General features: G+C 63.7%; 50 protein-coding genes and 1 pseudogene (1 of these 51 cut by a window edge). 36 read left to right on the forward strand and 15 right to left on the reverse strand.

Annotation, left to right across the window (positions count from 1 at the left end):
• Positions 1 to 380 precede the first annotated feature (380 nt).
• The 4 genes from ACL9RJ_RS32100 to ACL9RJ_RS32115 form a co-directional block, all read right to left on the reverse strand.
• Complete coding sequence (locus tag ACL9RJ_RS32100) at positions 381 to 1,625, reverse strand: metallophosphoesterase family protein (RefSeq protein ID WP_017123226.1); 1,245 nt, start codon at positions 1,623 to 1,625, stop codon at positions 381 to 383.
• A 10-nt stretch (positions 1,626 to 1,635) separates the two neighbouring features.
• Entirely contained in the window at positions 1,636 to 3,507 is a 1,872-nt protein-coding gene (locus ACL9RJ_RS32105) for a hypothetical protein (RefSeq protein ID WP_017123227.1), read from the reverse strand.
• Between the two features lie 162 nt (positions 3,508 to 3,669).
• The gene (locus tag ACL9RJ_RS32110; protein ID WP_178989572.1) at positions 3,670 to 7,122 is read right to left on the reverse strand and encodes a GMC family oxidoreductase N-terminal domain-containing protein; all 3,453 of its coding nucleotides are present in this window, start codon (positions 7,120 to 7,122) and stop codon (positions 3,670 to 3,672) included.
• Between the two features lie 164 nt (positions 7,123 to 7,286).
• On the reverse strand, positions 7,287 to 7,409 hold the full coding sequence (locus ACL9RJ_RS32115; RefSeq protein WP_256261915.1) for a hypothetical protein: 123 nt from the start codon (positions 7,407 to 7,409) through the stop codon (positions 7,287 to 7,289).
• 892 nt (positions 7,410 to 8,301) lie between these two features.
• On the opposite strand from ACL9RJ_RS32115, the gene ACL9RJ_RS32120 reads away from it, so the two are divergent.
• From ACL9RJ_RS32120 to ACL9RJ_RS32180, 13 genes are all read left to right on the forward strand, one after another.
• Positions 8,302 to 8,808, forward strand: a complete 507-nt coding sequence (locus ACL9RJ_RS32120) for a prepilin-type N-terminal cleavage/methylation domain-containing protein (protein ID WP_177084716.1) — start codon at positions 8,302 to 8,304, stop codon at positions 8,806 to 8,808.
• Positions 8,783 to 9,166: a type II secretion system protein gene (locus ACL9RJ_RS32125; RefSeq protein ID WP_177084718.1), complete on the forward strand. Its 384-nt coding sequence runs from the start codon at positions 8,783 to 8,785 to the stop codon at positions 9,164 to 9,166. Before ACL9RJ_RS32120 ends, ACL9RJ_RS32125 begins: the two co-directional genes overlap by 26 nt.
• A complete protein-coding gene (locus ACL9RJ_RS32130) occupies positions 9,153 to 9,650 on the forward strand; it encodes a type II secretion system protein (RefSeq protein WP_244861790.1) in 498 nt (165 codons plus the stop codon). The genes ACL9RJ_RS32125 and ACL9RJ_RS32130 overlap by 14 nt, the downstream gene beginning before the upstream one ends.
• Before the next feature lie 110 nt (positions 9,651 to 9,760).
• Positions 9,761 to 11,326, forward strand: coding sequence for a lytic polysaccharide monooxygenase (locus tag ACL9RJ_RS32135; RefSeq protein ID WP_177118882.1), 1,566 nt, complete (start codon positions 9,761 to 9,763; stop codon positions 11,324 to 11,326).
• A 276-nt stretch (positions 11,327 to 11,602) separates the two neighbouring features.
• Entirely contained in the window at positions 11,603 to 12,043 is a 441-nt protein-coding gene (gene gspG / locus ACL9RJ_RS32140; RefSeq protein WP_212810222.1) for a type II secretion system major pseudopilin GspG, read from the forward strand.
• An 18-nt stretch (positions 12,044 to 12,061) separates the two neighbouring features.
• The gene (locus tag ACL9RJ_RS32145; protein ID WP_177118884.1) at positions 12,062 to 12,556 is read left to right on the forward strand and encodes a lytic transglycosylase domain-containing protein; all 495 of its coding nucleotides are present in this window, start codon (positions 12,062 to 12,064) and stop codon (positions 12,554 to 12,556) included.
• Positions 12,553 to 13,731 carry a type II secretion system F family protein gene (locus ACL9RJ_RS32150; protein WP_212810223.1) on the forward strand — a complete coding sequence of 393 codons (1,179 nt, stop codon included), beginning with the start codon at positions 12,553 to 12,555 and terminating at the stop codon, positions 13,729 to 13,731. The genes ACL9RJ_RS32145 and ACL9RJ_RS32150 overlap by 4 nt, the downstream gene beginning before the upstream one ends.
• A 4-nt stretch (positions 13,732 to 13,735) precedes the next feature.
• A complete protein-coding gene (locus ACL9RJ_RS32155) occupies positions 13,736 to 15,370 on the forward strand; it encodes a GspE/PulE family protein (RefSeq protein WP_422765995.1) in 1,635 nt (544 codons plus the stop codon).
• Positions 15,351 to 16,097, forward strand: a complete 747-nt coding sequence (locus ACL9RJ_RS32160; RefSeq protein WP_244861791.1) for a hypothetical protein — start codon at positions 15,351 to 15,353, stop codon at positions 16,095 to 16,097. The genes ACL9RJ_RS32155 and ACL9RJ_RS32160 overlap by 20 nt, the downstream gene beginning before the upstream one ends.
• Complete coding sequence (locus ACL9RJ_RS32165) at positions 16,097 to 16,639, forward strand: hypothetical protein (protein WP_212810225.1); 543 nt, start codon at positions 16,097 to 16,099, stop codon at positions 16,637 to 16,639. Before ACL9RJ_RS32160 ends, ACL9RJ_RS32165 begins: the two co-directional genes overlap by 1 nt.
• A gap of 14 nt (positions 16,640 to 16,653) precedes the next feature.
• A complete protein-coding gene (locus ACL9RJ_RS32170; protein WP_212810226.1) occupies positions 16,654 to 17,211 on the forward strand; it encodes a GspMb/PilO family protein in 558 nt (185 codons plus the stop codon).
• Positions 17,208 to 17,726 carry a hypothetical protein gene (locus tag ACL9RJ_RS32175; RefSeq protein WP_212810227.1) on the forward strand — a complete coding sequence of 173 codons (519 nt, stop codon included), beginning with the start codon at positions 17,208 to 17,210 and terminating at the stop codon, positions 17,724 to 17,726. The genes ACL9RJ_RS32170 and ACL9RJ_RS32175 overlap by 4 nt, the downstream gene beginning before the upstream one ends.
• Before the next feature lie 30 nt (positions 17,727 to 17,756).
• The gene (locus ACL9RJ_RS32180) at positions 17,757 to 19,682 is read left to right on the forward strand and encodes a secretin and TonB N-terminal domain-containing protein (RefSeq protein WP_422765996.1); all 1,926 of its coding nucleotides are present in this window, start codon (positions 17,757 to 17,759) and stop codon (positions 19,680 to 19,682) included.
• A 262-nt stretch (positions 19,683 to 19,944) separates the two neighbouring features.
• Here ACL9RJ_RS32180 and ACL9RJ_RS32185 read toward each other — a convergent pair whose 3' ends face one another.
• From ACL9RJ_RS32185 to ACL9RJ_RS32210, 6 genes are all read right to left on the reverse strand, one after another.
• Positions 19,945 to 20,715: an electron transfer flavoprotein subunit beta gene (locus ACL9RJ_RS32185; protein WP_422765997.1), complete on the reverse strand. Its 771-nt coding sequence runs from the start codon at positions 20,713 to 20,715 to the stop codon at positions 19,945 to 19,947.
• Between the two features lie 15 nt (positions 20,716 to 20,730).
• Positions 20,731 to 21,951 (reverse strand): electron transfer flavoprotein subunit alpha/FixB family protein, encoded by a 1,221-nt coding sequence (locus ACL9RJ_RS32190; protein ID WP_103032704.1) that lies wholly within the window; start codon positions 21,949 to 21,951, stop codon positions 20,731 to 20,733.
• Positions 21,951 to 23,894 carry a dimethylglycine demethylation protein DgcB gene (gene dgcB, locus ACL9RJ_RS32195; RefSeq protein ID WP_017128351.1) on the reverse strand — a complete coding sequence of 648 codons (1,944 nt, stop codon included), beginning with the start codon at positions 23,892 to 23,894 and terminating at the stop codon, positions 21,951 to 21,953. Before dgcB ends, ACL9RJ_RS32190 begins: the two co-directional genes overlap by 1 nt.
• A gap of 162 nt (positions 23,895 to 24,056) precedes the next feature.
• Positions 24,057 to 26,117, reverse strand: a complete 2,061-nt coding sequence (gene dgcA, locus ACL9RJ_RS32200; protein ID WP_017128350.1) for a dimethylglycine demethylation protein DgcA — start codon at positions 26,115 to 26,117, stop codon at positions 24,057 to 24,059.
• A 15-nt stretch (positions 26,118 to 26,132) separates the two neighbouring features.
• Complete coding sequence (locus ACL9RJ_RS32205) at positions 26,133 to 26,663, reverse strand: DUF5943 domain-containing protein (protein WP_003228980.1); 531 nt, start codon at positions 26,661 to 26,663, stop codon at positions 26,133 to 26,135.
• 97 nt (positions 26,664 to 26,760) lie between these two features.
• Positions 26,761 to 27,738: a dipeptidase gene (locus ACL9RJ_RS32210; protein ID WP_017128348.1), complete on the reverse strand. Its 978-nt coding sequence runs from the start codon at positions 27,736 to 27,738 to the stop codon at positions 26,761 to 26,763.
• A gap of 244 nt (positions 27,739 to 27,982) precedes the next feature.
• On the opposite strand from ACL9RJ_RS32210, the gene ACL9RJ_RS32215 reads away from it, so the two are divergent.
• From ACL9RJ_RS32215 to ACL9RJ_RS32240, 6 genes and pseudogenes are all read left to right on the forward strand, one after another.
• Positions 27,983 to 28,384, forward strand: a complete 402-nt coding sequence (locus tag ACL9RJ_RS32215) for a lysozyme inhibitor LprI family protein (protein ID WP_017128347.1) — start codon at positions 27,983 to 27,985, stop codon at positions 28,382 to 28,384.
• Between the two features lie 42 nt (positions 28,385 to 28,426).
• Positions 28,427 to 28,915 (forward strand): DUF3592 domain-containing protein, encoded by a 489-nt coding sequence (locus ACL9RJ_RS32220; protein WP_177130717.1) that lies wholly within the window; start codon positions 28,427 to 28,429, stop codon positions 28,913 to 28,915.
• Between the two features lie 123 nt (positions 28,916 to 29,038).
• Complete coding sequence (locus ACL9RJ_RS32225; protein WP_177107387.1) at positions 29,039 to 29,815, forward strand: DUF4239 domain-containing protein; 777 nt, start codon at positions 29,039 to 29,041, stop codon at positions 29,813 to 29,815.
• A 127-nt stretch (positions 29,816 to 29,942) separates the two neighbouring features.
• Positions 29,943 to 30,017 (forward strand): annotated as a pseudogene (locus ACL9RJ_RS32230) (type II toxin-antitoxin system RelE/ParE family toxin); the annotation flags it as partial.
• Positions 30,001 to 30,324 (forward strand): helix-turn-helix domain-containing protein, encoded by a 324-nt coding sequence (locus ACL9RJ_RS32235; RefSeq protein ID WP_178989557.1) that lies wholly within the window; start codon positions 30,001 to 30,003, stop codon positions 30,322 to 30,324. The pseudogene ACL9RJ_RS32230 and the gene ACL9RJ_RS32235, both read left to right, overlap by 17 nt.
• 32 nt (positions 30,325 to 30,356) lie before the next feature.
• Positions 30,357 to 30,773, forward strand: coding sequence for a DUF3010 family protein (locus ACL9RJ_RS32240; protein ID WP_017128344.1), 417 nt, complete (start codon positions 30,357 to 30,359; stop codon positions 30,771 to 30,773).
• A 119-nt stretch (positions 30,774 to 30,892) separates the two neighbouring features.
• Here the strand turns inward: ACL9RJ_RS32240 and ACL9RJ_RS32245 are convergent, their stop codons facing one another.
• Positions 30,893 to 31,837, reverse strand: a complete 945-nt coding sequence (locus ACL9RJ_RS32245) for a GlxA family transcriptional regulator (RefSeq protein ID WP_017128343.1) — start codon at positions 31,835 to 31,837, stop codon at positions 30,893 to 30,895.
• A 195-nt stretch (positions 31,838 to 32,032) separates the two neighbouring features.
• Between ACL9RJ_RS32245 and choX the strand changes: the two genes are divergently transcribed.
• From choX to ACL9RJ_RS32270, 5 genes are all read left to right on the forward strand, one after another.
• Entirely contained in the window at positions 32,033 to 32,977 is a 945-nt protein-coding gene (gene choX, locus ACL9RJ_RS32250; RefSeq protein WP_017128342.1) for a choline ABC transporter substrate-binding protein, read from the forward strand.
• A 72-nt stretch (positions 32,978 to 33,049) separates the two neighbouring features.
• A complete protein-coding gene (locus tag ACL9RJ_RS32255; protein ID WP_017128341.1) occupies positions 33,050 to 33,937 on the forward strand; it encodes a 3-keto-5-aminohexanoate cleavage protein in 888 nt (295 codons plus the stop codon).
• 142 nt (positions 33,938 to 34,079) lie between these two features.
• The gene (locus ACL9RJ_RS32260; protein WP_121135222.1) at positions 34,080 to 35,045 is read left to right on the forward strand and encodes an L-carnitine dehydrogenase; all 966 of its coding nucleotides are present in this window, start codon (positions 34,080 to 34,082) and stop codon (positions 35,043 to 35,045) included.
• 173 nt (positions 35,046 to 35,218) lie between these two features.
• Positions 35,219 to 35,695, forward strand: a complete 477-nt coding sequence (locus ACL9RJ_RS32265; RefSeq protein ID WP_017128339.1) for a thioesterase family protein — start codon at positions 35,219 to 35,221, stop codon at positions 35,693 to 35,695.
• Between the two features lie 24 nt (positions 35,696 to 35,719).
• On the forward strand, positions 35,720 to 36,883 hold the full coding sequence (locus ACL9RJ_RS32270) for a gamma-butyrobetaine dioxygenase (RefSeq protein WP_017128338.1): 1,164 nt from the start codon (positions 35,720 to 35,722) through the stop codon (positions 36,881 to 36,883).
• Positions 36,884 to 37,080: 197 nt separating this feature from the next.
• Here ACL9RJ_RS32270 and ACL9RJ_RS32275 read toward each other — a convergent pair whose 3' ends face one another.
• Entirely contained in the window at positions 37,081 to 37,254 is a 174-nt protein-coding gene (locus ACL9RJ_RS32275; RefSeq protein ID WP_017128337.1) for a hypothetical protein, read from the reverse strand.
• Positions 37,255 to 37,395: 141 nt separating this feature from the next.
• Between ACL9RJ_RS32275 and ACL9RJ_RS32280 the strand changes: the two genes are divergently transcribed.
• Together ACL9RJ_RS32280 and ACL9RJ_RS32285 are read left to right on the forward strand one after the other, a co-directional pair.
• Entirely contained in the window at positions 37,396 to 37,911 is a 516-nt protein-coding gene (locus ACL9RJ_RS32280; protein WP_017128336.1) for a hypothetical protein, read from the forward strand.
• A 465-nt stretch (positions 37,912 to 38,376) separates the two neighbouring features.
• Positions 38,377 to 38,640, forward strand: coding sequence for a hypothetical protein (locus tag ACL9RJ_RS32285; RefSeq protein WP_017128335.1), 264 nt, complete (start codon positions 38,377 to 38,379; stop codon positions 38,638 to 38,640).
• 183 nt (positions 38,641 to 38,823) lie between these two features.
• Here ACL9RJ_RS32285 and ACL9RJ_RS32290 read toward each other — a convergent pair whose 3' ends face one another.
• The gene (locus tag ACL9RJ_RS32290) at positions 38,824 to 39,927 is read right to left on the reverse strand and encodes a GlxA family transcriptional regulator (RefSeq protein WP_017128334.1); all 1,104 of its coding nucleotides are present in this window, start codon (positions 39,925 to 39,927) and stop codon (positions 38,824 to 38,826) included.
• Between the two features lie 604 nt (positions 39,928 to 40,531).
• Positions 40,532 to 41,908 carry an L-serine ammonia-lyase gene (locus ACL9RJ_RS32295; RefSeq protein ID WP_103032705.1) on the reverse strand — a complete coding sequence of 459 codons (1,377 nt, stop codon included), beginning with the start codon at positions 41,906 to 41,908 and terminating at the stop codon, positions 40,532 to 40,534.
• A gap of 439 nt (positions 41,909 to 42,347) precedes the next feature.
• Between ACL9RJ_RS32295 and ACL9RJ_RS32300 the strand changes: the two genes are divergently transcribed.
• From ACL9RJ_RS32300 to choV, 3 genes are all read left to right on the forward strand, one after another.
• Positions 42,348 to 43,295 carry a choline ABC transporter substrate-binding protein gene (locus ACL9RJ_RS32300; protein WP_017128333.1) on the forward strand — a complete coding sequence of 316 codons (948 nt, stop codon included), beginning with the start codon at positions 42,348 to 42,350 and terminating at the stop codon, positions 43,293 to 43,295.
• A 69-nt stretch (positions 43,296 to 43,364) separates the two neighbouring features.
• Complete coding sequence (gene choW / locus ACL9RJ_RS32305; RefSeq protein WP_017128332.1) at positions 43,365 to 44,210, forward strand: choline ABC transporter permease subunit; 846 nt, start codon at positions 43,365 to 43,367, stop codon at positions 44,208 to 44,210.
• On the forward strand, positions 44,207 to 45,385 hold the full coding sequence (choV, locus tag ACL9RJ_RS32310; protein ID WP_017128331.1) for a choline ABC transporter ATP-binding protein: 1,179 nt from the start codon (positions 44,207 to 44,209) through the stop codon (positions 45,383 to 45,385). The genes choW and choV overlap by 4 nt, the downstream gene beginning before the upstream one ends.
• A 381-nt stretch (positions 45,386 to 45,766) precedes the next feature.
• On the opposite strand, the gene ACL9RJ_RS32315 is transcribed toward choV, so the two are convergent.
• A complete protein-coding gene (locus ACL9RJ_RS32315; RefSeq protein WP_245223076.1) occupies positions 45,767 to 47,719 on the reverse strand; it encodes a BCCT family transporter in 1,953 nt (650 codons plus the stop codon).
• Positions 47,720 to 48,198: 479 nt separating this feature from the next.
• On the opposite strand from ACL9RJ_RS32315, the gene betI reads away from it, so the two are divergent.
• The 7 genes from betI to ACL9RJ_RS32350 all read left to right on the forward strand — a co-directional run.
• A complete protein-coding gene (gene betI, locus ACL9RJ_RS32320; protein ID WP_017128329.1) occupies positions 48,199 to 48,792 on the forward strand; it encodes a transcriptional regulator BetI in 594 nt (197 codons plus the stop codon).
• Between the two features lie 107 nt (positions 48,793 to 48,899).
• Positions 48,900 to 50,372, forward strand: coding sequence for a betaine-aldehyde dehydrogenase (gene betB / locus ACL9RJ_RS32325; protein ID WP_017128328.1), 1,473 nt, complete (start codon positions 48,900 to 48,902; stop codon positions 50,370 to 50,372).
• A 176-nt stretch (positions 50,373 to 50,548) separates the two neighbouring features.
• Entirely contained in the window at positions 50,549 to 52,252 is a 1,704-nt protein-coding gene (gene betA / locus ACL9RJ_RS32330; RefSeq protein ID WP_017128327.1) for a choline dehydrogenase, read from the forward strand.
• Positions 52,253 to 52,517: 265 nt separating this feature from the next.
• On the forward strand, positions 52,518 to 53,213 hold the full coding sequence (locus tag ACL9RJ_RS32335; RefSeq protein WP_017128326.1) for an RraA family protein: 696 nt from the start codon (positions 52,518 to 52,520) through the stop codon (positions 53,211 to 53,213).
• 298 nt (positions 53,214 to 53,511) lie between these two features.
• Positions 53,512 to 54,954 (forward strand): TldD/PmbA family protein, encoded by a 1,443-nt coding sequence (locus ACL9RJ_RS32340; RefSeq protein ID WP_017128325.1) that lies wholly within the window; start codon positions 53,512 to 53,514, stop codon positions 54,952 to 54,954.
• Complete coding sequence (locus ACL9RJ_RS32345; RefSeq protein WP_017128324.1) at positions 54,954 to 56,291, forward strand: TldD/PmbA family protein; 1,338 nt, start codon at positions 54,954 to 54,956, stop codon at positions 56,289 to 56,291. The genes ACL9RJ_RS32340 and ACL9RJ_RS32345 overlap by 1 nt, the downstream gene beginning before the upstream one ends.
• A 302-nt stretch (positions 56,292 to 56,593) precedes the next feature.
• Positions 56,594 to 57,241: the 5' portion of an alpha/beta fold hydrolase gene (locus ACL9RJ_RS32350; RefSeq protein ID WP_017128323.1), read on the forward strand. It continues 231 nt past the right edge of the window; 648 of the gene's 879 nt are visible here — the first part of the coding sequence; it begins with the start codon at positions 56,594 to 56,596; its stop codon lies beyond the right edge, outside the window.

Consider the following 57,241-nt stretch of genomic DNA (forward strand, 5'->3'; position numbering starts at 1 on the left):
CTAGACGACAGTCCGTGGTGCGCCACCCTCCTGTGGGAGCGGGCTTGCCCGCGAAAGCGGCGGTGCGGCTGGCATCGTCATCGCTGGCAAGCCAGCTCCTACAAGGTCCCAGGCTAGACGACAGTCCGTGGTGAAACATCGCCCTGTGGGAGCCGGCTTGCTGGCGATAGCGGCAGTGCGGCTGGCATCGTCATCGCTGGCAAGCCAGCTCCTACAAGGTCTCGGGCTAGACGACAGTCCGTGGTGCGCCACCCTCCTGTGGGAGCGGGCTTGCCCGCGAAAGCGGCGGTGCGGCTGGCATCGCCATCGCTGGCAAGCCAGCTCCTACAAGGTCCCAGGACAAGGTCGCGCTTCACGCCCACAGCGCGGTCAACAGCGCCCTACCCGTGTGACGCCCACCGCACCGACCCATCCTCGCCGACAAACTCCTCGATGATGTTCTCCCCGCTCAAGCGCACCCGCGCGTAGCCGTTGAGCACCCGTTCCGGGTATTCATCGTCCCCGGCATTCTGCGTCTCGGAAAACAGCACCCGCTCATTGCCGTCCAGTTCGCTGGTCACGCCATAGGGAATCGCCCCGTGCCCGGCGCAGCGCGCCCGCAGCCCGTTCAGCTCGGCATAGACGATGCCGTTGTGCAGGTGCCCCCAGTACCAGTAGTCCGGCACCCGGCCCAGGGCCGCGCACACCTGCTTGTACAGGTCGTTGGGGTTGTGTCCGCTGATATCGAAGCCCTGGTGATGACTGAGCACCATCAGCTTGCCGCGCTTGGGCAGCGTCTTCATCCAGTCGATCTGCTGCGGGTTCAGGGTGCCGTCCATGTAGAGATTGAGCGGCTTGGAGGCATAGGCCGAATCCAGCCCGACAATCAGCCAGTCATCGTTGTACAGGGCGAAGTAACTGGTGCCCTGCTGCATCGGGAAACGGGACTTGAGCTCGGCGAAGTAACCGTGGGCACCGCTGTACATCTCATGGTTGGAATTGAGGGTGAACGCGCCGTGCTTGCCCATCGGCCAGCCGGCCATGTCGACGTCCTCCTGGGAGCCGGTGCCGGCGTAGTAGACGTCGCCCAGGTGAATGGTGAAATCGGCCTGGGCCAGTTGCATCTGGTTGGCGACGGCGACCGCCGGCGCATGGCTGTCGAACGGCCCGGTGCCCCAGTCGCCGGCAATCGCCAGGACCACGTCGCGATCCATCATCATCACCATCGGTGTGGTAGCGAAGGTGGCATGACGCCGCAGATTCTCGATCCACTTGATCAGCGCCTCGCTCCACAGCAAGTCCAGCAGCTCCCACTTGCGACAGCCCAGCAGCGTGCCGTCCTTGAGCACCCGCGTCTGCAACTGCGCCTCCGAGGTCGGCAGGGCCTTGGCATCGCCCAGGTGCAGGATCGACAGGCCATGGGACAGCTCCCACGGCACCGACGGCTCGTCGGTCGGCAGGTCGCCGTGTTCCAGCACGTACTGGGCCTGGTCATGGCCGCGCTGCAGGAGCATCTGGATGGCCTGGAACTCTTCGGGCTCGATCTCGCTGATGAGTTTTTTCCAGGACAGCTCCAGCCGTGCCTTCAAGCCGCTGAGGCGGACGCGGATCTTCGCCAGCTCGTGTTCGAAATGATGCATGGTCATGGCGGTCTCCCTACAACGTCTTCATGAATTCGATCAGCGCCCATTTCTCGGCGTCGGTCAGTTGGGTGCCGTACAGGTGACCACTGTTGTGGTTGCCTTCCAGGCGCGTGTCGTACTTGAAGTAGCCCGGCGCCCCGACCTGCTGGCCGCTGGTGACGAAGCCGACCTTGACCGGGTCGTAGACATCCGATCCGGTGCTGAACGTTACCGGGCGTTTGTCTGGGGTCTGCAGCAGATCCCACAGGCTCGGCACCGAACCGTTGTGCAGGTACGGCGCGCGCATCCACACGCCATCGGTGGGAGTGTTGCTGTAGCTCTGGGTCTTGCGGTAGGCGTTGAAGTCGAACGGCGGTTTCTTGAAGCCATGGAACGCCTGCACCAGGCCCACGGTGAAGGAATCCAGGCGATGCGGGTCGGTGCCCAGTTGATCGATGCGGGTGGTGACCTGGCCGGTATCGGCCTTGCCGAATTCATGGCAGCCCGCGCAGTTGTTGTCCCAGATCGGCTTGCCCTGGGCGACCCGCGCCTGATCCAGGGCGAACGGCCAGGCCGGCGGCTTGGTGCCGAGCAGCCAGTTGGTAACCCGGTTGAAACTGGCCGGCAACACCGACTGCGGTGTCGCGCCCACGGCCATGGCGGCGGCGTAGTTGCGCTCGTGGATATCGTTGTTGTTGCCGTCCCAGTGCAGGTACAGCGATTCGCGCGGTTTCTGGTTCCAGATCTGCGGCAGGTCGACGGTGCCGATGGTCGAGTCATCCGGGAAGCCAAAGACCACCATCTTGGTCGGGTTGAAGGTGTCGGTGCGCCCCGGGCCCTGGGCCGGCCGCAGTTTCTGCCAGGCGTAGGCCTGCTTCTGCTTGAGCAGCGCGGTCTTGGCCATGGGGATGATCAGGTAGCGGTTGTACAGGCGTTCGAAGAAGCCCAACTGAAACTTGCCGTTGATCGCCGTCATCACCGCGTCGGTGGTGAATTTCGGATCGCTGGCACAGTCGTAGGCGAACCACTGGAAGGCCTGCAATTGCAGGGTATTGGCCGGCGCCGTGGCGATCGGCCTGGCGACATCGCTCGCCGAAGCGCGGTACGAGCCGGTATGGCACAGGGCGCAGTTGGGTTCGACCGTCGGGTAGCCGATCTGTCGCTTGGCCATGCCGATAGGCAGGTCGCGACCATTTTCATAGAGGAAGCCGAACGACTCCCAGCCAGCGCCGGCCCTGGGCATCTTTTCCGGGCACATCTGCGGCAGCACGGCAAACAGGTAGTAGGGAATCCGCGCCTCGATCCCCAGGCCGATGGCGGCGTACTTGAAGTGGTCCTCGTCGGAGGCGAACTTCTCCTCGGGCACCACCCGCAGCATGTTGTACCAGGTCTGGTAGCCGATAAAACCGAGCACCAGCACGGTGACCAGCAGGCCCACGCGGAAGCCGTGGCGCTGCCAGCGCACGGCCCAGCCATGGCACCAGCTGTGCCAGCCACTGGCGAGCAGCGCCCAGGGCCGCTCGGCCGGCGGGCTGCCGAGGTAGAGCAGGATCCCCAGGATGAGGAACATGCTCAGGTCACCCATCAGCATCGGGAAAAACACCGAGGCCTGGTTGCTGGTATCGATCAGGTAGATCCAGAACGCCACGGCAATCAACCGGGTCAGCACGCACAGCCAGGAGTGGATGGGAAAACGCCGGGCGTTGAAGCCCGACGGCATGTAGAACACGCTGATGCCCACCAGCAGCATGCCGGCGTTTTCCAGCCAGGGGTCCGACAGCACCGGCGGCAGGCCGACCACCGAGGTCAGCAGTGCCGGAGCGAACAGGGCAGGCAGTGCGAACACCATGTTCATCACGATGCCTATCCAGATAAAGCGTTGAAACCAGCGGATGTAACTGTCCATATCATCCTTCCCTGCCAATCCGTTTTTTCCGGCCGAGCACGATCCTTGTAGGAGCCGGCTTGCCGGCGATGGCGGTTGCGAGGTCGATGCAAGGCTTGCGGGCCTCATCGCCGGCAAGCCGGCTCCTACAAGGTTTCGCGGTGTTTTCCAGACTGATGCGCATCAGCCCAGCGCGGTCTTCTCCAGGTGCTCGAGGATCAGCGGGTACACATCGACCACCGCGTTCTTGCCGAACATGCAGTCGATATGGCCGTAGCCCGGCACCACATGGCGGCTGAACAGCTCGGGGCCGTGCAGACTGACCAGGCGCTCGTAGGTCTTCTCGGTGCTTTCCGGCAGGTAGCACTGGTTGTCGGCGCCGCTGATGAAGCAGATCGGCATCTGCAACCGCTCGAAGTGCGGCATGTAGACGTCATTGCCCTTGAAGTCCACCAGATGCCCCTTGCGGCAGATCAGCGCCAGGTGCTCGAAGGTCTGGATATTCGACTCGCCGAACAGTTCGTGCAGGTTGTCGTGCAGGGTTTCGTTGAGGGTGTCGTGACGGTACAGCGAGGCATACATAAAGGTGATCCGGTGACAGACCGGGTTGGTGCAGTAGCCCTGGGCCTCGATCCGCGCATAGACGTTGAGGGCCTTGTCATACAGTTTGTTGAACCAGCTCTCCTTGCTGTCGGCATAGGCGGTCAGTGACTTGATGCCCACCGCATCGAGCATCCCCGGCAAGTGCAGGCCGGCCTTGATCCCGGTCGCCGTGGCCACCACGGTATCGGCGGCGATCTGCGAACAGACCACCGAGCGCACGTCCTGCAACCCCGCCAGCAGCGACATGAAGAAGGTCGTGGCACCGTAGCAATGCACCACGCACTGCACGTCCAGGGCCCCGGTGGCCTGGCGGATCTGCGCGATGGCGGCCTTGTAGTCGTACTGGGCGATCTGGTCGCCGTTCCATTCGTGCTTGCTCGCCGGCAACAGGATGCTGACACGGAAATCCAGGAGCCAGACGTCGTACTCATGCTTGCACAGGTACTCCAGCAGGTTGGTCTGGATGGTGTCGGTGGAGAAGATATTCGAGCCCACGCCCAGCCCGTGCACCAGCATCACCGGGCCCTTGCTGCCGGCCTGGTAACGGGTCAGGCGCAGCTGGACCTTGTCCTCGGTCTCGAAGAAATGCACGGTCGGCACCGGCGCATCCAGCGGCCGCTTGTGCCGGGGCGGCGCATCCGGGTTGAAGTAGATATCGCCGGCAAATACCCCGCCGTAGCTTTCCCAGAGAATCCCGGCGAAGAACTTGCCGAAGCGCGCCAGGGCTTCGATACGCTCGCGTTCGTTGCGGGCATTGAGCACCTTCATGGTGGTCATCTGCCTGGCGAAGTCGGCGGGCAGGATATGCATGACCCCGGAGCCGAGTACCGCGCCGCTCTTGTCCGGCCCCTGGTAGAGCGTGACATAGAGAGTGCTGGTGTCCGGCCAGATATTCAGCACGCCGTTATCCTCGGGCACGGTCTTGAAGGCGCTGAAGTAATAGTCGCGACCGTCCTCGGCGGTCAGCTTCATGTCGTAGTTCATATGGCGTACGCCGACCTGCTCTTGGTACTGTTCGAACAGGTTGAACACACCGTTGCTGGCCGTCAGTGGATACGGCGACAGCGCCGGGGCATTGAGGGTACCGACCAGGGTGGCGGCGTGCTCCGGCTCCTTGATCATCCGGTTGAGGTCATTGGCGGTGATGGTCAGGGTGAACTCGATGGGCGAGTTCTGTGCCTCGCCACTCTTGGCCGCTGCTTCGTACAGCTTGAGGTCGGTGCCCTGGGGCTGGGTGAAATCCCTGGAGAAATAGCCCTTCATGGTTTCGGTGAACTGCACGCCGAGGGTCGGCGGCGCCACCGGTTTGCGCGGTGCCGACGGCAGGCGGTAGTCGATGACCCAGCCACGATCGGCGGCCAGCAGGCCCATGTTGCGCTCGCTGACCGCGGAGATGGTCAGCAGCGGATTGACCGCCAGCGACGTCGGGATCACCGCGCCATCGGTCACGTACAGCCCCGGATGGACATCGGTGCCGCTGGTGCCGCTGAACACCTGGCCCTTGTGGTTGACCACGCCCTGGGTGGCGTCCTCGCCCATCACGCAACCGCCCAGCGGGTGCACCGAGACGATGCTGTGCTTGAGCAGTTTGGTCCAGATCGGATTCGGCACCCAGACCCCGCCCAGGGCCTGGGTCGAGCGGTGCAACCGGTCATTGCCGAGCTTGAAGTTTTCCTGCTCGCCCACGCCCGGCCAGTCGATGCGCAGCTGGTCCTGGGCGTCCAGCACCATGCGTCCCTTGCCGTCGTCATGGCTCATGATCAGATAGGTCTGCATATTGTGCAGGGCACCGTAGTAGGGGCCTCGCAGAAAGCTCTCGGCCTCGCGGGCCTTGTAGTGCAGTTCGGCGCTGACCCCCTTGTCGGTGGCCTCGCCGATCATCTCGGCGAAACCGGCCATGGCCGGCACCATGGGACGGCCCAGGGCGCCGGGGATCGAGCCCTCCTCGATGACCATGCGACTGCGCCAGTCGCCTTCGGTGCGCATGTCGATGATCGAGGTGATGCACGGGCCCACCGGTTGCAGTTCCTTGGCCGAATGAGCGCCGAAACCGATGCCGTTGATGGTCTGTTCGCAGTTGTGGCCGAAGCCGAGGATATCGCCGTTGCCACTCATGTTTTCGCCCAGTTGCCCGGACATCGGCACGCCCTTGCTGCGGGAACGCAGGAGGATTTCGGTGGAGCCCAGGGTGCCGGCGGACACCACCACGATGTCGGCCTTGACGAACAGGGTCGGCGCGGAGAATTTCTCCCGGCCGCTGTCCAGGTACTGGAAGTGCACGATCCAGCCATTGCCGTCGCGCTCCAGGTGCCGCACCTCGGCCTGGCAGAAAATCTCCGCGCCATGGTTCCAGGCATCCGGCAGGTAGTTCATCAGCGTGGTGTTCTTGGCCTTGTTGTTACAGCCCGAGACGCAGTCGCCGCACTGATTGCACGGCAGTTGCTCGACGCCGACGTGGTTGAGGTTGTTGGGCAGCTTGTCGAAGGTCACATTGATCGGCGGGGTATAGAAATGCGCCTTTTCCTGCAGGTAGTCCGCCGACTTGCGATTGGCGTCCAGCTTCGCCAACTTGGGCGCGGACGCCGGATAGGGATTGGGCTTGAGCATTTCCCGGGCCCGCGCATAACCCTCGGCGAGCAGGGTGTCGCGGTGCTCGCGCACCGCCCGGGGCCAGCGCGGATCATCGAAGACGCCCGGCTCCGGCTCCAGGGACACGTTGGCGTTGATCAGCGAAGTGCCGCCCAGGCCACAGCCGACCACCACGTTCTGCTGGGCATTGACGTGCAGGTCGAACAGGCCGGTGCGCGAACCGATATGGCCATCCGGGTCATGCACCTGCAACTCCTCCGTCGCCGCGACCATGGTGTTGGGGTATTCCCCCGGCTGGATCTCGCGCCCGCGCTCCAGCAGACAGACGCTTTTCCCGGCACGCGACAGCCGTGAGGCGGCGATGCCGCCGCCATAGCCGGAACCGATCACGATAACGTCGTAGCGTTCCTTGATCTCACTGATGGATGTCGAAATCCGTGTCATGGTTGTTTCCTCTATCGGGCCCTCTATCGGGCTAAGACGGGCAACTCTGCAGTTGCCACCACGGGGGCAGACGGTGGAGCAACAGGCGAGCGCGCACGCGGGTTCTCCAGACAAACCGGGCATACGCAAAAGATCGGGATGGCGCGCAAGCGCCGGGTCAGGCGCTACAGGCGCGCACGCTGGTTGGTGGCATGGCGATGAATGCGCCTGGGCACCAGGGCACTGGCTCGGGCCACGGCATTGAAGGTGGAGGGGGACGGCGGGTGGTGGTACGGCTGGCGACCCATCAAGCGTTCTCCCTGAACCTGATATGGATGCGAATAACGTTGTGTCCTTGTGCCATGAGTGAAGACTTTGACCGCAGGGGTGTCAATAAACACCCTTAGAACTGTATGAAATTTGATCTATAGCACTCTGCGCTATAAGAACCGGGGCCTGGCGGGCTTGGCGAACAACTTATCCACAGAACCACCCACAGCAAATGTGGGCAAGTACCGGTTCATGCCCTCTCGATGACGAGAGAATCTGAATAAAATCCGTGACTTATTCAGAAAGACCGGTTCAGGCCGCCTTTGATCATTTATTGATCAATAGCATGCAAGCCGCGATTTAAAAGGCTCGTAGAGGACCGCGAACACCTTATCCACAGAAAGGCCAACAGACTTTGTGTGCAAGTCGGCGATTTCCCCGAGCCTCTGTGGAAAACCTCTGAAAACCGCGAGATATGAAGGTTTCAGGCTAATCATGTGAAGAAAGCACTGCAATTGGATGTTTTTTGACCAGCACTTTGCAGGCCTTGTAAAACAAGGCCTGCAAGGGACAGCGAACAACTTATCCACAAAAGCGCCAACAGACTTTGTTAACAAGTCGCCCGCGAAGCAGCATCCTGCAAGCGTCTTATCCACACAAAAACCTGAACAAAAACCGTCAGTTAGGCTGATCATTTTTCGTACGAAGGGCTATACCCCTTGATCTGCGTGGGATACAGCGATGCACGAACATCTTATCCACAGACCCGCCAACAGCCTCTGTGGACATTTGTCGGCGCGCCCCACCGAAGGGCTCGCCTGGCATCCTTGAACTATCGACTACACTTCTCGCACAGCGCGCCATGTTCTTGCAGTAAAGGTGTCTTGGCCTGACGCATTTACCCGAGGATGTCCAGATGGTGCGATCTCCATGCGGCCGCTTGCGCTATTTCCCCTAGCGTCTCGCCGCCCATCTGCAGCCGGCTTCACCCTGATCGAGTTGCTGCTTGCCCTGGCATTGCTGGCAACCCTGGCCACGGTGGCCTATCCGCTGACCGCCCTGATGGGCAAACGCGAACGTGAACTCGACCTGCAACGCTCGTTGCGGGAGATCCGCCGTGCCATCGACGCCTACAAGGAGGCGGTCGATGACGGACGGATCGACAAGGGCACGGGCAACGGTTATCCACCGTCCCTCGAAACCCTGATCGAAGGCATCGTCGACAAGAGCGACCCGAGCGGCGGGAAGATCTTTTTCCTGCGCCGTATTCCCCGCGACCCGGTCTGCGAATGCCCGGACCTGCCCGCCGAGAAAACCTGGCGCCTGCGCAGCTACAAGAGCACCGCAGAGAGTCCGGCCGAAGGCGAGGACGTCTTCGATATCAGCTCCACCAGCCAGCGGGAGGGCCTCAATGGGACTCCGTACAATCAATGGTAAGGCCAGGGGCTTCACCCTGATCGAGCTGCTGGTGGTGATGGCGATCATCGCCACGCTGATGACCCTGGTCATGCCGCAGTATTTTCGCCAGCACACCAAGGCCCAGGAAACCGTGTTGCGCCACAACCTGGTGTCGATCCGCCAGGCGCTCGATCACTACCGCGAAGACAAGGGCAGCAACCCCGAATCCCTGGAAGACCTGGTCAACGACCGCTACCTGCGCGAGATCCCCCGCGACCCGATCACCGGGCGGCGCGATACCTGGCGCTTGCAGAGCGGCGAGGACAGCGGTTTCGGCGATGTGCACAGCGGCGCACCCGGGCAAGCAGTGGATGGAACGGACTATGGTTCCTGGTAATGGTCGCCATGCGCGCGCACCGCAGCGCGGCTCGGTGTTCATAGGCCTGCTGGTCTCGGTGGCCATCGTCGCCGTGCTGCTGATGGAAGTCGGCGTGCTCTGGTCGACCCAGCTGCGCCGCGAACGCGAGGCGCAGCTGCTCGCCCAGGGCGAGGAAATCCGCCGGGCCATCGGCCTGTATTACGAACAAAAGAACAGGCTGTACCCGAAGACCCTCGAGGACCTGCTGCTGGACCGCCGCGAACCGACGATCAAGCGCTACCTGCGCCGGGTCTACCCCGATCCCATGAGCGGCAAGGCCGACTGGGGCATCATCGCCGGTCCCGGGCAAACCATCATGGGCGTGTTCAGCCAGGCGCCGGGACAGCCCCTCAAGCAGGGCAACTTTCGCCGCTACCAGGAGAGTTTCACAGGGCAAGGCAGTTATCAGGGGTGGCAGTTTCTGTACCGGCCTGGACAGAGTAGCTCCTCCAAAAGAACGTAGAACCTACGTTGGAGGTGAGCATGTGGGGTGATCAAGCCAGTCGTTGAGTGAAATACCGAAAGCCCGAAACGCTTCGGGTGGTTTTTTCCAACTTGAACGTGGACTGAACTATGAACAGCTTACATTTCTACGCACGATCCATTATCCGCTGCGCCCTGGCGGCGTTGTTGGCGATGCCGGCGCTGGGCTGGAGCCATGGGGCGATCGAATCGCCTGCGACACGCCAGGTACTGTGCCGCAGCTTCCAGGACTTCAACGGGTCTCCCGAGCAGATGAAGGACGAGGGCTGCCGCAGGGCCAAGACCGAATACCCGGCACAACTGGTCCACGGGATCACTCAATGGCATGAGGTCAGCGCGAACATCAAAGGCAGCTACGCGGATCCGGACGGCGGCGATGCCGCCGCCAGGAGAATCGTACCCGACGGCAAGCTCTGCTCGGCAAACCGCTCGGGGATGGATGTGCTGAACATGGCCATGCCGCAGTGGACCAAGACCAAGGTGACACCCGATGACTCGGGCAAGATCACGGTGCGCCTGGCCACCACCCAGCCCCATATGCCCAGCTTCATCAGGGTCTACCTCAGCAAGCCCGGCTACGACAGCGCGACCCGTAAACTGGGGTGGGACGACCTGGAACTGATTCACGCCCAGGAACTGACCGATGTCCGCAAGGATTGGTCCCCCGCGCCCATCATCTCGGACCCCAACACGTTCTTTCTGCTCAAGGTGCAGATTCCTCCGGGCCGCACGGGCAATGCCGTGCTCTTCACCCGCTGGCAACGCCGCGATCCGGAGGGTGAAGGTTTCTACGGCTGCAGCGATATCGCTTTCGACGACAAGACCCAACCCTCCCCCTGGATCAAGGAGAAGGTGTTTATCGACGGCAACGGGATCGATCCAAAGGCCGGTGATACCGTGCACTTTCGCGTATTCGGACATGACCGGGCGGTCAGCGAACTGGTCGACCTGAAACTGCCCATCGACGCCAGCAACCAGAATCCCGCGGTGTGGGGCGCGCAACTGGCAAACCAGTTGAGCAGCAGCCAGCACCTCATTCGTGTCGGGGTCAAAAAAGATGAAACCATCACCTTCAATCCCACTGACGTCTACGCCAACTACAACTACCTGAGCGATGCCAGAAACTCCACGCAGATGTCCATCGACGCCGAAGGCGATGGCGAGAACCCCGGTCCGGTGGATGAACGCCCCCCCGTGGCGGTGATCGAGGGGGCGACCCAGATCAAGGCCGGTGAACGGTTCACCCTGGACGGCCGCAAATCCATTTCCTACAACAGCACGCCACTGCGCTATGTCTGGGCATTCGTGGGTGGGCCGGGCTGGACCTATGGCTCCAACACCGAACCCACCTTCACCATTACCACACCAGCCAGTGACAAGGTCTCGACCGCGAAGCTGTTGCTCAACGTCTACGATGAAGCCAACAAGAAACGCCATGAAGCCGAAGTGACCCTGACCGCGACCCCGGCATCGGGCGGCGGCGATGCACCACCCTACGTGGAGGGTACGGACTACAAGGCCGGCGATATCGTGAGCAACGCCGGCAGTACGTACAAGTGCAAACCCTGGCCCTATACCGCCTGGTGCAAGGGCGCGGCCTGGGCCTATGCCCCCGGCACCGGCGTCCATTGGCAGGAAGCCTGGGAAAAGCTCTAGCAATGGGTGAGGCCCCGTGACGCCGTACTTCATGTACGGCGTCATCCCTGCGCTGTATTCATTTTTATATTTCCCGACAACAAGGGCTCTCTTTTTAATAATAAAGAGATATAACCCCCAGCCCCTTGCCGCCGGGGGTATTGAACTAGAGTTACAGTCAGTCATTCACCCATGAGACATGTTCAACGTGTACCTGCCGGTGGTGCCCACCTGATGTAGGGCCGGAATAGGTTATGAAGTAACCGCGTTCCCTGCCTCATCAGCCGAGCGGCCACCATGAACGGTCCATCGTCACGCCCGCGCCTCGCACAGCCCTCATTCGGCTTCACCCTGCTCGAACTGCTGGTGGTCCTGCTGATCATCGCCCTGCTCGCCGGCTATGTCGGGCCGAAGATGTTCGACCGCCTGGAGCTGGCGAAAGTCCAGACCGCCAAGGGCCAGATGAAATCTCTGGCCGATGCCCTGCAGCAGTACCGCCTGGACAACGGCCATTACCCCAGCGAGGCCCAGGGCCTCAACGTGCTGGTCGAACGGCCGGCCAGCGAACCCGGCTGGCACGGGCCGTACCTGTCCAAGGGCGTACCGCCCGATCCCTGGAACAATCCCTATCTCTTCAAGAACCCCGGCGCCGGCCATGAAGTCGAGATCATCTCCCTGGGCCGCGATGGCAAGGCCGCGGGCGACGGGACCAACGCCGACATCGTGTTTGGCTTCTGAGCCCGGAGTCCCCCGCCCATGCGCCACTCATTCGAACTGCTGATCGCCCTGGGTGCGCTGCTGATGGCCGGGACCGGCGCGGCCAACTGTTTCCAGGACGCCGGCGAGCGCTATCACATCGATCCGCTGCTGCTCTACGCCATTGCCCAGGCCGAGTCCGGGCTCGATCCGCGGGCACGCAACACCAACCGCGATGGCAGCCGTGATATCGGCCTGATGCAGATCAACAGCCGCCACCTGGAGCGCCTCGCCGCCTTCGGGATCGCCGAGCAGAACCTGCTCGACGAGCCCTGCACCAGTGTCATGGCCGGCGCCTGGATTCTCGCCCAGTTCGTCCAGCAACTGGGCTACGGCTGGCAGGCCGTGGGCGCCTACAACGCCGGTGCCCGCGTCGAGCGCGACGCCAACCGCAGCCGCTACGCCCGCCGGGTGTGGGGCTACTACGCCAGCCTGCTGGAGTTGCGCCAACGCAGCGCGGGCACGCTCGCCGCGCGCAACGGTGGACGACCATGAGGGAGTTCGATGCCCGCGTCATCCGCCAGGGCCAGCTACGCAACCTGCGCCTGCAGGCCGCCGACCTCGACGATGCCCGCCGCCAGTTGCAGGACGCCCAGGTGGTCTCGCTGCGCCAGCGTGCCTCGTTCAAATGGCCGGGACGCGGTGCGCGTTTCGCCCTGGGCCTGTTTATCCAGGAACTGGTGGTGCTGCTCGATGCCGGGCTGGTGCTGGTGGAGTCGGTGGAAACCCTGCGCGACAAGGCCGCGCCGGGGATCAACCGGCAAGTGCTGAGCGAATTGCTGGAGTCGATGTACCAGGGCAACGCCTTTTCCCGGGCCATGCAGGCCAAGCCGGCGATCTTTCCCGACCTGCTGGTGGCCACCGCCGCTTCTTCCGAACACAGCGGCCAGTTGTCGGTGGCGCTGCGCCGCTACCATCACTTCGAAGCCCATCTGGAAACCGTGAAGAAGCGCGTCAGCAGCGCGCTGATGTACCCCCTGGTGGTGCTCGGCGTGGGCGCGGTGATCCTGCTGTTCCTGTTGTTCTTCGTGATCCCGCGCTTCGCCTCGGTGTTCGACGCGATGAGCGACCTGCCGGCGACCGCGCGGTTCATGGTCTGGTGGGGCGAACTGGTGGAGCAACAGGGCGGCCTGCTGATGGGCGGCCTGGCGGCGGTGATCGCCGCCCTGGTGCTGCTGGCGCGAACCGCGACGGTCAAGCGTCACCTGGCCGCCCTGCTGTGGAAAATCCCCAGCCTCGGTGCCCAGCGCACGCTGTTTATCCTCGCGCGCTTCTACCGCACCGCCGGCATGCTGCTGATGGGCGGGATGCCAGCGGTGTCGGCCCTGGAAATGGCCGGGGCGCTGCTGCCGGCCGAGCGCCAGGGCGACCTGCACCGCAGCCTGGGCGATATCCGCGCCGGCCAGCTGCTGTCCACCACCCTCGCCCGCCACCGGCTCACCACCCCGGTCGCCGAGCGCCTGTTGCGCGTCGGCGAGCAGAGCGGCGAACTGGCGTCCATGTGCGAGCGTATCGCGCAGTTCCACGACGAAGCGCTGGAGCGCGCCATCGAGCTGTTCAGCAAGGTCTTCGAGCCGCTGCTGATGCTGGTGGTCGGCGGGCTGATCGGGCTGATCGTGTTCCTGCTGTACATGCCGATCTTCGAACTGGCCGGTTCCATCCAGGGGTAGCACGATGGACACACTCAGGCAGCAATGGCAGCAGCAGGCACGACAGGACAACATCCCGTTGGCGGAGTACCTGCAACAGGTGCTGGAGGACACGCCGGAACACCTCGCCGACGTCGCCGCGCTCCTGGGCCTGACGCCACTCACCGAGGCCCAGGTCGAGGGTCACGAGCGCTTCGACACCCTGACCCTGCCCCAGGCGCTGAACCGCCGGACCCTGCCGGTGGAGATCGACGGCCAGGCCTACCTGGTGCTCGGCGCGCCCTTCTCCCTGAGCGGTCGCCAGTGGCTGCAGGCCCATGCCGAACTGGCGCCGATGGCCCTGGCGATGAGTCTGCCGGGGGTCGTCGAGGCGCAACTGAAAAAGGCCGAGGCCAGCCAACGGGTGATGGACCCGTTCGCCCGTGACGACGAAGACGCGCGGGTGGCCGAGGCGGTCCAGGAAATCTCCCTGAGCAGCATCGCCCGCGATGACAATCCGGTGGTGCGACTGGTCAACTCGATGCTCTTCGATGCCCTGCAGAGCCGGGCCAGCGATATCCATGTCGAGAGCACCCCCGAAGGCCTGGTGATCAAGTACCGGATCGATGGCGTGCTGCAACAGATCGGCCAGAGCGCCGGGCTCGACACCGCCGAGCAGGCGCTGTCACGGCTCAAGGTGCTTTCGGGCCTGGATATCGGCGAGCGCCGGGTGCCCCAGGACGGTCGCTTCAAGGCGCGCATCCAGCAGCGCGACGTCGACTTCCGGGTCTCGATCATGCCCAGTATCCACGGCGAGGATGCGGTGCTGCGGGTGCTGGACAAGTCCCAGCGCGGCGAGTCCCTGAGCCTCGACAGCCTGGGCCTGGACGCGGACGCGATCGGCCGCATCCGCCTGCTGGCCAGCGAGCCCTACGGCATGCTGCTGGTCACCGGTCCCACCGGCAGCGGCAAGTCGACGACGCTGTATGCCGCCCTGTCGGAGACCAATACCGGCGAGAAGAAAATCATCACCATCGAAGACCCGGTGGAGTACGAGCTGCCCGGCGTGTTGCAGATCCCGGTGAACGACAAGAAGGGCCTGACCTTCGCCCGCGGCCTGCGCTCGATCCTGCGGCACGACCCGGACACCATCCTGGTGGGCGAGATCCGCGGCGGCGAAACCGCCGGGATCGCCGTGCAGGCCGCCCTGACCGGCCACCTGGTGCTGTCCTCGGTGCACGCCAACAGCGCGTTCAGCGTGCTGGAACGCTTCAACTACCTGAAGGTGGAGCCGGCCAGCTTTGTCGAGGCGCTCAACGGCGTGGTCGCGCAGCGGCTATTGCGACGGGTTTGCAGCGAATGCGCCGAGGCCACCGAGCCCGACGCGCAACTGCTGCAACTGGCGCACTTGCCGGCCGATGCGCCCGGCAGCCACTACCGGCTCGGCCGGGGTTGCGAAGCCTGCCGCCATACCGGCTATCGCGGCCGGCTGGCGCTGGCGGAAGTGCTGACCGTCACCGACGCGCTCAAGGAAGGCCTGCTGCAACGTCGCTCGGCCGCCGCCCTGCGCGAACTGGCACGGGAGTCGGGCCACCGCTTCATGCGCGATATCGCGCTGGCGAGCGCCGCCGCCGGACACACCACCTTGCAGGAGGTGCACCGTGTCCTCTCCCTTTATTGATCACGTGGTGCTGCTGGCCCAGGACGAAGTCCGCTGGGCCGCACGGCCGCGCTGGCCCGCCGGCCCTCCCTGGCAGGACCACGAACGGGGGGATCCGCTGGCGGCCTGTGCCGCGCTGCTGGAGCGGGCACCTCATGGTCGCGTGAGCTACCTGGAGCGGGCCACCCTGCTGCTGGGCTTTCCCCATGTGCATTACCGGGTCCTGCCCTGGCAGGAAGGCCTCTACAGCCCGCTCGACTGGCAAGGCTTCGCCATGGCGCTGTTCAGCCAGCACAACGATCTCGACCCCGCCCAATGGCAGGTTTCGATCGATCCCGCGCCGTTCGGCCGCGTGCGCCTGGCGGCGGCGGTCAACACGGAACTGATGGAATCCCTCAAGGCCCTGTTCCAGGCCCGTCACCTGCCCATCAGACGTTGCGCGCCGCTGCTGATCGATGCCCTGCAACGCCATTGGCCCGGGTTGCCCGAGGACTACCGCTTCGCCGTTCGCGAACCCGGCGCCCTCAGTTGCGTATTCGCCCACCAGGGTTGGCCGGCGCAGGTCTGCGTCCTGCCGCTGAACCCGCAAACGCCCTTGTCCGATGCCTTGCTGATGGCCGATGTGCTGTGCGACGAACAGGAACAGCAGACCCTGGTGGTGGCCGTCGAGTCGGCCTTCGAACCGTCGACGACAATGCCCTGGCGCTGGCTGGGACCGCTGCATCCCTGGCTGGCGGAGCCGTCCTGATGAACTCGACCCTGATTCGGCGCTGGCGGCGCCCGCGGGCGCCGCTGATCGACCTGCGTGGAGAACGGGCCAGTCTCTGGCTGGTGCTCCTGCTGGGCGCGGTCGCCCTCGCCCTGTGGCTGCTGCTGTGGTCGGACTGGCAGGCCCTGCTGGTCCGCGAAGCCGAGGCGGAGCAGGTGGAACGGCAATTCACCGCCATGGCGATTCAGCAGGAACAGTTGATGCAGGCCTCCCTGCGCACCTCGCCCCTGCAGAAAAAACAGCTGGAAACCTTCGCCCGCCAGAACGCCACGCCCTTCGCCCTGCTCGATGCCCTCGGCCAGGCCTGGTCACCGGACGTCGCGCTGTTGCGCCTGGAGGTCAACACCGCGGCCCGGGAGCTCAGCCTGGACCTGGAGAGTCAGCGCCTGGAAGGCAGCCTGCGCTTTATCGAGAAACTCAAGACCGACACCGGCCTCACCGTCAGCCTGCAACAGAGCGCGCGCAATACCCGCGATCCGATGCTGCCGATGAGCGTCAAATTCAAACTCAGTGCCCCATAGGGAGCGGACAGGCCATGAAGCCGATGATCCGCCAATGGCCCGACGCCGCCCAACTCCAGGCGCGGCTGCGCTGGTCCCTGGCCCAGGTGCAACGCCTCCTCGGCTTCTGGGGCGGCTTGGCGCTGCTGCTGATCGTTGCCGCCCTGGTGATTCGCCAGGGCCTGGTCGTCCCCGGCCTGGAAGACAGCGCCCTGCGTCTGCGCGAGGCCCGGGCGGGTATCGCCGAAGGCCCGCTGGACCTGCATGCCGCCGAGCCGCAGGCGGTCCGCCGCCTGCCCGACACCGACAGCTTCGAGGCACGCCTGGAAAGCCTGTTGACGGTCTTGCAACAAAACGGTTTCGCGGTCCTGCAAACCGACTTCCAGTACTCGTCCCCGGGGGACGACCAGACCCGGCGCCTGGAGCTGGATATTCCGCTGAGCGGCGCCTATCCGACCTTGCGCAAGGCGCTCGATGAAGTGGCGCGACAACCGGCCGTGCGCATAGAAAGCCTGAGCCTGCAACGCAAGGACATCACCACCGCGCAACTGGATATCCGCCTGCGCGTCAGCCTGCTGGCGGTGCTCAAGTGAAGCTGCCGCTGTATCTGCGCGTGCTGCTCGGTGTGGTGCTGCTCGGTTGTGGCTGGCTGTTCTGGCAGGACCTGGACACGCCTGCGCCACCAGTCAACCCGGGGCCCATCCCGGCCCCCGGCCCGCCGACGCGCGTGCCGCTCGCCACGCCACCAGCGGTGCCCGACGACAGCGCGCCGCCCCAAGCCACGGCGCTGGTGGATCTGTTTCCCAGCCAGAGCTGGCTGCCACCAGCGCCACCCGCCGCGCCGGCGAAACCCGTCGCCCCGCAGGCACCGCCGATGCCCTTCACGGTGAGCGCGCAATGGCGCTACCAGGGCCAGTCGAAGATCGTCGTGCTGCAAGGCCAGGGCGTGCGCTACACCCTGTGCAAGAGCTGTTCGGTGGAAGGACATATCCGCCCGGGAGCGACACTGGGCAAGGACTATCGACTGGACAAACTGACCGACACCAGCGTGGTGCTGACGTACTTGCCCCTGCGCCAGGTGACCACGTTGCGCCTGGATACTCCCTGAGCACGGACGGCTCTAGCGAAGAGAACGATCATGTCAAAATCTATCCGGCCATGGCTGGCCCTGCTGGTGATCGGGATGACGGCCTGCCAGTCCCAAGGCCCGCTCAACGAGAGTGAGCTGCTGCGCCAGGACGGTGATATCACCCGCTCGGTGGATGTGCTGCGCGCCGCCGTGAAAGAACACCCGGACGACATCCAGTTGCGCGCCGCGCTGTTCAGCCGGACCGAACAACTGGTCGACCAGTACAGCCGCCAGTCCAGCGACGCGCTGGCGCGCAACGACGATGCCGGGGCCATCGCGGCCATGCAGCAGATCCTCAAGTACGACCCCGGCAACCTCGGCGCCAGCCAGGCCATCCGCACGATCCAGAACCTTGCCCGCCTGCGTCCCGAACTGGCGCGGGCCAATGCCCTGCGCGAGAGCAACCCGCGGGAGGCCCTGGCCCTGGTGCGCCAGATCATCGCGCAACAACCCAACTACCGTGACGCGCTGGACCTGCGCGACAGCCTGACGCGCACCCTGGTCAGCGTCGAGAGCCTCAAGCCGAAGCTGAGCGAGGCGATGAAAAAGCCGGTCAGCCTGCACTTCAGTTCCCAGAGCCTGACCACCATTTTCGAGACCATCGCCAGGCTGTCGGGGATCAACTTCGTGATCGACAAGGACGTCAACCCGAACGCGGCCGCCAGTATCTCCGCGTCCCGTACCACCGCCGAGGATGCGCTGAACCTGCTGTTGTCGACCCATCAGTTGCAGATGAAGGTGCTCAATGCCGACACCGTGCTGATCTACCCTTCGCGCCCGGACAAGGAGCGCGAGTACCGCGAGCTGGCCGTGCGGACCTTCTACCTCAGCCACGCCGATCCGAAACTGGCGGCGGCCGAGATCAAGCAGTTGCTCAAGCCCAAGGAAGTGCTGGTGGACGAACGGCTCAGCGCGGTGATCGTGCGCGACGGCCTGGAAACCCTGAGCGCCGTGGAGAAGCTGGTACAGGCCATCGACCTGGCCGACTCGGAAGTGACCATCGATATCCAGGTAATGGAAGTCAGCCTGGTGGACGAACTCAACCTGGGGATCAACTACCCCGGCTCCATCGGCCTCTCGTTGCCCGGCACCATCTCGTCCGCCACAGGCCTGGGTGGGCGCCAGCTCGAAGTCGGCAGCCTGGAAGCCAAGATCAACCTGCTGCAACGCAGCGGCAACACGGTGACGCTGGCCAATCCGCGGATCCGCGTGAAGAACCGGGAAAAGGCCGAGATCAAGATCGGCGACAAGATTCCGGTGATCACCTCGACCACCGCCAACCTCATGACCACCGCCTCGGTCTCCTACCAGGATGTCGGGCTGAGCATCGAGGTCCAGCCCAATATCAGCCTCAACGACGAAATCAATTTGCAGATGGTGATCGACATGACCCACATCACCAAGCGCAACGAAGGCACCGACAACATCCCGCCGACCTTCGAACTGGGCTCGCGCTCGACCCGCACGACGCTGACCGCGCGCAACAATGAAACCCAGGTGGTCGCCGGCCTGATCCGCACCGCCGATATCGACGAGGGCAGCGGCCTGCCGGGTCTCAGTCGTCTTCCAGGGTTGGGTCAGGCGATTTTCGGCACGAACAAGAGCGAGCAGGGCAAGAGCGAGATCATCCTGCTGATCACCCCGCGGATCGAGCGCAACCTCGACCTGCCGGCGTCCCAGGTCAGCACCTTCAGCAGCGGCACCGAGGCGCGCAGTTCGACCGAGGGCATGGTCCTGCACAACAGCCAGAACCTGAACATGCAGACCAGCGGTGGTGCCGGCGGCAACGCTATTCCACCACCCCTGGCGGTACCGCGGGCGAATGAGAACTGGCAGCCGCTGCCGGCCCCCATGGAGCAACCGGTGATGGAGTCGCCGCTGCCCAAACCGGCGGAGCAACCGCCGGCGGCCGCACCGACCGCTCCGCCGCCCTAGGCTGTCTCATGCCAAAGGACAAGGCCCCGCCACGGACTGTCGCCCAGCCTGGAACCCTGTAGGAGCTGGCTTGCCGGCGATGACGATGCCAGCCGCACCGCCGCTTTCGCGGGCAAGCCCGCTCCCACAGGATGGGGGCGCACCGCGGACTGTCGTCTAACCTGGGACCTTGTAGGAGCTGGCTTGCCAGCGATGACGATGCCAGCCACACCGCCGCTTTCGCGGGCAAGCCCGCTCCCACAGGAATCAACGACCGCAGTTGTCAGCGCACGACACCTTCCTCGATCAGCAACTTGAGGATCGCCTCGGCACCCGCTTCGGCGCTGACGCCCTTGAGCACCTGGCCACCGCCGCCGCTGGCCTTGGCCGTGGCGGCTTTCATGCGGTCGGCGCCACTCTTCGCCTTGATTACCTTCAGACGCTTGGGCCGTGGCTTGGCCGGCTGCAGCAACGCACCGGCGAACAACTCATCCTCCAGCACCTCGACTTCCTCGGCCTGCAACACCCCGCGCTGTGCCGGACCATAGGCACTCTGCCGTGGCTTGGGCGCGGCGTTATCCACCGTGGCGAGGAACGGCAGGCGGACTTTCAACCGGCGCCGCTGGCCCCGTGGCAAGGCCTGCAGCACATGGGCCACGCCGCCTTCGATAGACTCGACTTCAGCCAGACCCACCACCAGCGGCCAACCGAGGTTTTCCGCCAGCAGGAACGGCAGCATGCCCGAACCCTCGCCGGTTTCCGCCTGGCTGCCGGTCAGCACCAACTGGGCCCCGGCATCGCGCAGGTAATCGGTCAGCGCCGGCAGCGCATCGGCGCCGGCCGGTTGCTCCAGCACCCGCAATTCGTCCAGGCCCATGCCCAGGTAGGCCCGCAGCGCCGGCTCGGCGACATCGCCGGCATGCACTACCTGCAAGTCATCCCCGGCCAGTTGCAGGCCCAGTTCCACCGCGCGGGCATCCTGCTCGGCGCGCCGGGCGCGGCCGGAGGTGGGGTGGGCGCCGATGGACACCAGGCTGATTACATTCGTACTCATGACGTCATCCCTACCTTAAGCCGCATCGCGCTTGGCGCCGTTGCGATATGCCGTCACCGCCGCGATCAGGGCGCGGAAGATCTCGCTGCTCTCGCCGATCACCGACAGGTCGGCACGCTTGATCATGTCGCAGCCCGGATCGAGGTTGATCGCCACCACCTTGTCGCAGGCACCGATGCCTTGCAGGTGCTGGATCGCCCCGGAAATCCCCACGGCCACATAGACCCGCGCCGTGACCCAGGTACCGCTGGCACCGACCTGGCGGTCGCGGGCCATGAAACCGTCGTCCACCGCCACCCGCGAAGCCCCTTCGGTGGCCCCGAGCGCCGCCGCCGTCTCGTGGAACAGCGCCCAGTCCTTGACCCCGTTGCCGCCGGAGAAAATGAACTCGGCCTCGGCCATGGGAATCGCCGCCGGGTCCACCGCCACCGCGCCCAGATCCTCGATACGGGGCAGGCTGCGGGCGATGCTTGTGGATAACTCCACCGGCAAGGCCTCGTGACGGGTTTCGCTGACCGGTTCGGCACATTCGGCGGCCGCCAGGATCAGGCGCGCCAATGGCCGCGCCAGGTCCTGCAGGCCGGCACCGGCACGGCCGATGCACTCGTCGCCCTTGACCTGCCAGACCCGCGTCGCCGGGCGTTCGCCCAGGCTGGCGGCAAACCGGCGGCCCAGTTCGCCACCGCCGCTGCGGCTATCCGGCAGCAACCAGTGGCGGGGGTTGAACTGGTTATCCACAGCCCGCAGGCCCTGGACCCGTTGTTCCGGTGAATAACCGCTGAACTCGTTGCCTTCAAGCACCAGCAGGCGGTCGACACCCGCCGCGGCAAAGGCGCTTTCCTTGTGCTCGCCGAAGACCACGGCCAATACCGCGCCGTCCTTGCCGGCGAGTTGATGGGCCAGGCCAAGCAGGTCGCGGTCGTGGCTGCTCAGGCGACCACCGACCATGTCCGGCACCACGCTGATGTAGAACGCCGGTTGCGGCACCTGATGCAGCGGCAACTGCACTTCGACAGTGGCCGAACGCTTGCTCGCGCCGCCCTGCTGGGCGCCGCTGCGGTCGATGCGCTTGATACCGTTGGGGCCGATAAAACCGATGCCGTGGACATTCTTGCGAACGATCCCGTTAGGCCCCATCCAGCTGTGTTGCACCGGCTGCATGGCCGCATGCAGCGGATGCAGACGGTTGCGGGCGATCCATTCGGCGCGGGGATCGCGGCGGATAATGTCGCTCATCAATGCACCTCCGCGGGTTCACGCTTGGGCGCCGGTTTGCTCGGCGCCGCCTCTTCTAGCAGGGCGTCGGCCACCAGTTCGGCCAGGTCCTTGATCAGGGGGCGCGGTTCGACCACGCCTTCGAGCATCGCCGTGCATTGCGGGCAACCGACCGCCACCAGTTCGGCGCCGGTTTCGCGGATATCTTCCATGCGCATATCGGGAATCCGCTGCTTGCCGGGAATGTCGGTGATCGGCGCACCGCCACCGCCGCCGCAGCAACGGGAACGGAAACCGGAACGCTGCATTTCCCTGACCTCGATCCCCAGTGCCCGCAGCACGTCACGCGGCGCTTCATACTCGCCGTTGTAGCGGCCCAGGTAGCACGGGTCGTGATAGGTCACGCTGTTGCCCTTGTGCTGCCCGAGGTTGAGGGCACCGGCAGCGATCAGTTCGGCCATGTAGGTGCTGTGGTGCTGCACCAGGTAATCGCCGCCAAAGGCACCGTATTCGTTTTTCAGCACATGGAAACTGTGGGGATCGCAGGTGACGATGCGCTTGAAGCCGTACTTGGCCAGGGTCTGGATATTGCGCCTGGCCAGCAGTTGGAAGGTGGCCTCGTCGCCCAGGCGTCGCGCCACGTCACCGCTGTCGCGCTCTTCCAGGCCAAGTACCGCGAAGTCGACCCTGGCCGCCTTCAGCACTTTGACGAAGGCGCGCAAGGTGCGCTGGTTGCGCATGTCGAAGGCGCCGTCGCCGACCCAGAACAGCACATCGGTGGTTTTCTTGTCACTGAGCAGGTTGAGGTTCAGGTCCGCCGCCCAGTTCATCCGCCCGCCGGGGGCGAAACCGCCTGGGTTGTCGGTGGCGATCAGGTTTTCCAGGACTTCGGCGCCCTTGTTCGGGGTCGCGCCTTTTTCCAGGGTCAGGTGCCGGCGCATGTCGACGATGGCATCGACGTGCTCGATCATCATCGGGCATTCCTCGACGCAGGCGCGACAGGTGGTGCAGGACCACAGGGTCTCGGCGTCCACCAGGCCGTTGACGATCGGCTGGTGCGGGTTGCCGGAATGTTCGCCGACCGCCTTGCCGGGATACGGACTGCCGGCGAAGTTCGCGTCAGTGCCGCCGGCCAGGCCGACCACCATGTCCTGGATGAGTTTTTTCGGGTTCAGCGGCTGGCCGGCGGCGAACGCCGGGCAGGCGGCTTCACATTTGCCGCACTGTACGCAGGCATCGAAGCCCAGCAGTTGGTTCCAGGTGAAGTCCTTGGGTTTCTCGACCCCCAGCGGTGCCTGCGGATCAGTCAGGTCCAGCGGCTTGAGGCCGGTGGAGCGGCCGCCGCCGAAGCGTTCGGCGCGACGGTGCCAGGCCAGGTGCAGGGCACCGGCGAAGGCGTGCTTCATCGGTCCGCCCCAGGTCATGCCGAAGAACAGTTCCGACACGCCCCACAGCACGCCGAGGCCGAGGATCACGGCCAGGACCCAACCGCCGAAGTCTTGCGGAAGAATGCCGGCCACCGGCAGGGTGACCAGGAAGAACGACGCCGAGAAGGCCAGCAGGCTTTTCGGCAGGCGCATCCACGGGCCTTTCGACAGGCGGCTCGGCGGATTGCGGCGCCGCAGATAGACAAAGATCGCGCCGACGAACATCACCGCCGACATCACCAGCAAGGCATAGCCGAGGATGCGGTCATGCAGGCCGAAGCCGTGTACCAGGATCGCCAGGACAATCGAGGCCACCGCGCCACCGGCCGTGGCGACGTGGGTATTGGCGATGTATTTGTCCCGCGCCACCACATGGTGCAGATCGACCATGTAGCGCTTGGGCATGGCGAACAGGCCACCGAGCAGATCGACTTTCGACGGTCGGCCGCGGCGCCACATGGCGACCCGCCGCAGCGCGCCGAGGACAGCCAGGCCCAGGGCGGCGAACAGCAGGATGGGAAGAAGGGTGTTCAACATGGTGCAGCTCCCAAAGACCTCGGGTCTTGCAGGTCGAGATGCCTTACTCGGTTCCTGTGGGAGCGGGCTTGCCCGCGAAAGCGGTGGGTCAGTCGACATCGATGCCGACGGACAGGTTGCATTCGCGGGCAAGCCCGCTCCCACAGGGTTATGTGCAAGCCGTTAGAAATCCTTGCACAGACGCAACGCGTCATAGATCGCCGCGTGCGTGTTGCGCTGGGCCACACAGTCGCCGATGCGGAACAGCAGGTAACCGTCACCCGGCTGGCTCAGCGAAGGCTGCGGCTTGATCGCGAACAGGGCGTCGATATCGATCTGGCCCTTGTTGCGCGAACCGTCCTTGAGCCCGTAGTAGATCTCTTCGTCCGGACGCACGCCGTTCTCCACCACCACCTGGTCCACCACCCGCTCTTCCTTGGCCCCGGTGTATTCGTTCTCCAGCACCGCCACCAGTTTGTCGCCCTCGCGATAGACCTTTTCCAGCATCATGTCGCCGGTCATGATCACTTCCTTCGGGTACATGCTGCGGTAGTAGGTCGGGAACGACGTACCGCCGATGGCCACGCCCGGCTTGATATCGTCAGTGACGATCTCGACCTGGCTGCCCTTGTCGGCGAGGAAGTCGGCCACCGACATGCCGGTGAACTCGCAGATGGTGTCGTAGACCAGCACGTTCTTGCCCGGCGCGACCTTGCCGTCGAGCACATCCCAGCTGCTGACCACCAGCCCTTCGGCGGCGCCCCAGTGTTCGTTCTGTTCGAGGAACGGATGACCGCCCACCGCCAGCACGACCACATCCGGACGCAGGTCGAGGATGGTCGCCGCATCGGCGGCGGTGCCCAGCCGCACATCGACTTTCAGGCGTGCCAGTTCCAGCTGGAACCAGCGGGTGATACCGGCGATCTGGTCCCGTTGCGGCGCTTTCGAGGCCGTGGTGATCTGCCCGCCGATGGCGTCCTTCTTCTCGAACAGGGTCACGTCGTGACCGCGTTCGGCGCTGACCCGCGCCGCTTCCATGCCGGCGGGGCCGGCACCGACGATCACCACCTTGCGCCGGGGCCCGGTGGACTTCTCGATGATATGCGGCACGCCCATGTATTCACGGGAAGTCGCGGCGTTCTGGATGCACAGGACATCGAGCCCCTGGTACTGGCGGTCGATGCAATAGTTGGCGCCGACGCACTGCTTGATCTGGTCGACCTGGCCCATCTTGATCTTGGCGATCAGGTGCGGGTCGGCGATGTGCGCGCGAGTCATGCCGACCATGTCGACATAGCCGCCTTCGAGAATGCGCGTCGCCTGGTTCGGGTCCTTGATGTTCTGTGCGTGCAGGACCGGCGCCTTGACCACTTCCTTGATCCCGGCGGCCAGGTGCAGGAACGGCTCCGGCGGGTAGCTCATGTTCGGAATCACGTTGGCCAGGGTGTTGTGGGTGTCGCAACCTGAGCCGACCACACCGATGAAGTCGAGCATGCCGGTGTCGTCGTAATACTTGGCGATCTGCTTCATGTCCTCGTGGGACAGGCCGTCCGGGTGGAATTCGTCACCACAGATGCGCATGCCGACGCAGAAATCGTCACCGACTTCCTTGCGCACGGCCTTGAGCACTTCCAGGCCGAAACGCATGCGATTCTCGAAGCTGCCGCCCCATTCGTCGGTGCGTTTGTTGACCCGCGGGCTCCAGAACTGGTCGATCATGTGCTGGTGCACCGCCGACAGTTCGACGCCGTCCAGGCCGCCGGCCTTGGCCCGGGCCGCCGCGGTGGCGTAGTTGCCGATCACCCGCCAGATTTCTTCCGGCTCGATGGTCTTGCAGGTGGCGCGGTGCACCGGTTCACGGATACCCGACGGCGACAGCAGGGTCGGCCAGTGTTCGCCGTCCCAGCGCGAACGCCGGCCCATGTGGGTAATCTGGATCATGATCTTGGCGCCATGCTTGTGCATGGCATCGGCCAGGTTCTGGAAGTGCGGAATGATCCGGTCGTCGGCCAGGTTCACCGATTTCCACCAGCCTTGCGGACTGTCGATGGCGACGCTGGAAGAACCGCCGCAGATCGCCAGGCCGATCCCGCCCTTGGCTTTCTCTTCGTAGTACTTCACATAGCGGTCGGTGGTCATCCCGCCGTCGGTGGCATACACCTCGGCGTGGGCGGTACTGAGCACGCGGTTGCGGATGGTCAGTTTGCCGATCTGGATCGGCTGGAACATTGCTTCGAAAGCCATGACGGGTTCCTCGACTTACAACGGCTTGACGGTGAACAGGCCATCGTCGTGGCCTTCTTCAGAGCCGCCGTAGACTTGTTCGGCCACGGTGCGGATCTTGCTGCCGCGAGCGGCGAGGATCTGGTCCATGGCCCCGGCGAACCAGCCCGTGAACATGTAGTCGACCTTGCGCCCGACCTTGCCGTAGACGTAGACGAACGCCGAGTGTTCGAGCTTGACGCTGGCGGTGCCCTTGTCGAGGTCGATGTCCTGGATCTTGAACAGGCCCCAGCCACGTTGCGACAGGCGCTTCATGTAGTGCTCGAACACCGCGACGCCTTCCAGGCCATGGCATTCGGCTTCTTTTTCACACCAGTGCCAGGCGGACTTGTAGCCGGCCTTGTAGAGGATTTCGGCATAGGCTTCGGCGCCCAGCACTTCCTCGATACCCATGTGGTTGTTGACGAAGAAATGCCGTGGGACATAAAGCATCGGCAATGCGTCGGAAGTCCAGACACCGGTTTCGCTGTCGACTTCGATAGGCAGTTGCGGGGCGATTTTAGCCATGGGAAACACTCCAGAATTCATTGATTGCGGCTGGCCGCTTACGCCCTGCGCGACGGGCGCGCAGGGTGAGGTGTCGGAAAGAGAAAGCGGGCGGGACTTATTCGCCCCAGACGTCCTTGAGGACGTTGACCCAGTTTTCGCCCATGATCTTGCGCACCACGCGCTCAGAGTGACCGCGCTTGAGCAGGGTCTCGGTGAGGTTCGGGAACTCGCCCACGGTGCGGATGCCCAGCGGGTTGATGATCTTGCCGAAGCTGGTCAGGCGGCGGGCGTAGCCCTTGTCGTGGGTCAGGTATTCGAAGAAGTCCTGGCCATGGCCCTGGGTGAAGTCGGTGCCGATGCCGATGGCGTCTTCACCGACGATGTTCATCACGTACTCGATGGCCTCGGCGTAGTCGTCGATGGTCGAGTCGATGCCCTTGGCGAGGAACGGCGCGAACATGGTCACGCCGACAAAGCCGCCATGGTCGGCGATGAACTTCAGCTCGGCATCGGACTTGTTGCGCGGATGCTCTTTCAGACCCGAAGGCAGGCAATGGGAGTAGGTCACCGGCTTCTTCGATTCGAGGATCACTTCCTCGCTGGTCTTGGAACCGACGTGGGACAGGTCGCACATGATGCCGACCCGGTTCATCTCGGCGACGATCTCGCGACCGAAGCCCGACAGGCCGCCGTCACGCTCGTAGCAACCGGTGCCCACCAGGTTCTGGGTGTTGTAGCACATCTGCACGATACCGACGCCGAGCTGCTTGAAGATCTCGACGTAGCCGATCTGGTCTTCGAAAGCGTGGGCGTTCTGGAAACCGAACAGGATGCCGGTCTTGCCCAGCTCCTTGGCCTTGCGGATGTCGGCGGTGGTGCGTACGGGCATGACCAGGTCGCTGTTCTCGCGGATCAGCTTCTGGCTCGAGGCGATGCTGTTGACGGTGGCCTGGAAACCTTCCCAGACCGACACGGTGCAGTTGGCGGCGGTCAGCCCGCCCTTGCGCATGTCTTCGAACAGTTCACGGTTCCACTTGGCAATGATCAGCCCGTCGATAACGATGCTGTCGGCGTGCAATTCGGCTGGGCTCATCAGGCTGTCCCCTATTGGCGATTCACGCGCCGAATCGTCTGCCGGCGCTTTGGGGCCAGCATATGCCCAGGGGGCGGCGGAGCCGGGTGCAAAAACGACAGGGGAATTGCCGAAAGCGTCAATCCGCGACAAAGGGCGTCAAGACGGTAGGCTCAAGGACTTGTCGCTGTACGACTATTCTTTGCATTCTGCTTGAGACAGAATTGCCCCACATCGCTCTCCTATCCCGTATCAGGACGCCGTAATGAAATCGATTTTCCTGGCCTTGGCCCTTGTCAGCATGGGCGTTCACGCGGCCGAAGAGTCCGACAACTCGCCTTGCGACGCGGTGCCGGACGACCAGCAGACCCTGGAATGCGCCACCTACAACAAAAACACCGCCGAGCAGTTGCTCAAGGAGAACTTCCAGGCGCTGCTGGATCGGGTCGCGTCGCAATATGCGAACAAAAAGGCCGATCTGGCGGACATCACCGGCAAACTGCAGACTGCCGAACAGTTGTGGATAAAATCCCGGGATGCCGATTGCGCCATCGCCCCGTTCCCGGCGAAGGTCGGCAGCAAGCAATACAACATCGACCTGAACGACTGCCTGGCCAGCAAGAGCGACGAACGGTCGGAGTTCCTCGAGTCGCTGTTGCAGGAATGAACCGCGGGACACCCGGAGCGCTGTCCGTGACAAAGGATCTGTATGTACTACCCACGTGAAGCCGCGCGCGATCATCTGTTCAATCGCGCCGCCCTGCTGTTTTTCCTGATCCTGCTGGCCTGCGTCTTCGCGATGATGTCGCGCGAGGATGGCCTGCGCTACGCCGCCCTGCAGACATCGGCCAAGGAAGTCACGGGCACCGTCACCCAGGTCGAAGAACTCTGGAGGGGCCCGGTGTTCCTCGGCCAGTACGTGCACTACCGCTTCGATGACCGCAACACCCGCGGCGATGGCGTTCTGTATCAGGACACCTTCACACCCAGCGGCAGCTACCATGAGGGAGAGCCGGTGCAGGTGGTCTATTCCGAGTGGTTCCCCAGCTATCACAACCTGGCCACGCAGCGGCGCTTCGGCCGACCCGGTTTCTATATCTTCAGCGCCAGTGTCGCCACGGTGGTGCTGGGTTTCGGCCTGCTGTTCTGGACTACCCACCTGATCTTCCGGCATCGGCAGGAAGACCGTTATTACTGAGTCGAACCTCCTGACACCAGAAGCTTGACAAGGCCCAGGGGGAAACTTAACTAAGCAACAAACCGCTCCCGTCCTGAACCGGCTGTACAGACGAGTCCCCCACGATAATCAGGAGATTTTCGTATGCACTCACTTGCAGCCATTCCGTTCTATGCCTTCGCCATCTTTGTCGCCATCGTGCTGTTCATCGACATTGGCCGGCGCATCGGTGCCCGCCATCTGGCCGCCGACCCCGAGGGTGCGCGGATCGGGATTGGCGCCATCGAAGGCGCGGTGTTCGGCCTGCTGGCGCTGTTGATTGCCTTCACCTTCTCTGGCGCAGCCACCCGCATGGATGCCCGGCGCACCCTGATCGTCGCGGAAACCAACGCCATGGGCACCGCCTGGCTGCGCCTGGACCTGCTGCCGGCCGCGCACCAGCCGGCATTGCGCCAGGACTTTCGCGATTATGTGGATGCCCGCATCGCCTATTATCGCGACCTGACCGACGTCGAGCTCGCGACCCGGGAAAACGCCCGGGCCAGTGCCTTGCAACTGGCTATCTGGAAAAAGGCCGTGGCCTCGTTGCAGGACATGCCGACCCCCACCCTGGGCGTCAGCGCGCTGCAGGCGCTCAACGAGATGATCGACATCACCACCACCCGCAGCGTGGCCCTGGAAACCCACCCGCCGCTGATCATCTACCTGATGCTGATCACCCTGACCCAGATCAGCGCCCTGCTGATCGGCTACGGCATGGCCGGCACCGTCACCCGCCACTGGCTGCACAGCCTCGGCTACGCCCTGGTGATGGTCTGCGTGCTCTACGTGATCCTCGACTTCGAGTTCCCACGACTGGGCATCATCCGCGTCGACTACTTCGACAAGATCATGCTGGACTTGCGCAAAACGATGGATTAGGGACCTCGCCAGTCCGGCAACATCAGGCAAACCTTGCCGCATTGTCGACACGGAAAATATAAGCAAATATTAGCAATTCTTATAAAAGACTTATATTATCCCATGAACACAATTTTCTGGACCCCACCTGTTCGACTGGGAAGGCATCCTTAAAGTGGTCAGTATCCAAGAGGTAAAAAAGCGCGATGAACGCACCTACTGACATCCAGATCATCAATGACGCCAACGGGCAGCCGGCTTTCGTCGTGATCCCCTACGCGCAATATGTCGCCCAACAAAGGGAGCCCGAGCTGATCCCCCATGAGGTTGTCAGTCGCATGGTCGACGGGGCAACCCCCATTCGCGCCTGGCGCGAGTATCTGGATCTGACGCAAGATGAAGTAGCCAGGCGCCTGGGCATCTCGCAACCGGCCTATGCCCAGCAGGAATCCGTAGCCAGGCCGCGCAAGGCGACCCGCGAAAAAATCGCGGCGGCATTCGGCATCAAGGCAGACCAACTGGAGCTCTGATCTCCATTCCCAGCGACTCCCAAAGGACTCAAATGACTATCTGCGGCATCGAAATAAAAGGCAGCGAAGCCATCTTCGCCCTCGCCACCCTGCAGGACGGCAGCCCTGAACATGTTGCCGTCGCCACCAGGAAGATCGCCCTGGACGACGATGACGAAGCCGCCAACGTGAAAGCCTTCGCCGGCCAGATCAAGGCCTTTGTCCAGGCCCATGGCATCCAGCGCATCGCCATCAAGAAACGCGGCAAGAAGGGCGAGTTCGCCGGCGGGCCGACCACCTTCAAGATCGAGGGCATCCTGCAGTTGCTGGACAACTGCGAGGTGACGCTGCTGTCACCCCAGACCCTCAACGCGCAGCACAAGAAGTTCGCCTTCGCCCTGCCCGCGACGCTGAACAAATATCAGCATGAAGCCTACAAGGCAGCCTGTGCCGCGCTGCTGAAAAAGTAACCCTTTTCCAGAACATCACAAACCTTGCAGGAGCTGGCTTGCCAGCGATGGCATCCGAAAGGTTGATGTACGACTTTACGGCCCCATCGCCGGCAAGCCGGCTCCTACAGGGAGCCCCCCTACACCTTGATCCCGCGCCGGTCTTCCCGTGGACACTGGGCGAACCGGGCCCGGTAGCTGCGGGTGAAGTACGACGGCGACTCGAAGCCGCTGGCGATACTCACTTCCAGTACGCTCATGTCGGTCTGGCGCAGCAACTGGCGGGCCTTCTCCAGGCGCAGGCCCAGATAGAAGTTGCTCGGGGTGTCCTTGAGATAGAGGCGGAACAGGCGCTCCAGCTGGCGCCGCGTGACCTTGATCGATTCCGCCAGCTCCAGCGTGCTCAGCGGCGGCTCCATGTGCTGCTCCATCTCGCCGACCACCTGCACCAGCTTCTTGTTGCTGATGCCGTAGCGCGTGGCGATCTGCATGCGCTGGTGGTCCTTGCGCGGGCGGATCCGCCCGAGCACGAACTGTTCCGACACCTGGATCGCCAGCTCCGGCCCGTGGGCCTGGCCGATCAGGTCGAGCATCATGTCGATGGATGCCGTGCCGCCCGCGCAGGTGATGCGTCGGCGGTCGATCTCGAACAGTTCCTGGGTCACCTCCAGTTGCGGATAGGATTCCTTGAAGGCCTCCAGCGCTTCCCAGTGCAGGGTCACGCGATGGCCTTCGAGCAGGCCGGCCTCGGCCAGCACCACGCTGCCGGTGTCGATCCCACCGAGGGTGACGCCATCGTGATCGAGACGGCGCAACCAGTGCTCCAGGGCCGGGGTCACGAACTTCAGCGGTTCGAAGCCGGCCACCACCAGCAAGGTCGCGCCCTTCTTCAGCGGCTCCAGCGCCGCATCGGCGTTGACCGACATGCCGTTGCTAGCCAGCACCGCGCCGCCGTCGGCACTGAGCACATGCCAGCGGTACAGCTCGCCACGAAAGCGATTGGCCACGCGCAGCGGCTCGATCGCCGAGATAAAGCCCATCGCCGAAAAACCCGGCATCAGCAAGAAGTAGAAATCCTGGGACATGGAGCGCACTCGCAAGACGGGTAGCGTTGCCGATGTGATACGCCAGTTCGACGACGACGACAAGAGCACAGGTCGCTGCTGTGCAAGAGTCAGTCGCCGCTGTGCGTTTTCAGTGGGCCAGAGCTGCGTAACTTGAGCATCACCGGTGCATCAGACACCGGAACCGACAATAAACGACCTGCCGAGGAAACCATCATGAAACGACTGATCAGCCGCTGTGCAATCGCACTCACCGGTACCGCGCTCTTGAGCACTGGCGTCATGGCCGCGGACCAGGCGTCCTGTCAGAACGTCCGCCTCGGTGTAGTCAACTGGACCGACGTGATCGCCACCAGCGCCATGACCCAGGTGCTGCTCGACGGCCTGGGCTACCAGGTCAAGCAGACCAGCGCGTCCCAGCAGATCATCTTCGCCGGTATCCGCGACCAGCGCCTGGACATGTTCCTGGGCTACTGGAACCCGCTGATGACCCAGACCATCACACCGTTCGTCGACGCCAAGCAGGTCAAGGTCCTCGCCGAGCCGAGCCTCAAGGACGCCCGCGCGACCCTGGCCGTACCGACCTACCTGGCCGACAAGGGCCTGAAGACCTTCGCCGATATCGCCAAGTTCGAGAAGGAACTGGGCGGCAAGATCTACGGCATCGAGCCCGGCTCCGGCGCCAACACCCAGATCAAGGAAATGATTGCCAAGAACCAGTTCGGCCTGGGCAAGTTCCAGCTGGTGGAGTCCAGTGAAGCGGCCATGCTCTCGGCGGTGGATCGCGCCGTGCGTCGCAAGGAAGCCGTGGTGTTCTTCGGCTGGGCGCCGCACCCGATGAACGTCAACGTGCAGATGACCTATCTCACCGGCAGCGAAAACGCCCTGGGCCCGAACGAAGGCATGGCCACCGTCTGGACCGTCACCGCACCGACCTACGCCGCGCAGTGCCCGAACGTGAACAAGCTGTTGACCAACCTGACGTTCACCGCCGAAGACGAGAGCCGGATGATGCAACCGCTGCTCGATCACAAGGACGCGCTGGAGTCGGCCAGGCAGTGGCTCAAGGATCACCCGCAAGACAAGGCCCGCTGGCTGGAAGGGGTGACCACCTTCGACGGCAAGCCGGCCGCCGACAACCTGCAACTGACCAGCAAGTAAACCACCGAAAATAGCACCCGCAGCCCACGACGGCTGCGGTGTGAACCACCACGCCTGTAAGGAACCCGCACCATGAACCACGACGTCATCATCACCTGCGCACTCACCGGTGCTGGCGACACGACCGGCAGAAGCCCTCACGTTCCGGTCACGCCCAAACAGATCGCCGCGGCTGCCGTTGAGGCGGCCAAGGCCGGTGCCACCGTGGTGCATTGCCATGTGCGCAATCCCGAAACCGGCAAGTTCAGCCGCGACGTGGCGCTCTACCGCGAAGTGATGGAGCGCATCCGCGAGGCGGACGTCGACATCATCGTCAACCTCACCGCCGGCATGGGCGGCGACCTGGAAATCGGCGCCGGCGAAAACCCGATGGAGTTCGGTCCGAACACCGACCTGGTCGGCCCGCTGACCCGCCTGGCCCACGTCGAGGCGCTGCTGCCGGAAATCTGCACCCTGGACTGCGGCACCCTGAATTTCGGCGACGGCGACACCATCTACGTCTCCACTCCGGCGCAGTTGCGTGCCGGCGCCAAACGCATTCAAGAGCTGGGCGTGAAGGCCGAGCTGGAAATCTTCGACACCGGTCACCTGTGGTTCGCCAAGCAGATGATGAAGGAAGGCCTGCTGGACGACCCTCTGTTCCAACTGTGCCTGGGCATCCCGTGGGGCGCACCGGCCGACACCACCACCATGAAGGCCATGGTCGACAACCTGCCGGCGGGCGCGGTATGGGCCGGTTTCGGTATCGGTCGCATGCAGATGCCGATGGCCGCGCAAGCGGTGCTGCTGGGCGGCAACGTGCGGGTCGGCCTGGAAGACAACCTGTGGCTGGACAAGGGCGTCCTGGCGACCAACGGCCAACTGGTCGAGCGCGCCACGGAGATCCTCAGCCGCATGGGTAGCCGCGTCCTGACCCCGGCCGAAGGTCGGGCGAAGATGGGCCTGACCAAGCGCGGTTGATCCCCATACCTCCTCCCCCCGCTGTGGGAGCCGGCTTGCCGGCGATGAACGATAACGCGGTCCGCCTGCTGGACCGTGGTGCCTGGATCGCCAGCAAGCCGGCTCCTACAAGGGAATCGAAAACTCTTTCAGGACTGCACTCATGAGCTTTATCACCGAAATCAAAACCTTCGCCGCCCTGGGCAGCGGTGTCATCGGCAGCGGCTGGGTCTCCCGCGCCCTCGCCCATGGCCTCGACGTGATCGCCTGGGACCCGGCGCCCGGCGCCGAGGCGGCCCTGCGCAAGCGCGTCGCCAACGCCTGGGGTGCCCTGGAGAAACAGGGCCTGGCCCCTGGCGCCTCGCAAGACCGCCTGCGCTTTGTCGCCACCATCGAAGAATGCGTGAAAGACGCCGACTTCATCCAGGAAAGCGCCCCGGAACGCCTTGAGCTGAAACTCGAACTGCACGGCAAGATCAGCGCCGCGGCCAAGCCCAATGCCCTGATCGGCTCCAGCACCTCGGGCCTGTTGCCCAGCGAATTCTACGAAGGCGCCACCCACCCGGAGCGCTGCGTGGTCGGCCATCCGTTCAACCCGGTGTACCTGCTGCCGCTGGTGGAAGTGGTCGGCGGCAAGAACACCGCCCCTGAAGCCGTGCAGGCGGCGATGAAAGTCTATGAATCCCTCGGCATGCGCCCACTGCATGTGCGCAAGGAAGTCCCGGGCTTTATCGCCGACCGCCTGCTCGAAGCGCTGTGGCGCGAGGCGCTGCATCTGGTCAACGACGGCGTCGCCACCACCGGCGAAATCGACGATGCGATCCGCTTCGGCGCCGGCCTGCGCTGGTCGTTCATGGGCACCTTCCTGACCTACACCCTGGCCGGTGGCGATGCTGGCATGCGCCACTTCATGGCGCAGTTCGGCCCGGCGCTGCAACTGCCGTGGACCTACCTGCCGGCGCCGGAGCTGACCGACAAACTGATCGACGACGTGGTCGACGGCACCAGCGACCAGTTGGGCAAGCACAGCATTTCGGCCCTGGAACGCTATCGCGACGACTGCCTGCTGGCGGTGCTGGAAGCGGTGAAGACCACCAAGGCCAAGCATGGCATGAGTTTCAGCGAGTAAAGGGGCGGCCCTTTCAAGGGCAAGCCATGTCCATCAATCCGGCCTGAAGTACAAACCTTGTAGGAGCCGGCTTGCTGGCGATGGGGCCGGCGAGCCTTGCATCGCCAGATCGGCCGCTATCGCCAGCAAGCCGGCTCCTGCAGGAAACGCCCCATTGCCACTGGAACACCGCCATGCCCACCCTCACCACCTACACCACCGAAGTCATCCCCGACTGGGTCGACTACAACGGCCACCTGCGCGACGCCTTCTATCTGCTGATCTTCAGCTATGCCACCGACGCCCTGATGGAGCGCCTGGGCATGGACAGCAACAATCGCGAAGCCACCGGCAGCTCGCTGTTCACCCTCGAACTGCACCTCAACTACCTGCACGAAGTGAAGCTCGGCGCCCAGGTCGAAGTACACACCCGGATCATCGGCTACGACGCCAAGCGCCTGCACCTCTACCACAGCCTGCACCTGGTGGGCGGTGACAAGGAACTGGCCGGCAACGAACAGATGCTGCTGCACGTCGACCTCGCCGGCCCGCGTTCGGCCCCATTCAGCGCAGCCGTGCTGGAAAAGCTGCAAGCCATTGCCGAGGATCAGGCCGACCTGCCGGCCCCCGAGTACATCGGCCGCGTGATTGGACTGCCCGCGAAAAAATAACAATCCCTCGAAAAGGAGCTCACCGTGAACACCGCCGCCGCGTTTGCCGATTTCCGCAGTTATCCGCTGATCAGTGCCCTGACCGCCGTGCATCCGCTGGCGGATCGCCTCGAGGTGTATTGGGCGGACGGGCGCATCAGTCCGTACCACCACGTGTGGCTGCGGGACAACTGTCCGTGCCCGCAGTGCGTGTACACGGTGACCCGTGAACAGGTCCTGGAAATCGTCGATGTGCCCGAGGACCTGGCACCCGCCGCCATCCGCATCGACGACAGCGGCTGCCTGTGCATCGACTGGCAGGACGGCCACGCCAGCCGCTTCGACCCGGGCTGGCTGCGGGCCCATGCCTATGACGATGAGTCGCGCATCGAGCGCCAGGCCGGCAAACCGAAAAGCCGGCTGTGGGACAGCAGCCTGGCGTTGCCGGTGTTCGAGTTCGCCGCGCTGAAGGAAGATCCGCAGATTCTGCTGCAATGGCTGGTGGCATTGCGCGACACCGGCCTGACCCAGGTGCGTGGCGTGCCCACCGAGCCCGGCTCGTTGTCCGAGGTGGCGAAGCTGATCGCGTTTATCCGCCAGACCAACTTCGGCGTGCTGTTCAACGTGCAATCCAAGGCCGACGCCGACAGCAATGCCTACACCGCCTTCAACCTGCCGCTGCACAGCGACCTGCCGACCCGCGAGCTGCAACCGGGCCTGCAATTCCTGCATTGCCTGGTGAACGATGCCGAGGGCGGCGAGAGTATTTTCGTCGACGGATTTGCCATTGCCGACGCGTTGCGCCGGGAGGAGCCGGCGGCGTTTCGCGCGCTCTGCGAGATTCCCGTGGAGTTCCGCAACAAGGACCGTCACAGCGACTACCGCTGCCTGGCACCGATCATTGCCCTGGACAGTCTCGGCCAGGTCAGCGAGATCCGCATGGCCAACTTCCTGCGCGGGCCGTTCGATGCCTCCAAGCAACAGATGCCGGTGTTGTACGGTGCCTACCGGCGCTTTATCGCCATGACCCGCGAAGCACGCTTCCGCATCATGCAGCGACTCAACCCGGGCGAACTCTGGTGCTTCGACAACCGCCGCACCCTGCACGCGCGCAACGCCTTCGACCCGGCCACCGGCGCGCGACATTTCCAGGGCTGCTATATCGACCGGGATGAATTGCTGTCGCGGATCCTGGTGTTGCAGCGTTGAGTCCGCGATAGTCCGACACGGGGCCCATCTCGAGTTGGACTATTTTGTGGGGCGCAGGGTGTCAGTTACCCCGCGTTATCGTTAACGGCCATCGCGAGCAAGCTTGCTCCTACAGTTTCGCGGCGTGCGCGGTATTGGCCAACGACCGATATCCTGTAGGAGCAAGCTTGCTCGCGATGAACGATAACGCGGTCCGCCTATTGAACCCGATCCAGCTGTTTCATCACCCGCTGCTCCACCACTTCCAGTACCTCGCAACCATCATCCAGCAACGCGTACACCACCTCCAGCACATGCCGGAAATCCTGCTCATCCAGATTGTTGATCGTGGCACAGGCCAGGGTTTGCGAAAGATCGCGCAACACAACCATAGCCCAAGCCACCTCGTGGCAGTTGCAGCGTCATGAGAGTATCGACCGCCCACTCCTGGCGTACCTGCTTCAGGTCAATGGCACGCTCGGCAACGTCATATCCAGTTCCTCTGAGCGATACCTATTGCCTCAACAGCAAACATGACCCATACAAACACCCCGTCCGGAGACATCGCCCTGGCCGCGGCCTTTCAGCAACTGATGCAAGTAGTGCTGAACATCCGGGGGACGGGTGTCTCGCTCAAGCAGGTTCAGCATGCACCTGTCTTCAGCTATCTGATGACGCCAAAACAATTCGACAGGATCAGAAAGATCTGCAGGCAACAAGGCTGGCCTGTACCGAATCGACGTGGGATCCTGATCGATCTGTTCGCCATCGCCCACCCCTTGGAATCACGGGAAACCAAGGACCACTGCAGCCCCGAACAGGCGTTGGAGATTTTGACGAACGCCTACTCTCCCTACAGCCAGATCGGGCTCAACAAGCCCAAAAGCGCGCAGGGGATTATCTTCAATACGGGTCGGAAGGTAAGGGTAGGCACCGCGAGCTACTATGCCCTGGCGGTCGTGAAGGTCTGTCAGGAAGGCACCGAAAAATACTTGGCCCCGGTCACCGCTTATCATGCGACCGAGGCCAAGATTCGAAACATCAGTTGACTACGAGGAAGGACGGCCTTTCAGACAAGTCTCCCGCACTTAAGCAGAACAACCCAAACGCCTGCAATTTCCCTTCATGTGACCCTGGTTCATCTGGGCCTTCGCAGCTCCGCCGACAAATTTTCTGCTGTCTGCGTAGTCATGATCAATGCTAAGCAACTACCGCTCGAATCGCAACCACCTTCGGCTGAGCGGGTGCCCCCCTGTTCCCCAGGCAAAAAAAACCCCGATCAAGCCGTGACAGGATCGAGGTGAGAGAGTGTCTTCAGCAGTTGACTGTCGAGAGGGTGACCAAACCATCGACGAAGCCTGCTGGGATCCAGTGTGCCCACTCCCCCCGCCTGCGAGTTAGTCGAAAACGACCTGTTCATAGGTATGCGAGCCACTGCGACAATCTGCCCTTGCCGACACTCCCGGTGCCTACCAGAATCGAGACACGATCACGCCCTGAATAGGACAAGCGCCATGATGTACGCGGATTTGATTGACCAGGAAGACCTGCTGGGCCAACTGAAGTCCCTCGGCCTGCAAGTGCCCAACGGTGCCTCTGCCGAGCAGGCCTGCGAATGTGCGGTACGCGGCCTGGATGACGCGCGAGCCTATGAGCTGCGCAAGATGGTCAAGGAGATGTACACCAGCAGCGCGACGATCCTGCCGGCGGTGCGCCAGGCCATCGACAAGCAACTGCTGCCGGCGCTGGCGGAATATCAGCAGAGCCGACCGACCTGATTCAGGAGCGGCGGCTGGGCAATTGAAAACACAACGAAACCTGCAGGAGCCGAATTGCTGGCGATAGCGGTGGTGAATGTCACATCGCAATCCCCCGCAAGCCGGCTCCCACAGGTACGGTGTCTAAGCGCAAGATAGCGTCAAGCCCAGGCCCCTGCGAGGCTCAGCTTCCAGGCGAGTCGGTCAGAGCCTCACACTGGCAAACGTCGACTCGTTGCGCGCCTGGCTCAAGGCCGACATCGGCCCGGACAACGGTGCCAGGACCAGCGCCTGCGGAATCGGCATCATCGCCACCTGCTGGGTGGTGTTGGAGCCGACGCGCTCGTCACGCGGCGGAATACCGAAGTACTCGCGGTAGCACTTGGAGAAGTGCGGCGTGGAGACGAAGCCGCAGACCGACGCCACTTCGATGATCGACATCGGCGTCTGCTTGAGCAACTGCCGCGCCCGGATCAGTCGCAGCTTGAGGTAGTAGCGCGACGGAGAGCAGTGCAGGTACTTCTGGAACAGCCGCTCCAGCTGCCGACGGGACACGGCGACATACACCGCCAGTTCGTCGAGATCGATCGGCTCTTCCAGGTTGGCTTCCATCAGCGCGACGATTTCCTGCAGCTTCGGCTGGTTGGTGCCGAGCATGTGCTTGAGCGGCACGCGCTGGTGATCCTGTTCGTTGCGGATACGTTCGTAGACGAACATCTCGGAGATCGCCGCCGACAGTTCACGGCCGTGATCGCGGCTGATCAGGTGCAGCATCATGTCCAGCGGCGCGGTGCCGCCGGAGCTGGTGAAACGGTTGCGGTCGAGGGTGAACAGGCGGGTGCTCATGGCAACGCGCGGGAAAGCTTCCTGCATCGACGCCAGGCATTCCCAGTGCACGCTGCAATCGAAACCGTCGAGCAGGCCGGCACAGGCCAACGCCCAGCTGCCGGTGCACACCGCGCCAAGGCGGCGCGACTGGCGGGCCTGGCTCTGCAACCAGGACACGTGTTCACGGGTCACGGTGCGCTGGATACCGATGCCGCCGCAGACAATCACGGTGTCCATCGCCGGCGCTTTGTGCATGGAGGCATCGGGTGTGATCTGCAAGCCGTCGCTGGCCCAGACCTGTCCGCCGTCAACACTCAGGGTTGTCCAGCGATACAGCTCGCGACCGGACAGTTGGTTGGCCATGCGCAGCGGTTCGACCGCGGAAGCCAGGGAAATGAGCGTGAAATTGTCCAACAGCAGGAAGCCGATGGATTGAGGCGCACGGTTCTGGGGCTGGGCCCCGGACTGGAACGACGTCATCGCGATATCTCCTCACACAAAGCGGGTGATGGCCTCAGGCGGAGGCTCTTGTTATTGCCCTAGTCCCTATAGGAAAAGGTGCTTTGTAATGACAGAGCAATTGCCATGCCTAAAGTTGAATGCGTATTCAATAACTCCTGAAAACGACATGCCGGCGTGTCTATATAGCCCCTGCCAGGAGTGCGGGTTATAAGCGTGGGAAAGTTCTGTAAGCGCCCTGCTTCGGCGGTTTGAGCAAATCGGTAGCACTTGTGTTTCGGGCACGGGAAAGCGCCGGGCGGGAGTGTCACCGCAAGCACGGTCGACCGGCGGTAACGGGGCACGATCCTGGTTGTGCCCGCGGTGTTTCAGTTATCTGTTTGCGACGCGCCAAAAGGTGGCGCAGCGCTGTGTCGATGGGCAATTAGTGCCCATGCAGGCCATGTCCCGCCCGACGCCTTCGGGGGCAAGCCCCCTCCCACAATGTGCCCGGGGTAAAGCCCCGATCCCGGGTAAGACGCATAACCTGTGGGAGCCGACATGCCAGCACCCTCGGCTGCATGCGGTCCACTGTGGGAGCTGGCTTGCCAGCGAAAGCGCCAGAACAACCACTACATCGTCCGGATCAACACTCCACCGCGCTGACCGCCAACCCACCCCGTGAAGTCTCTTTGTATTTGTCGTGCATGTCGGCCCCGGTATCGCGCATGGTGCGGATCACCCGGTCCAGGGAAATGAAGTGCTGGCCGTCGCCGCGCAAGGCCATCTGGGCGGCATTGATCGCCTTCACCGCGGCAATCGCGTTGCGCTCGATGCACGGCACCTGCACCAGCCCGCCGACCGGGTCGCAGGTCAGGCCGAGGTTGTGTTCCAGGCCGATTTCCGCGGCGTTGCAGAGTTGCTCCGGCGTCGCCCCGAGAATCTCGGCCAGCCCCGCCGCGGCCATGGCGCAGGCCGAGCCGACTTCACCCTGGCAGCCCACTTCGGCCCCGGAGATGGACGCATTCTTCTTGCACAGGATCCCGACCGCCGCCGCTCCCAGGAAGTAGTCGACGACATTGGCGTCGGTCACCGCTTCGCTGAACTTCATGAAGTAGTGCAACACCGCCGGAATAATCCCCGCCGCCCCGTTGGTCGGTGCCGTCACCATGCGCCCGCCGGCGGCATTCTCTTCGTTGACGGCGAGGGCGAACAGGTTGACCCACTCCATCGCGCTGAGGGTCGAGCCGATCACGTTCGGCTTGTTCAGCTCCTGCAGGCTGCGGTGCAACTTGGCCGCGCGCCGACGCACATTCAAACCACCGGGCAGGATGCCCTCGTGCCTGAGGCCCTGTTCGACACAATCCTGCATGGCGCGCCAGAGCTTCATCAGGCCGCTGCGGATCTCGTCCTCCGAACGCCAGACCCGCTCGTTGGCCATCATCAGTTCCGCCACCCGCAGGTTGTGCTTCTGGCACAACTCGAGCAGCTCGACCGCACTGGAGAAGTCATACGGCAGCACGGTCTGGTCCATATCCGCGACACCGCTGGCCGCTTGCGCCGCATCGACGACAAAACCGCCGCCGACCGAATAGTAGGTGTCGCGATGCAGCTCGCCGGCAGCATCAAAAGCGACCAGGGTCATGGCGTTGGGATGGAACGGCAGGTTCTCGTCGATCAACTGCATGTCGCGCGCCCAGACAAAGGGAATCGGCAGGCGATTGTCGAGCAGCAGCGTGTCGGTTTCGCGCAGGGTGGCGATGCGCAGGCCGATCTGCGACGGGTCGATGGCGTCCGGCCACTCGCCCATCAGGCCCATGATCACCGCGTTGTCGCTGCCGTGGCCGATGCCGGTGGCCGACAGCGAGCCATAGAGCTGCACCTCGACCCGCCGGACCTGCTCCAGGGCGCCGCGCTCACGCAGTCCCTGAACGAACAGCGCCGCCGCCCGCATGGGCCCCACGGTATGGGAGCTGGACGGGCCGATGCCGATCTTGAACAGGTCGAATACGCTGATTGCCATGACTGTGACGCCCTCTGGATGCAGGTTCCAGGCGTTGAAACGCCTGGTGGCGGAGCTGCTACGCTGTAGGCGCGATCCGCCGGGATGAAGGCATCATCAGCCTTTTGAATCGGGGTTCGACGTCTGGCACCGACGCACTCATGTCCATCTACGCCAGGCGCCGCCGACAGGCTTTTTTCGGCGTTCTTTTGCGGCTCAGGGAGGGAAAAAGCACCGAAAAAATCTGTAAACGACCTCACCGACACTGGATGCGACCCTCCCTGTACTGGATACGACGCACCCTGTAGGCGACATATTCAGGCTGGTACATGATCAGTCTCGACTCGATTGCAAGGCACCGGGGTAGAGCTGTCCTCGAAGCCTCCAACCGCAACAGAACAATTAAGCGCGATCGTCCAGTCGGACACTGCCAAGAAAAAACACATAGGAGTCTACCCCCATGAAAGGTTCCCCCTCGTTGTTGTTGGCCGCCATGCTGAGTCTCCCGCTGCTGGCCCAGGCCGCAGAACCGGCGCAGTGCAGTACCGTGAACTTCTCCGATGTCGGCTGGACGGACATTACCGCCACCACCGCCACCACCAGCGTCGTGCTCGACGCCCTCGGCTACAAGACCAAGACCACGATGATTTCCGTGCCGGTGACCTACAAGTCCCTGGCCGACGGCAAGAACATGGACGTGTTCCTCGGCAACTGGATGCCGACCATGGAGAACGACATCAAGGCCTACCGCGACGCCGGCACCGTCGACGTCGTGCGCACCAACCTCAAGGGCGCCAAGTACACCCTGGCCGTGCCCCAGGCGCTGTATGACAAGGGCCTGCATGACTTCGCCGATATCGCCAAGTTCAAGAAGGAACTGGACGGCAAGATCTACGGCATCGAGCCGGGCAACGACGGCAACCGCCTGATCCAGACCATGATCGACAAGAATGCCTTCGGCCTGAAGGACGCCGGCTTCAAGGTCGTCGAATCCAGCGAAGCGGGCATGCTGTCCCAGGTCGACCGCGCGCAGAAACGCGACACCGCGGTGGTCTTCCTCGGCTGGGCGCCACACCCGATGAACAAGCGCTTCAAGATCCAGTACCTGACCGGTGGCGACGACTTCTTCGGTCCCGACTTCGGTGCGGCCACCGTGGCGACCAACACCCGCAAGGGCTACGTGCAGGAATGCAGCAACGTCGGCCAGTTGCTGAAGAACCTCGAATTCACCGTCGACATGGAAAGCTCGCTGATGGGCAACATCCTTGACGACAAGATGAAACCTGAAGCCGCGGCCAAGGCCTGGTTGAAGAAGAACCCACAGGTACTCGATACCTGGCTGGCTGGCGTGACCACCATTGACGGTAAACCTGGCCTGGACGCCGTGAAAGCCAAGCTCGCGCAATAACCGCCGACGCCGGGCGGGTCCGCCCGCCCGGGTCTGCATTTATTCCCCCGCATGTGGACGTTCAATACCATGCTGACTGAACATAAAATCCCTCTAGGCCAGTACATCGCCGCCTTCGTCGAATGGTTGACCAAACACGGTGCCAACTATTTCGATGCGATCGCTTCGACACTGGAAACGATGATCCACGGCGTGACGTTTGCGCTGGCCTGGTTCAATCCGCTGGCATTGATCGCGCTGATTGCCGTGATCGCCCACCTCATCCAGCGCAAATGGGGCCTGACAGCCTTCGTGGTCGCGTCCTTCCTGCTGATCCTCAACCTGGGATACTGGCAGGAAACCATGGAAACCCTCGCCCAGGTGATGTTCGCCACCCTGGTCTGCGTGGTCATCGGCGTGCCGCTGGGCATCGTCGCCGCACACAAGCCGATGTTCTACACCCTGATGCGTCCGGTCCTCGACCTGATGCAGACCGTACCGACTTTCGTGTACCTCATTCCGACCCTGACCCTCTTCGGTCTCGGTGTTGTACCCGGCCTGATTTCCACGGTGGTGTTCGCGATTGCCGCGCCCATCCGTCTGACGTATCTGGGCATCCAGGATGTACCGCAGGAATTGATGGACGCCGGCAAGGCCTTTGGCTGCTCGCGCCGTCAGTTGCTCGCACGAATCGAACTGCCCCACGCCATGCCGAGCATCGCTGCCGGTATCACCCAGTGCATCATGCTGTCGCTGTCGATGGTGGTGATCGCCGCACTCGTGGGTGCCGATGGCTTGGGAAAACCCGTGGTCAACGCACTGAACACCGCTGATATCGCCCTGGGCTTCGAAGCCGGCCTGGCGATCGTATTGCTGGCAATCATGCTCGACCGTATCTGCAAACAACCCGACGCACAGGTAAGGGGTGACGCATGAGCATCATTCGCTTCGACAAGGTAGACGTTATCTTCTCCAAGAACCCGCGTGAGGCCCTCGCGCTGCTGGACAAAGGCCTCAAGCGGGAAGAAATCCTCAAGAAGACCGGACAGATCGTCGGCGTCGAGAATGCCAGCCTGGAAATCGAGAAAGGCGAGATCTGCGTGCTGATGGGCCTCTCCGGTTCCGGCAAGTCCAGCCTGCTGCGTTGCATCAACGGCCTGAACACCGTCAGCCGTGGTCACTTGTTCGTCGAGCATGAAGGCCGACAGATCGATATCGCCAACTGCACCGACGCCGAACTGAAGATGATGCGCACCAAGCGCATCGCCATGGTGTTCCAGAAGTTCGCCCTGATGCCCTGGCTGACGGTGCGCGAGAACATCAGCTTCGGCCTGGAGATGCAGGGTCGTCCGGAGAAGGAACGACGCAAGCTGGTGGACGAGAAGCTGCAACTGGTCGGCCTCGAGCAATGGCGCAACAAGAAGCCCGACGAGCTGTCCGGCGGCATGCAGCAACGGGTCGGCCTGGCCCGCGCCCTGGCGATGGACGCCGATATCCTGCTGATGGACGAACCGTTCTCGGCCCTCGACCCGCTGATCCGCCAGGGCCTGCAGGACGAGTTGCTGACCCTGCAGAGCAAGCTGGCGAAAACCATCGTGTTCGTCAGCCACGATCTCGACGAGGCGCTGAAACTGGGCAGCCGCATCGCGATCATGAAGGACGGCCGGATCATCCAGTACAGCAAGCCTGAAGAAATCGTGCTCAATCCGGCGGACGAGTACGTGCGTACCTTCGTCGCCCACACCAATCCGCTGAACGTGCTCTGCGGACGCAGCCTGATGCGCACCCTGGACAACTGCAAGCGCGTCAACGGCTCGGTCTGCATCGATCCGGGCGGCGACTCGTGGATCGACCTGGCGGAAGGCAACACCATCAAGGGCGCCCGCCAGAACGGTGCCAGCCTGAACCTGCAAAGCTGGGTACAAGGCCAGTCGGTGGAGGCCCTGGGCCGCACCCCGACCCTGGTGGATTCGAATATCGGCATGCGCGACGCGCTGCAGATCCGCTACCAGACCGGCAACAAGCTGGTACTGCACGACAACAACAAGGTGGTCGGGATCCTCGGCGACAGCGAGCTGTATCACGCGTTGCTGGGCAAGAACCTGGGTTGAGACAGATGCAAGAACGCCGCGAATGGATCGCGGCGTTCTTGTTTTCGGGGCCAGCACTGAACCGGTAGGAGCCGGGCTTGCCCGCGATGAGGCCATGGAGCCTTGCACGCCCCTCAGGACCGCCATCGCCGGCAAGCCGGCTCCCACAAGGGGCCGGGCAAGACGAAGGTTCGTGGCGCGCAACCGACCTGTGGGAGCCGGGCTTGCCCGCGATGAGGCCATCGAGTCTTGCACGGCCCTCAAGGCCGCCATCGCCGGCAAGCCGGCCCCCACAAGGGACCGGGCAGGACGAAGGGTCGTGGTGCGCAACCGATCTGTGGGAGCCGGCTTGCTGGCGATGAAAACAACGCGGTGCAACGGATGCACCGCGAGCCTTCAACCTCAGCTGTAAACCCGGCCAAGGAGCTGCCGATGGCTTTCGAACTGATCGAGCACATCACGGGTGATCTGCTCTTGAGTGAACCCCATCAGGTCGTACTCCTGGCTGCCATTGTGCAGGTAGACTTCGGCGCGGTAGTAACGGGCCCGCACTTCGGATTCCGCACCTTCGACCTGGGCCGACTCACTCGGCGCCGCCAGGTAGCCGTCCAGGCTCACTTCGTAGACGAAGGGATTGCCTTCCTCCATCTCCACCCGCAGACCGATCAGGCTCTTGGCCTTGCCCAGTTGCGTCTGCACCGTCAGGCCCAGGTTGCGCAGCTGTGCGGCCGCCTCGACCAGCGCCGGGCTGACCTGCTTGTCCATGTAGCGCTGGACGATCGCCTGGGTCGGCTGCAGGTCCAGCGCGCTCAACCGCTCGCTGAAGCCGCGACGACCACGGGCCGCCAGTTCGGCCTGTTCGTTTTCGATCTGCATATCCTGGCGCATGGCCTTGTGCAGGCCGAACATGAAGAAGACCAGCACCACGGAGAACGGCAGCCCGGCCAGCACCACCATGGTCTGCATGGCTTCGAAGTTACCGGCGAACAACAGGCCGATGGTCACCAGGGTGATCACGGCCGACCAGAAGATCCGCAGCCAGTGCGGAGCATCCTCGTCGACCTGGCCGCCTTTGCACGACAGGTTGGCCATCATCACCGCGCCGGAGTCCGCCGGGGTCAGGAACAGCACGAAGCCGACAAAGATCGACACGCCGATGACGACTTTCGACGCCGGGTAGTGTTCCAGCAACTGGTAGATCGCCATGGACGGCTGTTCCAGCGCCGTCTTGCCCAGCGCCACGGCGTCATGGTTCATCACCAGGTCCAGGGCCGAGTTGCCGAAGATCGACAGCCACGCCAGGGTGAAGCCCAACGGGATCAGCAGGACGCCGGCCACCAGTTCACGCACCGTGCGACCACGGGAAATACGCGCGATGAACATGCCCACGAATGGCGCCCAGGAAATCCACCAGGCCCAGTAGAACAGGGTCCACAGGCCCAGCCAGCGGTCGGACTTCTCGGCGTCGTTCTCGTACACGTAGAGGTCGAAGGTCTTCAGCACCACGCCGTTGAGGTAGTCGCCGATGTTCTGCACGAAGCCGTTGAGCAGGTGCAGGGTCGGGCCGAACAGCAGCACGAAGATCAGCAGGCCGCTGAACAGCACGATGTTCAGGTTGGACAGGCGGCGGATGCCGTTTTCCACACCGGACACGGCGGCAATGGTCGCCACGGTGCTCATGACGATGATCACGATCAGCAGGTTGGTGTTGCTGTGGGCCATGCCGAACAGGCTTTCCAGCCCCGAGGACACCTGCATCGAGCCGATGCCCAGGTTGGTCACCAGGCCCAGCAGGGTAACGAACATGCCGAAGCCGTCCACCGCGTGACCGGCCGCGCCCTTGACCCAGCGCTCGCCCACCAGCGGGTACAGCGCCGAGCGCAACGCCAGCGGCTGGTTGTGCCGATAGGCGAAGTACGCCACGGCCAGGCCCACCAGCGCATAGATCGCCCAGCCGTGCAGGCCCCAGTGCAGGAAGGTCAGTTGCAGCGCCTGACGTGCGGCCGCATGGCTGCCGGCCACGCCTTCCGGCGGATTGAAATAGTGGTCCAGCGGCTCGGAAGCACCGAAGTACAGCAGCGAGATGCCGATTCCCGAGGAAAACAGCATGCCGGCCCAGGCGCCGTAGCTGAAGTCCGGGGTGTCCTGCTTGCTTCCCAGCTTCAACTTGCCGTAGGACGAGAACGCCAGCCCGACGACAAACACCAGGTAGGCGGCGATCACCACCATGTAGTACCAGCCGAAGCTGCGCGAGAGCCAGGCCTGGGCCACGCCGAGCAGTTTGCCGGCCTCTTGCGGGGCGATGATCAGGATGGCGGTGAGCAACAGAATCAACGCGGTCGAGGTGTAGAACACCCAACCGTTGACCCGCACCTTTTCGGCGGGGGTCTTTATAAGAGAGGCAGAACTCATTGCACAGATGCTCCAGGCAGTGCGGGAGAAAGACACAAGGCAACACGGCACCCGGCCAATCGGTTAGTTGGCAGCCGACCAGCGGGTGATATAAAGACACCCCGAAAAAACCCCGGCCCCGCGGGGATTGCGCCTGAACCGGCGCGCCAGGACCCTGTGCGAAAAATGATCGCGCTGCCGGGTGCCTTTCGTGCCTGCTCGCAACGTCCGTCTTCGCCTGCGCAGAGTGTCTGCCCCGCGGGTCCGGTGTTTTTTCGGAGGTCGTTTTTCCGTCAGCTACATGTAGGAAAAACCTGTAGGCAGCGACGATTTGTCGCAGATCTTATTCTTTGTTGATTGAACGTTCAATCAAAACAAAATAGACTGGCCCACGAGCCGGTAGCCGTTCTACGTCTGCCGGCGGGCCTAAGGAGAGGTGCACGATGCCCAAGGTCGGTATGCAACCCATACGCCGCCAGCAATTGATCGAAGCCACCTTGACGGCGGTCGATCAGGTCGGGATGGGGGACGCCAGCATTGCGCTGATCGCCCGTTTGGCCGGTGTCTCGAATGGCATCATCAGTCACTATTTTCAGGACAAGAATGGCCTGATCGCCGCCACGATGCGGTATCTGATGAACGCCCTGACCGAGAACGTCGCCGCGCGCCGCCAGGCGCTGACAGATGACAGCCCGCGGGCCCATCTGCAGGTGATTATCGAAGGCAACTTCGACGCCAGCCAGGTCAATGGCCCGGCAATGAAAACCTGGTTGGCCTTCTGGGCCACCAGCATGCACCACCCGTCTTTGCACAGGTTGCAGCGGATCAACGATCACCGTCTGTATTCCAACCTGTGTTGCCAGTTCCGCCGCGTCCTGCCGCTGCCCGCAGCCCGCAGCGCGGCACGGGGACTGGCAGCGTTGATCGACGGTTTGTGGTTGCGCGGCGCGTTGTCGGGAGACGCTTTCGACACCGCGCAGGCGCAACGGATCGCTTACGAATACATGGATTTCCAACTGGCTAAGCAGGAGCGCTAGAGCACCGAGAAACGCTCGGCACCTGAACGACTGCCGCACGGTGTTGCCAGACCCATATGGCGCACCCGGCGGTTAACGCCAACCACTGATGCACTTGCGAGGACACTATGGCCCGTTTCGAACTGCAAAAACTCTACATCGACGGCGGTTACACCGACGCCGGCGGCGATGCCACTTTCGATGCCATCAACCCGGCTAACGGTGAAGTTCTCGCCAAAGTGCAACGCGCGACGAAAGAAGACGTCGAACGTGCCGTGGTCAGTGCCGAGAAGGGCCAGAAAGTCTGGGCGGCGATGACCGCCATGGAACGTTCGCGCATCCTGCGTCGCGCCGTGGATATCCTGCGCGAGCGCAACGACGAGCTGGCCGCCCTGGAAACCCTGGACACCGGCAAGGCCTACTCCGAGACCCGCTATGTCGACATCGTCACCGGTGCCGACGTGCTGGAATACTACGCCGGCCTGGTACCCGCCATCGAGGGCGAGCAGATCCCGCTGCGTACCACTTCGTTCGTCTACACCCGTCGCGAGCCACTGGGCGTGGTTGCCGGTATCGGCGCCTGGAACTACCCGATCCAGATCGCCCTGTGGAAATCCGCGCCAGCCCTGGCGGCCGGCAACGCGATGATCTTCAAGCCAAGCGAAGTCACCTCGCTGACCACCCTGAAACTGGCCGAGATCTATACCGAAGCCGGCGTTCCGGATGGTGTGTTCAACGTCCTCACCGGCAGCGGCCGTGAAGTCGGCACCTGGCTGACCGAGCACCCGCGCATCGAAAAAGTTTCCTTCACCGGCGGCACCGACACCGGCAAGAAGGTCATGGCCAGCGCTTCCAGCTCGTCGCTCAAAGACGTGACCATGGAACTGGGCGGCAAGTCGCCGCTGATCATTTTCGACGACGCCGACCTCGATCGCGCCGCCGACACGGCGATGATGGCCAACTTCTACAGCTCCGGCCAGGTCTGCACCAACGGCACCCGCGTGTTCGTGCCGAGCCACCTGAAAGCCGCGTTCGAAGCCAAGATCGCCGAGCGTGTCGCGCGTATCCGCGTCGGCAACCCGGAAGACGAGAACACCAACTTCGGTCCGCTGGTCAGCTTCGCCCACATGGAAAGCGTGCTGGGCTACATCGCCAAGGGCAAGGAAGAAGGCGCCCGCCTGCTGTGCGGTGGCGAACGCCTGACCGCCGGCGAGTTCGCCAAGGGTGCCTACGTGGCTCCGACCGTGTTCACCGACTGCACCGACGAGATGACCATCGTGCGCGAAGAAATCTTCGGCCCGGTGATGAGCATCCTCAGCTACGAGACCGAGGAAGAAGTGATCCGCCGTGCCAACGACACCGACTTCGGCCTGGCCGCCGGTGTGGTGACCCGGGACCTGAACCGCGCCCACCGCGTGATTCATCAACTGGAAGCCGGAATCTGCTGGATCAATGCCTGGGGCGAGTCCGACGCGAAGATGCCGGTCGGCGGCTACAAGCAATCGGGTGTCGGCCGTGAAAACGGTATCAGCTCGCTGAACAACTTCACCCGGATCAAATCGGTACAGGTCGAGCTGGGCGATTACGCCTCGGTGTTCTAAGACCCGAGTCTTGTATTGCCCGCGCGGCCGTCTTCGCGGGCAAGCCCGCTCCTACAGGCTTGGTGTCGTTCGCCAAGCCGGCGGTTACCCCGCCCTTGCAGGAGCCGGCTTGCCGGCGATCGAGTGCGAAACACTCGTCAGGCCCGACCTGACCACATCTGAAGAGGGTGCATTCAATGTCCCAAGAATACGATTACATCATCATCGGCGCCGGCTCGGCCGGTAACACCCTGGCCACCCGCCTGACCGAAGACGAAGGCGTCACCGTCCTGCTGCTGGAAGCCGGCGGTCCCGACTACCGTTTCGACTTCCGTACCCAGATGCCCGCCGCCCTGGCATTCCCGCTGCAGGGCCGCCGCTACAACTGGGCCTACGAGACCGATCCGGAGCCGCATATGGACGGCCGGCGCATGGAGTGCGGTCGCGGCAAGGGCCTCGGCGGTTCCTCGCTGATCAACGGCATGTGCTACATCCGCGGCAACGCCATGGACTACGACGGCTGGGCCAAGCTGCCAGGCCTGGAAGACTGGAGCTACCTGGACTGCCTGCCGTATTTCCGCAAGGCGGAAACCCGTGACATCGGCCCCAACGACTACCACGGCGGCGAAGGTCCGGTCAGCGTGACCACGCCCAAGGCCGGCAACAACCCGCTGTTCCACGCCATGGTCGAGGCCGGCGTGCAGGCCGGTTACCCGCGCACCGAAGACCTGAACGGCTACCAGCAGGAAGGTTTCGGCCCGATGGACCGTACCGTGACGCCCAACGGCCGTCGCTCCAGCACCGCCCGCGGTTACCTGGACACCGCCAAGAAGCGCTCGACCCTGACCATCGTCACCCACGCCCTGACCGACAGGATCCTCTTCGAGGGCAAACGCGCGGTGGGCGTGCAGTATCTGCTGGGCAGCGCCGAAGAGCGCGTCGAAGCCCGTGCGCGCAAGGAAGTCATCGTCAGCAGCGGCGCGATCGCCTCGCCACAGTTGCTGCAACGCTCCGGCGTCGGCCCGCGCCAGTTGCTGGAAAGCCTGGATATCCCGGTGGTCCACGACCTGCCGGGCGTCGGTGAGAACCTCCAGGACCACCTGGAGCTGTACCTGCAGTACGCCTGCACCCAGCCGGTCTCGCTGTACCCCTCGCTGCTGTGGTGGAACCAGCCGGCCATCGGTGCCGAGTGGCTGTTCAACGGCACCGGTATCGGCGCCAGCAACCAGTTCGAGGCCGGTGGTTTCATCCGCACCCGTCCGGAATTCGAATGGCCGAACATCCAGTATCACTTCCTGCCGGTGGCGATCAATTACAACGGCAGCAACGGCGTCAAGGAACACGGCTTCCAGGCCCACATGGGCTCCATGCGTTCGCCGAGCCGCGGTCGTGTGCAGGCCAAGTCCAGGGACCCGCGCCAGCACCCGAGCATCCTGTTCAACTACATGGCGACCGAACAGGACTGGCAGGAATTCCGCGACGGCATCCGCCTGACCCGGGAAATCATGCAGCAGCCGGCCCTGGACGCTTACCGTGGCCGCGAAATCAGCCCGGGCATCGAGGTGCAGACCGACGAGCAACTGGACAAGTTTGTCCGTGAGCACGCCGAGACCGCGTTCCACCCGTCCTGCTCGTGCAAGATGGGCACCGACGAGATGGCCGTGGTCGACAGCCAGGGTCGCGTGCATGGCATGCAGGGCCTGCGGGTGGTCGACGCGTCGATCATGCCGATCATCACCACCGGCAACCTGAACGCACCGACGATCATGATCGCCGAGAAAATCGCCGACAAGATCCGTGGCCGCCAGCCGCTGCCGCGCAGCAAGGCCGACTACTACGTGGCCGGTGACACGCCTGTGCGTGGCAAGCCGGTGCGCGAAGTGAGCCGTACCGCGCAGTAACTGCTGACACAGTCCCTTGTGGAAGCCGGCTTGCCGGCGATGAGGCCAGCCAGTCTTGCATCGACTGGCCGGCCGCCATCGCCAGCAAGCCGGCTGCCACGCTGCCAACCCCGGCAACACAAATCTCCCACCACACAACGTAAACAGTCCCTACACCGCCCCACCCTTGCTCCTACCCCCCGCGCAGGCCTAATCTATTGGCGCGCAAACGTTTCACCCCGCCCCAATCGACACGCCGCCACATTGCTGGCCACGAGGCTTTCCCATGTTTGATGTCGTCTCTTCGAGCAAATGGCCTACCGGCTACCTGATCAATCCGAATCCTGAACCGCTCGATCCAAAATGGCTGAAGGAATTCAGCAAGATCCCCGCCGCCGCCGTGAGCGACTGCCTGGGACGCAACGTCGGTGGCCTGGGCCTCAAGCCATTCCATGGCAACGCCCCGATGCTGGGCAACGCCTTGACCGTGCGCGTGCGCCCGGGTGACAACCTGATGATCCTCAAGGCCATGCAGATGGCCCGTCCGGGCGATGTGCTGGTGATCGACGGCAGCGCCGACCTGACCCGCGCCGTGTTCGGCGGCATCATGCGCGCCATGGCCCTCAAGGCCGGGATCGTCGGCGTGGTGATCAACGGCGCCCTGCGCGACCTCGACGAGTGGCAGACCGGCGAGCTGCCGGCCTATGCCATCGGCGGCGTGCACCGTGGTCCGAGCACCGACGGTGGCGGCGAAATCAACGTGCCGATCTCCTGCGCGGGCATGCTGGTGACCCCGGGCGACCTGATGATCGGCGACGGTGACGGCGTGGTCGCCGCGGCCCGCAGCGAATTGCCGGAACTGCTGATCCGCTGCCATGACCTGCTGGCGCGGGAAAAGGCCACCCTGGCGGCTATCGAAGCCGGCACCCTGGACCCGGACCGTTTCGACGCGATCCTGCGCGCCAAGGGTTGCCCGCTGTAAGCCCTTTCGCCGGTACGCCGCTGCCTGCTGTCTGCGGGAGCCGGCTTGCTGGCGATGGCGATGCCAACCGCGCCCACAGGATAGGGGCTCACCACGGAACATCGCCAGCCCCGGACCTTGTGGGAGCTGGCTTGCCGGCGATAGACGACAACGCGGAATCGCTGAAACACCGCGTCACTCGAATCGCCGGCAAGCCGGCTCCCACAACCGGCAAAATCGCCTTATCCTGACAGACTGGCATCGGGGCCTTTCCTGAAATGCCCCTCGCGGCCACCGCCATCTCCAGGGAGGTTCCCCAATGTTCGACTTCCACCCCCGCCTCAAGCAGCACTTCGCTGCCTTGCGTACGGGCGCTGAATTCTTTTCGCTGCGCTATGTTCGCGAATCCGGCCAGTACCTGTCGGTGCGCAAGAACGTCCCGGAGCCCCCCAGCCTGAGCCGTGACGAAGGCGCAATGCTGACCGTGCGGGTCAACGGTGTCGAAGCCTACGCCTCCACCAACGACCTCTCGCGGCAAGGCCTGCAGGCCGCCCTGCACAGGGCCGAGGAACAGGCCCGGCTGATTGCCGGCCATGCCCTGCTCGACCTGCGCCAGCAAGCCGTCTCCAGCGAACGCGGCGACTACTGCTCGCCACAACTGGAGCAACCCTTTGCCTCGCTGAGCGACTGCTACGCCCTGCTCGCCGCCGAGTCCGCGGCCGTGCCCAGGGACGAGCGCCTGGTGAACTGGGAAGTCAGCCTCGGCGTGACCCATGTCGAGCAGATCTACCTCAACAGCGTCGGGGCCGAGCTGCGCCAGGCGCAACGCTTCGTCTTCCCGGGCCTGAGCGTGACCGCCTTCGACGGCATGGACAGCCAGACCCGTACCCTCGGCCGCGAGAATTTCGGCCAGCAAGGCAGCACCGAAGTGCTCGGCCGCTCCGGGCTGATCGGTGCCGGTGCGCGGATCGCCGACCAGGCCCTGCAACTGCTGCTGGCGCCCAACACCCCGTCGGGCCCGCGCGACCTGCTGCTGACGCCGGACCAGATGATCCTGCAGATCCACGAATCCATCGGCCACCCGCTGGAACTGGACCGGATCCTCGGCGACGAACGCAATTACGCCGGCACCAGCTTCGTCAAGGCCAGTGACTTCGGCCACCTGCAATACGGCTCGCCGCTGCTCAACGTGACCTTCGACCCGGAGATCCCCGAACAGTTGGCCAGCTACGGCCATGACGACGACGGCAGCGCCGCCCACAAGCAGTTCCTGATCCGCGAAGGCCTGTTGCTGCGACCGCTGGGCGGGGCGCTGTCGCAATTCCGCGCCGGTCTCGAAGGTGTCGCCAACAGCCGTGCCTGCAGCTGGAACCGGCCGCCGATCGATCGCATGGCCAACCTGAACATCGAACCGGGCGACCAGTCCTTCGAGCAGTTGGTCGGCGGTATCGAGCGGGGCATCCTGATGTCGACCAACCGTTCCTGGTCCATCGACGATGCCCGCAACAAGTTCCAGTTCGGCTGCGAATGGGGCCAGTTGATCGAGGACGGCGAGCTCAAGGGCGTGGTCAAGAACCCCAACTACCGGGCGATTTCCGCGCAGTTCTGGCGCAACCTCAGTGCGGTCGGCGATGCCAGTACCTTCAAGGTCCTGGGTACGCCGAACTGCGGCAAGGGCGAGCCCAACCAGGTGATTCGCGTCGGGCACGCTTCGCCCGCCTGCGTGTTCAGCCATGTCGACGTATTTGGAGGAGATGCCTGATGGATCAATCACTGAGTCAGGCCGGGCACTTCCAGGCGCTGGTGGATTGGCTGCGCGAGCACCTGCAGGCCACGGAGAAATTCACCCTGGGCTACGCTGCCGAATCTTCGCAGTTCATCCGCTTCAACCACGGCCGTGTACGCCAGGCCGGCCAGGTGCAGCAGGCCAGCCTGAGCTTCAAGCTGATCGATGCGGGACGGCATGCCGACCTGCAGATCACTCTCTCCGGCGAGCTGGAGCTGGATCGCCAGCGCCTGGCCGACGGCCTGCAAAAGCTGCGCGAGACCTTGCCGCTGTTGCCCGCCGATCCGTACCTGCTGCTCAATCACACGGCCTGGCAGAGCCGCAATGTGCAGGACCTGCCGCTGCCGGACACTGCCCGGGTCCTCGAAGAGATCAGCCGCGCCGCGACCGGCCTGGACCTGGTCGGTTTCTATGCCGCCGGGCCCATCAGCCGCGGCTTTGCCAACGCGGACGGGGCATTCGGCTGGCACCAGGCCAATAGCTTCAACTTCGACTGGAGCCTGTTCCACGAAAACGGCCAGGCGGTGAAGGCCAGCTATGCCGGCCATGAATGGGACAGCGACAGCTTCGCCCGGCGCTTCCAGCAAGCCCGCGAACAGCTCGAGTTTCTTGGGCGGCCGTTGCGCACCCTGGCTCCCGGCGAGTACCGCGCCTACCTGGCGCCGGCGGCGCTGGAAGAAATCATGGGCATGCTCTGCTGGGGCGGTTTCTCGGCCCAGGCCATCGCCAGCAAACACAGCCCGCTGCAGAAGCTGTATGCCAGCGAAGCCTCGTTCCACCCGATCGTCTGGTTGAACGAGCAGGTCAGCGGCTCCTTGAGCCCGGCGTTTTCCAACGAAGGTTATCCGCGCAGCGACCTGTCGCTGGTCGCCAAGGGCTCGGCCAACGGCCGCATGATCAATTCTCGCAGTGCCGCCGAATACGGCCTGACCGCCAACGGCGCGGGCGGCGGCGAATACCCCAGTGCCCTGGAGATGAAGGCCGGACGCCTGGCGCAGAAGCAGGTCCTCGAAGAACTCGGCACCGGCCTCTACATCAGCAACCTGTGGTACCTGAACTACTCGGACCAGTCGGCCGGCCGCATGACCGGCATGACCCGCTTCGCCACCTTCTGGGTGGAGAACGGCGAGATCCAGGCACCGGTCAGCACCATGCGTTTCGACGACAGCGTCTACAGCCTGCTGGGCACCCAGCTGGAAGCCCTGACCCAGGAGCGTGAGCTGCTGCTGTCGGCCAGCACCTACGATCAGCGGCAGACGGCATCGAGCCTGCTGCCGGGCGCGCTGATCCGCAAGCTGACGCTGACCCTGTAGACGCGAAAAGATCCTTGTGGGAGCCGGCTTGCCGCCGATGAGGCCCTTGGGCCTTGCATCGCCTGGTCAGCCGGCTTCCGCAGGACTGCGGCATCGCCCTGACCTGAAGATCCTCACGCCTATCCGCTCCGACGGTTGCCCCGCCAGACCCGTCGCGTTATACATAGCCCATCGTTCGGCGCAGCATTAAAACGCCAGCACCTCGTTCGAGCCCGGCACCAGAGCCCCAGGCTTCACCCGCGATTTCGTTACTCAATGCCGCGCCTCTTTCAGTCGCCGAAAGTGTTTTGCTGGAGTTTGATATGAATCATGGAAGCTTCGTCATCAATAATCTGTTCAGGCATTTCAACGTCCATGTCCAGCGCATCGGCGAGGATCCGCGCCGCAACACCGTGCTGCTGGTCAACGGCGCCCTGTCCACCACGTCGTCGTTCACCCGCACCAGCAAATGCCTGGCCGAGCATTTCAACGTGCTGCTGTTCGACCTGCCCTTCGCCGGCCGCTCCCAGGCCTACAATCCCGATCCGGGGCTGGTGACCAAGGACGACGAGGTGGAAATGCTCCTGGCGCTGGTGGAGCGCTTCGAGGTCAACCACCTGGTGTCGGCGTCCTGGGGCGGTATCTCCAGCCTGCTGACCCTCGCGCGGAACCCGCCCAGCATCCAGAGCTCGGTGATCATGGCCCTGGCCCCCGACCTCAACCCGCCGATGCTGGCGTACGTCCAGCGGGTACACGAACTGATCCAGGTCGACGACAAGTCCGCCATCGGCCACCTGCTCAACGACACGGTCGGTCATTTCCTCCCGCCCCGCCTGAAGAGCACCAACCACCAGCACCTCAGCACCATGGCCAGCACCGAATACCGCCAGGCACGCTTCCATATCGACCAGGTGCTGCAACTGGGCGACGGCAACTACCTGCGACAGCTGTCCGCGATCCGCACCCCGGTG

The sequence above is a fragment of the Pseudomonas sp. Mn2068 genome, assembly GCF_049319725.1.
Taxonomy (GTDB): Bacteria; Pseudomonadota; Gammaproteobacteria; order Pseudomonadales; family Pseudomonadaceae; genus Aquipseudomonas; species Aquipseudomonas gingeri.

Excerpts from the sequence above, each read along its gene's own strand:
- ACL9RJ_RS32100 (WP_017123226.1), bottom strand. The coding sequence starts at position 1,625 with ATGACCATGCATCATTTCGAACACGAGCTGGCGAAGATCCGCGTCCGC.
- ACL9RJ_RS32105 (WP_017123227.1), bottom strand. The coding sequence starts at position 3,507 with ATGGACAGTTACATCCGCTGGTTTCAACGCTTTATCTGGATAGGCATC.
- ACL9RJ_RS32110 (WP_178989572.1), bottom strand. The coding sequence starts at position 7,122 with ATGACACGGATTTCGACATCCATCAGTGAGATCAAGGAACGCTACGAC.
- ACL9RJ_RS32115 (WP_256261915.1), bottom strand. The coding sequence starts at position 7,409 with ATGGGTCGCCAGCCGTACCACCACCCGCCGTCCCCCTCCACCTTCAAT.
- ACL9RJ_RS32120 (WP_177084716.1), top strand. The coding sequence starts at position 8,302 with ATGCGGCCGCTTGCGCTATTTCCCCTAGCGTCTCGCCGCCCATCTGCA.
- ACL9RJ_RS32125 (WP_177084718.1), top strand. The coding sequence starts at position 8,783 with ATGGGACTCCGTACAATCAATGGTAAGGCCAGGGGCTTCACCCTGATC.
- ACL9RJ_RS32130 (WP_244861790.1), top strand. The coding sequence starts at position 9,153 with ATGGTTCCTGGTAATGGTCGCCATGCGCGCGCACCGCAGCGCGGCTCG.
- ACL9RJ_RS32135 (WP_177118882.1), top strand. The coding sequence starts at position 9,761 with ATGAACAGCTTACATTTCTACGCACGATCCATTATCCGCTGCGCCCTG.
- gspG (WP_212810222.1), top strand. The coding sequence starts at position 11,603 with ATGAACGGTCCATCGTCACGCCCGCGCCTCGCACAGCCCTCATTCGGC.
- ACL9RJ_RS32145 (WP_177118884.1), top strand. The coding sequence starts at position 12,062 with ATGCGCCACTCATTCGAACTGCTGATCGCCCTGGGTGCGCTGCTGATG.
- ACL9RJ_RS32150 (WP_212810223.1), top strand. The coding sequence starts at position 12,553 with ATGAGGGAGTTCGATGCCCGCGTCATCCGCCAGGGCCAGCTACGCAAC.
- ACL9RJ_RS32155 (WP_422765995.1), top strand. The coding sequence starts at position 13,736 with ATGGACACACTCAGGCAGCAATGGCAGCAGCAGGCACGACAGGACAAC.
- ACL9RJ_RS32165 (WP_212810225.1), top strand. The coding sequence starts at position 16,097 with ATGAACTCGACCCTGATTCGGCGCTGGCGGCGCCCGCGGGCGCCGCTG.
- ACL9RJ_RS32170 (WP_212810226.1), top strand. The coding sequence starts at position 16,654 with ATGAAGCCGATGATCCGCCAATGGCCCGACGCCGCCCAACTCCAGGCG.
- ACL9RJ_RS32180 (WP_422765996.1), top strand. The coding sequence starts at position 17,757 with ATGTCAAAATCTATCCGGCCATGGCTGGCCCTGCTGGTGATCGGGATG.
- ACL9RJ_RS32185 (WP_422765997.1), bottom strand. The coding sequence starts at position 20,715 with ATGAGTACGAATGTAATCAGCCTGGTGTCCATCGGCGCCCACCCCACC.
- ACL9RJ_RS32190 (WP_103032704.1), bottom strand. The coding sequence starts at position 21,951 with ATGAGCGACATTATCCGCCGCGATCCCCGCGCCGAATGGATCGCCCGC.
- dgcB (WP_017128351.1), bottom strand. The coding sequence starts at position 23,894 with ATGTTGAACACCCTTCTTCCCATCCTGCTGTTCGCCGCCCTGGGCCTG.
- dgcA (WP_017128350.1), bottom strand. The coding sequence starts at position 26,117 with ATGGCTTTCGAAGCAATGTTCCAGCCGATCCAGATCGGCAAACTGACC.
- ACL9RJ_RS32205 (WP_003228980.1), bottom strand. The coding sequence starts at position 26,663 with ATGGCTAAAATCGCCCCGCAACTGCCTATCGAAGTCGACAGCGAAACC.
- ACL9RJ_RS32210 (WP_017128348.1), bottom strand. The coding sequence starts at position 27,738 with ATGAGCCCAGCCGAATTGCACGCCGACAGCATCGTTATCGACGGGCTG.
- ACL9RJ_RS32215 (WP_017128347.1), top strand. The coding sequence starts at position 27,983 with ATGAAATCGATTTTCCTGGCCTTGGCCCTTGTCAGCATGGGCGTTCAC.
- ACL9RJ_RS32220 (WP_177130717.1), top strand. The coding sequence starts at position 28,427 with ATGTACTACCCACGTGAAGCCGCGCGCGATCATCTGTTCAATCGCGCC.
- ACL9RJ_RS32225 (WP_177107387.1), top strand. The coding sequence starts at position 29,039 with ATGCACTCACTTGCAGCCATTCCGTTCTATGCCTTCGCCATCTTTGTC.
- ACL9RJ_RS32235 (WP_178989557.1), top strand. The coding sequence starts at position 30,001 with ATGAACGCACCTACTGACATCCAGATCATCAATGACGCCAACGGGCAG.
- ACL9RJ_RS32240 (WP_017128344.1), top strand. The coding sequence starts at position 30,357 with ATGACTATCTGCGGCATCGAAATAAAAGGCAGCGAAGCCATCTTCGCC.
- ACL9RJ_RS32245 (WP_017128343.1), bottom strand. The coding sequence starts at position 31,837 with ATGTCCCAGGATTTCTACTTCTTGCTGATGCCGGGTTTTTCGGCGATG.
- choX (WP_017128342.1), top strand. The coding sequence starts at position 32,033 with ATGAAACGACTGATCAGCCGCTGTGCAATCGCACTCACCGGTACCGCG.
- ACL9RJ_RS32255 (WP_017128341.1), top strand. The coding sequence starts at position 33,050 with ATGAACCACGACGTCATCATCACCTGCGCACTCACCGGTGCTGGCGAC.
- ACL9RJ_RS32260 (WP_121135222.1), top strand. The coding sequence starts at position 34,080 with ATGAGCTTTATCACCGAAATCAAAACCTTCGCCGCCCTGGGCAGCGGT.
- ACL9RJ_RS32265 (WP_017128339.1), top strand. The coding sequence starts at position 35,219 with ATGCCCACCCTCACCACCTACACCACCGAAGTCATCCCCGACTGGGTC.
- ACL9RJ_RS32275 (WP_017128337.1), bottom strand. The coding sequence starts at position 37,254 with ATGGTTGTGTTGCGCGATCTTTCGCAAACCCTGGCCTGTGCCACGATC.
- ACL9RJ_RS32280 (WP_017128336.1), top strand. The coding sequence starts at position 37,396 with ATGACCCATACAAACACCCCGTCCGGAGACATCGCCCTGGCCGCGGCC.
- ACL9RJ_RS32285 (WP_017128335.1), top strand. The coding sequence starts at position 38,377 with ATGATGTACGCGGATTTGATTGACCAGGAAGACCTGCTGGGCCAACTG.
- ACL9RJ_RS32290 (WP_017128334.1), bottom strand. The coding sequence starts at position 39,927 with ATGACGTCGTTCCAGTCCGGGGCCCAGCCCCAGAACCGTGCGCCTCAA.
- ACL9RJ_RS32295 (WP_103032705.1), bottom strand. The coding sequence starts at position 41,908 with ATGGCAATCAGCGTATTCGACCTGTTCAAGATCGGCATCGGCCCGTCC.
- ACL9RJ_RS32300 (WP_017128333.1), top strand. The coding sequence starts at position 42,348 with ATGAAAGGTTCCCCCTCGTTGTTGTTGGCCGCCATGCTGAGTCTCCCG.
- choW (WP_017128332.1), top strand. The coding sequence starts at position 43,365 with ATGCTGACTGAACATAAAATCCCTCTAGGCCAGTACATCGCCGCCTTC.
- choV (WP_017128331.1), top strand. The coding sequence starts at position 44,207 with ATGAGCATCATTCGCTTCGACAAGGTAGACGTTATCTTCTCCAAGAAC.
- betI (WP_017128329.1), top strand. The coding sequence starts at position 48,199 with ATGCCCAAGGTCGGTATGCAACCCATACGCCGCCAGCAATTGATCGAA.
- betB (WP_017128328.1), top strand. The coding sequence starts at position 48,900 with ATGGCCCGTTTCGAACTGCAAAAACTCTACATCGACGGCGGTTACACC.
- betA (WP_017128327.1), top strand. The coding sequence starts at position 50,549 with ATGTCCCAAGAATACGATTACATCATCATCGGCGCCGGCTCGGCCGGT.
- ACL9RJ_RS32335 (WP_017128326.1), top strand. The coding sequence starts at position 52,518 with ATGTTTGATGTCGTCTCTTCGAGCAAATGGCCTACCGGCTACCTGATC.
- ACL9RJ_RS32340 (WP_017128325.1), top strand. The coding sequence starts at position 53,512 with ATGTTCGACTTCCACCCCCGCCTCAAGCAGCACTTCGCTGCCTTGCGT.
- ACL9RJ_RS32345 (WP_017128324.1), top strand. The coding sequence starts at position 54,954 with ATGGATCAATCACTGAGTCAGGCCGGGCACTTCCAGGCGCTGGTGGAT.